This is a genomic window from Paenibacillus roseus (assembly GCF_016424485.1).
GTDB lineage: Bacteria > Bacillota > Bacilli > Paenibacillales > Paenibacillaceae > Paenibacillus_D > Paenibacillus_D roseus.
In genome coordinates this window covers 1-50,313 of record NZ_JAELUP010000031.1, presented here as the reverse complement: position 1 = coordinate 50,313, position 50,313 = coordinate 1, and the positions used below count along the sequence as shown (strand labels likewise).

The window sequence follows — 50,313 nt, the reverse complement described above, 5'->3', positions numbered from 1 at the left end:
CTCGTTGTTCAGTTTTCAAAGAACAAATGACTTCGTTTTCGTTACCGCCATGTCTCAGCGGCGACTTTTATAATATATCACATTCAGCCACATCATTGCAAGCTTTTTTTGAAATTCTTTTTTGTTAATTTCTTGATGAAAGCTTGCCCTTCAAGCGGCGGAATTTAATGTATCACAATCCACGCTTTAAAGTCAAGGTTCGACAACAATTTATTATAAGATCATTTTTTCGCAACTCCAGCCAGACAACAATTCGAGCATATATATACCCTGTCGTGTCTGATTTTTGCAGCCATCCCCAAATTTATAGCGCCTCGGTCGTTCTATGCTAGACGACAGAATACAGCTTCATCTCCAGGTTGCTAAAAGAGCCATCCGGTCCGATAACAGCCACCTCGCGGATATATCCTCTGGCAAGCAGCTTATTAACGAGCAGGGAAAGATCGGTCTCGATCCAAGACAAAGAAGCATGGTCCTGAAGCTCAGTCAGGCTCCAAGGTTCTTCTCTGCTTTTCAGCACCTGAAAGATTAGCGAACTGCAGGACTTCATCTTATCCATCAGAGAAAACTCGCACCCAAGCATAACCAGCTTCAGCCGCTGTTCCAGAGATTCGTCATTGCCTGTAAGCTCCTCATACAGCTTATGAATACCGGGATGATAACGCCGAATTTGGCGCCAGACGCTCGTCTCGGGTTGAACCTGCTTTTCGATAAGCTCAATTCTGGCCCAATGATGCAACGCTCCAAGCGCATTACTGTGAGCATCAAGCAGATTTCTACTCTGCAAATCGTCTCTGGCCTGCAAATAAGTGCGCACAAAGCCTATAAACTCAAAAAGCAGCCTGTGCTCCTGTTGCCCAGCCAAAGTCCCGCCGTGCTGCTGTATTTTCCAAACATCGTCATAATCCAACACAGTTTCACCCCGTACCGGACCCTATACAGATGTATATTGTCCCTTATACTAATCAACCCATGCGTTATGCTGTGAGGCATTTTTACGCACACTTCATGTTTTTCCTTGCTTATAGCGCGGCTTGCCCGTTTAGGCTATAATTGAGTTCTATGGTCTAAATCCATTTTCGACGAATCAGTACCGGTTTCCTGCTTCCGCATGAAGATTTCACTTCGCTCAGAGCAGAATCAGCCACTCCAATTCAATTCAATTGTTTGAACAAAAGGAATGCAACCGGCTAGTCGGCCTGTTTCTCTTTCGTAGCTTCTATAAAGATGTCGTATACAATTCAGATGGAATTAATAACCAAGGGAAGGATGAAGAACATGTTTTTCAAATCCAGTAAAATTAATGAGTTTCGCTTATGGGGCTTATTGCTCACGCTGATCGGGATGGGGCTCATGATTTTTGGAACATCAGGAATTTTATTATGGGGACAAACCGGTAAAATATTTGCCGGAATCTTCATGGTCTTCGGCATGATATTCATGATGGGAAGCATGGCTATTTATTTTTGGGCAGGGATGCTGTCTACAAGCGCCGTGCTGCTTCAATGCCCGGAATGCGATCGACCAACCAAAATGCTCGGCAAGACGGACCGCTGCATGTTTTGCAAAACCAAGCTCACACTTGATCCAAATCAGGCTACTCACTCCCCATCCGGTGAACCGGAGCCAAGTAAAGTATAATCGTCTATTAAAGCAAAGGGCCCCTGGACTAATAAGCCAGGGGCTCTTGCATGTTGTTATATATGCTTGATTATAATTTACGGTCTGCTCTGCAATTCCTTATCGAGTATGTTCCAGATCTGCGGTTTTTGAAAGCTTCTCTGCCAGGTTGCTACGCCAGCCAGATCATACTTTTTGGCAAGCAGCGCCCGCGCCTTAATGGAAACCTCGTCCTCCATCCAGATGCGCTTCAACGCACCGCCTTCTGTGTATTCGATATAATTTTGCCCGACTTCCGACTTGAATTCCGGCTTAAGCTGCTTTTCCGCAATCAGCTTCTCTACTGTCTCCATGCCAATTGCTTTGGAAGATACTTTTCGTTTCCCGTCTTCCCCGCTCTCCTCTGTCCATACCCGCGTATAAAGTGGAATTCCGAGTACAAGCTTTTCCGGCGGCACTTGATCCTCTTCCAAAATCCGTTTTACCGATTGCTCAACCCATGGCAGCGAAGCAACCGAGCCCGCTACAGGACTCGCAGCCCAGTGCTCATCATAGGCCATCACCATCATGAAATCGACAACTTTGCCGAGCGCTTCGCGATCAAGAAAGGCCGACCACATTTCACTGTTTGATTTCGGCGTGACGTCGATGGATACCACCAGTCCCTGTTCATGCAAAAGAGGGGTCATCTCTCTGACAAACTGGACGAGATTCTCCTTGTCCTTCGTGTGCACATTTTCAAAATCAATATTAATCCCCTGCAGCTTATAAATTTGAGCGTAAGAGAGCAATTGCTTAATCATATTCAGACGCGTCTCGTAGTTGGCCAGTGCTATTGTCGTCAGATCCGGCTTGAAGCTGTTGCTGAAAAGCGCCCATACCTGCATGCCCCTCGCATGCGCCCAATTTACATACGCCATATCCGCTTTGCTGCGCAACAAGCCTGATTCATCAGCCAATTCAAACCATGTCGGACTAACGACATTAACGCCTTGCAGCTCTCCGATTTTTTCAAGATCAGGCTGGCGGTTGTAGATGGCCTCCCAGGTCATATTGATTTTTTTACCGTACAACTTCCATGCGATGAATGGCTGAGCTTCAGCTTGCTTGGGAATCGACTCGATACTCGTTAAGGATATGCCGGATTTGGCAGCATAACCAACATAACCGGAGGCGTTCTGCACTTTGTACCAGCCTTCCTCTTCTCCCCAAATTCTGAGCTCGGCGCCAGCCTGCAAGCTTTCAATAATCGGCGTCTTAATGGCGGGACCCGAACGCACCGAAATTTCCTCCTTCGTTACCACAGCCCGCTGAATAAGCTCGTCCGGCAGATGAAGCGTCACAATGGACGAATCTTTCGTATAATCAATTTGCAGTCCGAACAGCTCCTTAAGCGGTTCAATCGGCAGATAGACGCTATTATCCTTCTTATGTGCGGCAAAACTGAGCTTGAACGGCTTTTGGTTTATCGTCGCTGTAAGCGCCTCGGTCTTGAAATGAACGACTTTATTTTCGGTTGTTAAAATAATGGAGTCGTTTGCTTCTTCATAGCGGACAGGCTCCTTGGAGCCTAGCACTGTCTGTACTGCATCAAGCGGAAGCTTCACACTCTCTCCGTCTTTATCCACAATCGCCCCATATCCCAAAGCTTCTCCTTTATAGAATAAAGGGTATTCCTCTTTGAATACCGGAACAATCCGTTCGAAGCTGGGAACATAATTCTCCCATACCCAATACGCCCCTCCTGCCAATACACCCAAAAAACATAAGAACAAAAACCCCCTGAATCCACGTCCCTTCCTTCTTCGCGGTGGATGAGCGCGCATCGTCTCCAAAATAATCACTCCCCTTGATGATTTTAACGACTAATCGAACTTCAAAAAACGCGCACAATAGGCGCAGCTTAAACCTGCTCCTGTCGTACGCGTTTGATCATTTCAAAAATTATTGAATCCGGCTGGAACACGTCTGGCACAGTCCATAAATTTCCATACGGTGTCCTTCTACGACGAATCCCGTCTCCTTCGATGCTACACGCTCTACTTCCAGCAGAGGCGGATAATCAAAATCCACGATTGTGCCGCATTCCTTGCATATTGCATGATAGTGATCCGACAAATCGGCATCAAACCGGCTGGAATCATCACCATAGGTCAATTCGCGTACGAGACCTGCCTCTACAAAGAGACGTAAATTATTATAAATAGTTGCAACACTCATACTGGGAAATTTCGGTGAAAGCGCCTTGTAAATCTCATCTGCCGTCGGATGAGTCAGCGCATCCATCAAATACGTTAAGATAGCGTGCCGCTGAGGGGTCATGCGGACGCCAGTCATCTTTAATTGTTCTAATGCTTGCTGGACACTAGCACCCATAGCTTCCACGCCTTTCTAGGTTCAAAAATAGTTCTCTTGCGTTCAATTTATACAATTTAATAATAATTATTATTTATTAGAACTATTTTACGTGTTAGGTTTGACATTTGTCAATGAAAGCGCGATTTCTCTACCTTTCAAATTTCTCCAAATAGATGCTGCTGTTGGCGTTAATGTAGATGTTGTAGTCCCCGTTCCCGATTGTGCCGGTAACTTTTTTATGGCTGACATCGAGCGGAAGGCTCGTCATGATTGAACCAAAGGTGACCCCGCCAAGCACATTGTAATCACCATCCTCCGGGAGAATAAGCCGAATTTCACCGATTGCGCTATCGATGTCCCATGGCCCGCCGACCGTGGAGGTGGCTACCGAGATGCTGCCGTTTAAGGTGTCGGCCTTAACAGCGCCGCCTGCTTCCGCAATGCGAATCTGGCCGTTTTTCGTTGCTGCTTCTGCATCGCCTGCTACCCGCAGTAAGGTAATGCTGCCGTTCACAGCTGATATGCTTGCATCTCCGGCAATTCCGGCAGCTACTATATTACCACTCTCGATGACCAGTCTCGCTTTGCTTTGCAACTCCTTAACCTCAATGCTGCCGCTCTTCACTTTCGCTGTGACCCCCCCGGCAACCTCGTACAGTTTCAACTGCCCATAAGCAGCATCGACATCCAGACCCTCTGTTAGCATAGAGCCGTCGATATCCATGGTCCCGTTCGTGATTCGCACTTTCATTTTCAACGGGCGGCCGGGATCCGGCTGATCAGGAAATGAATCTTCATTCACATCGGCATTCAGACCCACATTTCCATTCATGGGAGCCGTCTTTTCCAGACTGTCCACCCGCTTAGCAGCCTTGGGAACATACACGATCAAATTAATACGCGGCATTTGGTTAAGATTCTCGCCGTAAAGCTCGCCCTTCCCTTCAATAACAAGCCTGCCTCCCTCTTCTTGTATCTCTGTCTCGACTGCTATGGCAGCCTGCTTGGCAGCTTGTTGGTCCGGGAGATCGATCCAAATCTCCGATTCCACTTTCACCTTGGTATCTTCAGTAGGGAGAACGCGCAAATTACCGTTTGTATTTACAATATCGATTTGTTGAATCGTATCCCCGAGCTCCGCATAAAGCGGTTTGCCGGCAAAATGGTGTCCCTTCTCCTCTGTAAATCCGCTTATTTCATTATAGTTCGTCGTCCACTGATCCAGCCAGCGAAATGGAATCTCTGCCAGCTCCGTTACCGCATATATCGATACAGAGAGGATAATAGCAACAAACAAGCCAATCCAATCCGTGGACAGCCGTTTCTTCCCTCGTCTCATCCACATGCTGATGAAAGTAATCTCTACCCCCAACAGAACAACAGCGGCAGGCCACCACTCGGCCACAACGGCCCCAGCATGCAATCCCGTCCAGATGTCCATGAAAAGCAGAATGCCAAGCGTTAAAAACGACAGCGCCGCTGTAATCCGTCCAAGCCGTATTCTCCCTGCTGTCAGTCTCCAAATAAGCCAGAACCCGAGAGCCATGAGAGCTGTGCCTGGCGCGTATGCCCCCGCCAGAGCCAAACTTCTCTCCACAAATGGCGGCGTATGCAGCAAGACGAGCAACACAACCCCGGCCAGAGCCAATACAAACCCCTGGAGTGGAGTAAACAGACTGTCTGGACCCTCCTCTATGGATTTGACCAGAAGCTGGAGCGCATCGTAAACACTGTAAAAATAAACAGACGGAATTAACAGCCCCAAAAAAACAAGCAATAACAGATGGCTGTCTCCTGCGGTATTCGCGTAATAAATCATCAACATGACGGCAAGCACGCTAAGGATAAGCAAATTCAACCCCTTGGCTACCCGTCCTAACAGCATATGCCCGCCGCCCGGAATCAAAAATGCAAGCAAAATTGAGCTTGCCCGTCTTCCTAAAGATAATGGATGATGTTTTTCCATACTGATCACACTCGCTTTGTCCCTTGCAGCTTCCATCATTTTAACACGTACAATTTACAAAAATCCAAAGCAATTATTTGGACTCACAGCAGTTAAAGCCTGATTTCTTGCCAAACTCCCTTTATAACTAAAAAGGCATTCCCGCCATCGTCTGGGGAAATGCCTTTCATCATGAAAATTAAATGCTGTTAACTTTCTTGGAAAAAGCAGTCGCGAAAGTCTATCTTAACGACTCAGACATTCCTGCAACAGCTTATTAGCCAGGGCAGGATTGGCCTTTCCTCTGGATTCCTTCATTACTTGTCCAACGAGGAAACCAATCGCCTTGTCCTTGCCAGCGCGAAAATCTTCCACAGATTGCGGATTTGCGGCAACAACTTTCTCAACGATGGCCAAAATGGCACCTTCATCGCTGATTTGCACCAGCCCCTGCTCCTCTACGATCTGCTGTGGCAGCTTGCCTGTTTCGAGCATTGTCTTGAATACGGTTTTGGCAATTTTGCTGCTGATTGTGCCCTTCTCCAGCAGACCGATCATTTCACCAAGCCCTTGGCCGGTAATCTTCACATCGTCCAGTTCCAGGCTGTTGGCATTCAAATATCCGAGCAAATCGCCCATTATCCAGTTGGATACCGCCTTGGCATCCTTGGTATAGTTCAGGCTCTCCTCGAAGAAATCCGCCAGCTTCTTGGAGGAAGTAATGACGGCTGCATCATACGACGGCAACCCCAGTTCGCTGGCATAGCGCACCTGACGTGCATCCGGCAACTCAGGGATGGAGGCGAGAACTCTGGTTTTCCACTCATCGTCAATATAGATCTGCACCAAATCCGGGTCCGGGAAGTAGCGATAGTCATGCGCTTCTTCCTTGCTCCGCATCGAGATCGTCTTGCCCTTGGCCTCGTCCCAGCGGCGCGTCTCCTGTACTACAATCCCGCCGCCGTCCAGCACCTCTGCCTGACGCCATTCTTCATACTCCAGACCGCGCTGTACGCCACGGAAGGAGTTCATATTTTTGAGCTCGGTACGGGTTCCGAGCTTCTCTTGGCCCCACGGACGAATACTGATATTGGCATCGCAGCGCAGCGAGCCTTCCTCCATCTTCACGTCGGAAACTTCACAATACAGCATGATAGCCTTCAGCTTCTCCAGATAAGCCTTCGCCTCTTCAGGCGTACGAATATCCGGCTCGGAGACGATTTCCACCAGTGGCGTACCGACACGGTTCAGATCGACAAGCGAGGCATAACCGCCGTCAACATGCGTCAGTTTGCCTGCATCCTCCTCCAGATGGAGACGGGTAATCCCGATCCGCTTCGTCTTGCCGTCCACTTCAATATCAATCCAGCCGTTCTCGCCGATCGGCTTGTCATACTGTGAAATCTGATAAGCCTTTGGCGAATCCGGGTAAAAATAATTTTTCCGGTCAAATTTACTTTCGGTAGCAATCTCGCAATTAAGCGCCATTGCCGCCTTCATCGCATACTCTACGGCTTGTCTGTTCAATACAGGCAATACGCCCGGATGTCCGAGACAGATCGGGCAGGTATGCGTATTCGGCGCTGCGCCAAAGGATGCCTTGCAGCCGCAAAAGATTTTGCTCTTGGTATGCAGCTCCACGTGCACCTCAAGACCCACTACCGTTTCATATTTGGTCGATTGTGACATCGCTTGGTTCCTCCTGCTTCTTGGTTTCCGACTCTAGCTAACACTTACAGCTGCGGGCGCAATTTATGATGCTCGGTATTTTGCTCGAAGGCATGCGCTACGCGCAGAACCGTTGCCTCATCGAACGCCTTGCCGATAATTTGCAGACCAACCGGCATATTATCCGCCAAGCCGCAAGGAATACTGATTGCCGGCACGCCTGCAAGATTGACCGGAATCGTGCAAATATCATTCAAATACATCGTTAGCGGATCACCGACCTGCTCGCCGATTTTGAACGCAGTTGTCGGCGCAGTTGGTCCGATAATGACATCAAATTGCTTGAACACTTCATCAAAGTCCTGTTTGATCAGCGTCCGAACCTTCTGCGCCTTCAAATAATAGGCGTCATAGTAGCCGGAACTAAGCGCATAGGTTCCCAGCATGATACGGCGCTTGACTTCCGGTCCGAATCCCTGACTGCGTGATTTGCGGTACAAGTCAATGAGGCTGTCAGGGTTGTCCGCCCGCACGCCGTAGCGAACACCGTCAAAACGCGCCAGGTTTGACGAGGCTTCCGAAGAAGCCAAGAGGTAATAGGTTGCAATCGCATATTCCGTATGCGGCAGGGATACTTCCTCCCAGGTTGCGCCCAGCGATTCGTATACTTTCAATGCTGCCAGGACGGACTCCTTGACCTTCGGATCGATGCCTTGTCCGAGATATTCCTTCGGCACACCGATTCGCAGGCCTTTCACATCGCCGGTAAGAGAGCTCGAGTAATCCGGAATCTCGACCTTGGCTGAAGTCGAATCCAACTCATCATAGCCTGCGATTGCTTGCAGGACATAAGCAGAATCCTCGACATTTTTTGTAATCGGTCCGATCTGATCGAGCGATGAGGCGAAAGCCACAAGCCCAAAGCGGGATACCAGACCATAGGTCGGCTTGAGGCCGACAACACCGCAATAGGAAGCTGGCTGGCGAATGGAGCCGCCTGTGTCAGATCCCAAGGAGAAATAAACTTGGCCCGCAGCAACCGCTGCTGCCGAGCCGCCGCTCGAGCCGCCTGGCACATAGTCGGTATGCCATGGGTTGCGCGTCGGGTAGAAGCTGGAGTTCTCATTGGAGCCGCCCATTGCAAACTCGTCCATGTTCAGCTTCCCGATCGTTACCGATTGCGCCGCTTTCAGCTTGCGCGACACAGTAGCATTGTAAATCGGATTATAATTGCTTAAAAACTGACTGGCACAAGTGGTCAGCAAATTTTCGGTAACGATATTGTCCTTAATTCCGGCAGGCAAGCCAAACAGCAGACCGCACTCCGCGCCACTTGCAAGCTGGTTGTCCAGCTCTGCAGCATCTTTGCGAGCCTGCTCTTCATTTAAGGTCAGGAATGCCTTGATCTCAAAATCGGTATCCGCAATTCTCTTGTAAGACGCTTCAACAAGCTCCGCAACAGATACCTCCTTGCCGTTAAGCTTGCTATGTAAATCCTGCAGGCGCAAATCAAACGTTGATGCCAACAGTGATTCCTCCCTTCAATATCTGTCGAATCTATTCCAATACTGCCGGAACTCGGAATTGTCCATCCTCTTCATCCGGCGCATTGCGCATTGCTTTCTCTACGCCGACGGACGGACGCGGCACATCCTCGCGCATCACATTAGTAATCGGCTGGACATGGCTGGTCGGCTCTACATTGTTTGTATCCAGCTCTCCCAGCTTCTCCGCATATTTCAAAATGGCATTCAACTGGTCGGTGAATTGCTCTTTTTCTTCCTCTGACAGCTCCAAACGGGCCAGTGCAGCAACATGCTCAACATCCTTAATCGTTATGCTCATGAATCGTGTTCCTCCTTTGCAAGCCCTATACTCAATGTTCCCATTATAGCCTAGAGAAGGCTCCAACTCAATAAACTCCGCTATAAACAGCAGTGCCCGCTCCATTCAGAACATTCTGGATAGAGCGGGCACTATGTTAACGGCTGTGCGGTTCTTGGCAAGTACAGTTAAATCCAGGCCTTCAGATTAATTTGTCTGACAAAATCTTCAGGCTTGGTAATCGTTGCATGTCCCTCCGCCACTTCCTCTTCATTAGCATCCCCATTCATAATTCGCTTGAATAACGCTTCATTATGAGTCGCAAGAGCAAAATCAATCAGTGCTTCCCGCTCGATCCGGTCAATCTCTTCCTGGACGAGCAATTCCTCCAGCTCAAGATCAGAACCGGGAACGAAAAAGTTCTTGTTCACCTTCGGAATCCGCACCACGTAATCAAACGCATTATCGGGATTCCGGTCATACGCGATTATATACCCGTACTCCCCAACGGGGAGATTCTGTTCAAATTTATCGTCGACAACGATGACTTTCTGGCCTAACTTCCACATCGCCATCCGCCCCCTATCTTAGCAGTTCGTAGATTCTTGTATCTATCCTACTAAAAAAAGATAGCGGTGTCCAATAGTAGAATCCCTGTCCGTGTTCCGGTAACAACCGCAAACGGCTTGATCACTAACTGGCAACTACTAGTTATGGATCATTAACAGCGAAACCGTCTACGCTCGCGGCAGCTACTGAATCGGTAGTATAATCAACTCTTCCTTGGAACGTGTAAGCGCAAGCGGTCCTCCTTCGGTGATTATATAGGTGTTCTCTATGCCGACCACCCCTCTGCCCGGAAAGGTGAATTTCGGCTCTACTGCCAGTACCATCCCCGCCTCCAGCGGATTGGCGAATCCCTTGGCCAGAACGGGCCATTCATCAATCTCAAGGCCAATGCCGTGACCAAGAAATTTCACCCGGTCTTCGCCATAACCCATAAAATGCTCGGATAATCCGGCATCGGCAGCCATCTTCAACGCTTCCGCATACAAGGCATCTGCTGGTGTACCTGGTTTCAAGGAGTTCTCAACCGCTCGGATGATATGTACAGATACCTCATAGGCTCTAAGCAGGTCTGCAGGCAAATCACCGATAACCGCGGTTCGGGTCTGATCTATTACATAGCCGTCCATACAGCAGCCAATATCAATTAATATCGGCTCGTTGCGCGCAAATGTCTTGCGGCTTACACTTTGGGGAGCTGAAGGACCAAGTCCTCTGCCCCCTGCCGGACCGTCAAAGTAGGAAGACTCTGCCGCAGCCGCACCCGAACCTACCATTCCCGTAATCACTTCCTGATTGTATCCGCGCATCCGCATCAGCCCAATATGGCCGCGTACCCGCAGTTCGTGCTCCAGACGGGCCATCCATTCCAGTTCGGTCATCCCTTCCCGCAGATACGGCAGGGCAGCCGTCAACGCTCCATCGACGACCTCAGCCGCGGCGGAAATTCTGCCAAGTTCATATGGAGATTTCACCATTCTGATTCGACGGATCAGACCTGAGCCGTCTACCAGTTCAACCTTAGTGCTGCTTGCATTCAACATTTCGGATAGCTTCAGGTAGACTTGGGTCGGCAACACGTCCAACTCTGTTCCGATCCTCACCGGACCAATGCCGCCAAAGAGCTTCGGGTAGTCAGCAGCCAGTGTCCCGGCAAAATTGCGAAACGAGCCGAGCGGTACTGCCCGGAAGGATGATTCACTGATCGCCCTGGCAACACTTCTCCGCACGTAGTAGGTTGGTTCTCCCTCTGCCGGTATCAGCATGTAGCCTGTCTGCATAGAGCCAGTCAAATAATATAAATCCACATTCTGAGTTGCGAGGAACGCGTCCAGTCCCGCCTTGCGCATGGCATTTTGCAATTTGCCGATACGGCCCGTGCGTTCACCCCTGCTGTCAGCCTGCCAATCGAGCTTCATTCTCTCTTCACTCCTGTTCCTTAAGTTCCCTCCCTCCATTACAGCAATTTTATCCAGTCGCGTCAACTTGCCAACAGCTCCGCCACCCCCTTGATATTCCACTCAATCGGATCAAGTACCGTGAACGCGCGAGGGTATTTCAACTGAGCAATGATGATTACGCCCGGTCCTTGCAACGTGACCTCAAACTGATAGTCAGGCGCGCTGTACCTGTAGGGGAAGGAATGATCCCCGTCAATGATATCAAAGACCATAATTTCCGGCTTTTCCTTGAGAAGCGATCCCTCTATCGGCTGACTCTCGCTGTCCAGTAGCAAATTATAGCTTAAGTATTGCATCGCTTTCTCTCGCGCAGCTTCCCGGTCAATGACCAGTCTCCCCGAAGCAAGCTCTGCCTGATCAAGCTGTTGCGCTGCCGCATGAGCCGCCCGATTAACCGCATGCTTACCCTGAAACAAGGTCTGGATCGCCATCTCTTCATCCAGCTGAAGCACATGCAGCATCATCCAGACCACCATCAATAAGGGAATTAGCAGCAGCTTGTACATCCGGCAAAAAGTCTCCCTTCCTATCTGATAAACTCGCTCATTTTCATACCTCTCGCGCTCATAAGCGTGTCGGGGGAGGGTGGCGTCAACCCGATCAAACGGTCAATTTCCAATAAGCGCTCATATGGATAGCGGATGGTCAAGATCAACCCGGTACCTCGACGCAACGGAGCTGCAGAATGATCGGCAGGCAGGCCGCTTGTAGAGGAAATCTCATAAATAACCGCATCTGGATCGAGTCCCAATGCCTCCAGCCGGGACCTGGATTGCTCCACCATGGCACTGCTGATATAGCCATACTCGCCGCTGGCCCCGACCTCCAGCAAGTAATCGACTTCCTTCTGCAGCACAGCCTGCCGCACAATAAATACATGCTTATAAATAGGGGAGAACATGAACCAGCACATTGTTGCAGCCAGCAGCACAAATACAAGCAATGACTTCACGGATCAATCCCCTCAATCATCCGGCTCATCCTCGATCCGCTCCCGTTAATCAATTGCTCTGCTCCCCCGTCTCCCCTGAACGAATCCGTATAAATGACAATGATAGCAGCAATCAGCAGCACACTGATTAGAATACTCCGCATGCCAGGCAAGCCTCCTCTCATGCTGCGGATTACTGCGGAGCAAGCGAACCAATTTTCGCATTGGCATCTGTGCCCTGCTTTTGAATTTGCGCCTGTGTTCCCGTATTGCTCTGTGTAATGATGCCATTGAACAGAACTACTACGACTACAAGCAACATCACGGTCATCAAGATATTTCTCATTAGAAGCTCACCTCCTTTCACCAATTGCGTAATTCTGAAATGATTTATTATCTGAAATGATTTATTAATTGAGGGATTGGAACAGCTTTTGCGTTTCCTGAACCCAAGGATAAATAAAAATTTGAAACATATAGAGGATAGGCACGCCTGCAAGCACAAACAGCAGGTAGGAGGCCGACTCTTTGCGGCTTTCCTTGGCAAGATCCAGCTTCTCCTTATAATCCTGAATTCGTTCTCTCAGCAGGCGGTAGTATTCCCCGCTCTCATGCAGACGGAGGGAGTTGATGGTCTCGACAAAGCTGAGTCCTTCTTCTGTTCCAATACGCAGCTTGAACCGTGTCAGCGCTCCTTCCGCGTCATGATACCATTCGCCCAACAACCGCTGAAGGTCGCTGCGGAGGACACGGGCATATGGCAGGCAACGCATCAGCTTCGTATGGATGTTCAAGGATGAGCCTGACAAGTAGAGCAGTTGATTGCTGATCGTATAAATCTCCTTCGTCATCCGCCCTGTCCGCCAACCTTTCATACTCTGCAGCCAAGGCTTGTCAAACATTAGGAGCGCAGCGCTGGCAAAAGCACCGGCGTACCATAAAGGCTGCAAGCCCAGCTTGTATCCGACTGCCGCAGCGGCGGGCAGCAGCACGAGCAGTAGCTGTCTAAACAACAGATAGAATGCGGGATCTCCCACATAGCCGATTCCGGCCAGCAATCCTTCTCTCTCCTTGAAGGCTTTGCTATCCCTTCCTAACCCCAGCCAGCGCAAAAGAGACTCTGGAACGCGAGCTTGCTGCCCCGACCGGCCGGAGGAAAGATGCAGCCACCTCGGTCTTCGCGTAACAAAGACTCTTAGCAATGCAAAGGCAGCAATAAAACCCAGCACATACTGCCCGGCAAGCGCAGCCCACAACATATATTGTCCGGTAACCAAAGGCGCAACTTCCTTCCTTTACATTTTTTTGCGGGACAGGTAGAGACCCATAACAAAAGAAATAAATATGAGTGCGGCCGCATTTAGCAACATATCCCGCCCCTGAGGGTCCAGCACATAATAGTAATAAGCCTGATCCGGGTTATAATGCAGGTTAATGCCGATAAACAGTGCCAGGAACAAAATTGGGGTAAAATTAGCAATCCGAATTTCCAGCAACCTGTTCCGTTCCTGCTGATTGGCACGCCTTGCCTTACGCATGTCGGTAATCAATTCTTTGAGATTATCCCCTACAGGATGGCCCTCCGCGAGCGCAACACGTAAAATCTGGGTGTAGTAGTCCGCCCATACATGACCAAGGGAAGCTGAAAAAATTCGCAAACTGCTCTCATCATCGCCGCGTACGGACAAATTGCGATACAGTTGCTCAAAAACGCCCTGAATCGGGCCTAGCAACCGCTCCTCTTCGACCGTACGCTGCAGGGCGCTCCGAATTTGACGCTCCCCTGTAATCAGGTAGCACTGGTAAAACAGCTCTACCGCCGGCAGGAAGTCGAGTTGCGTCTTAAGCTGCCTCTGGACAAGCGACATGCGCAGCCATAAATACGGCGTTGCCCCCAGCAGCATGGCGAGCAAAACAGCTCCCTTTGCACTGTGAAATAGGATAATGCCGCTGACCATCCCGGCAACGAATAGCAGCACGCAAAGCAATACGAACCCTCCGGCCTGCAGCGGCCAGCGCATCGATTCCAGCAGGTCCGATAGATGACGGTGCGGCGCTTCATATCGGGAAAGCCAGCGCGCAAACCGACTGATGAGCCTTCCGTTCCGCTTGTAATTCAGCCTGTCCTGCCTGCTCTCCAACTCTGCCATGGCGTTGAACAACAAATACAGCACGCCGCATAGCAGAAAGAAAAGCAATGTTCCATGTATAACGAGAATAAAACCAATTCCCATCAAATCAGCCTCTCTTTAAGCTGTGCCATGCTTTTCCGAGCGATGTTGGATGTTGATCCGTAAGCTGGCCGCCCGGCAATTTCGTGAAACACCCACGTCCCTTGCTTCCTATCGTAGTGAACCCATTCTTTTACCTCCGTCTGGCCGTTAGTCCAATACAGGCCGCCGATTCGGACAATGCGCCGCTTGCCGTCGACCTGGCGCATCTCTATACCAACCTGGGTCACATATTCCGTGATCCGCTTCATCAGCCGCTCCGGATTCATCGCCCTGCCATCCAGCATACACATATCAGTTATCGCCTCAGGCACATCCTCAAGCGTATTCGCGTGGACTGTGGTCATACTCCCGGAATGCCCCCGTGTACAAGCTCTGACATAAATATTGGCGTCTTCATCCCGGATTTCCGCATGAATAATCCTTTGCGGCGACTGTCGGAGGGCCAGCTTGAACGCCTGTGGCGCATTGTGCAGACCATCTTCCTCATCAGTCTCATATTCCACAATATTTTTATTCGGGAAATCCCGCCGCAGCCTCATTTCCAGACGATTCTCAATGGTAACAATGCGTTCCTCATCCGGGAGCTCGGCAATTAGTGATTTGATTAGATGCGTCTTGCCGGAATTGGTCGGACCGATAATGACCACATTGAAGCGGGAAACCAGGATATGCCGGATCAGCTCCAGCATGTGTTCATTCATCGTCTGCACCTCAGGACTGCATAATGCCCGCAAATCAAAATGCCGTACTGTATAAAAGCGCAAGGTCAGCGTCGGCTCCGAGGTAAACCCAAAGCCGGTCATGGTCACCCGCGAACCGTCAGAGAGCATCACTTCCGCCCAACGTTTACGCGGATTAATACGGTCATTATTGTAAAGCACCAGATTTTGCTGAATGCGCTCCACATCATGCACGTTGTCAAATGAATATGAAGAAGGCGCAGCGTGGCCGCCCTTGACCTCGAATATTTGCGTGCCGACGACCTGAATTTCCTCCAGTCCTTCCTTGTGCAGCAGTACCAATTCCAGCACATTCAGGCCAATCACTTCAGCAAATAATGCTTCGGCAAGAGTAGGGTAAGGGTGATTGTAACCGGCAATTTGATGGACGCGATGCCGAATCAGGCGATCAGTAATCATCGCCAATACTTCTTCCCGTTCCTGACGGAACCCGAGCACGGCTCTATTTAACCGTTCATTATGCTGTCGTCGCTCCTCCTCCGTGCTTCCGCGCGGCGCTGCAAGATAGCTGCGGATATCTTCGGCGAGCTTGCTGAACTCCTGTTCCGGCCGATGATCGGTTGTAGCCGGTCCACGTTCTGATTTTATCTGCTCCAGCCCGAGCCGGGCCGCATACTCCGATGGGGAAAACCGACTCTCTGTTGAGCGTTCGTTCATGAGCCGGCTCCATTACGAATCGCTGCCAGCTTCCGGAACCACGGCTGCTTTTGCTTGTCCATACGTCTTGGAAGCAAAAGCTCGCGAGCAATCATCTCGGCTGTCGGCTGCATCGCCTGACTGCCCTGCTTGTCTGATTTCAACCACTCCTCCATTCTGCCGCTGTCCAGTTGCATCAACATGGATTCCGTTAGTTTGAATTGCCCCGCCAAGGGGATGCCGATTTCTCTACGAATGTCTCTCACTGGAAATCCTCCGTTTCTCCAAGGGGGAGAAATAATAATGCCTCTGTATTCAGTTGATGGAACTCCAAATAGGGGAGATACCTGCCCAATCCAGCGCTGCGCGTCCTCTTGAAAACTGGAAAGCGCAGCAGTTGTCGCGAGTATTCGGAGCGCCGCCCTGCGCATGACAGTAATTGTCGCGGCGTTATCCCAATATGCGCTCACATCCGCCACCACAACAGGGTAGGCTTGCTGCGCCGCTTCCAGAAGTCGGTCAATATCGCCGGGAGTGAAGTATTCCGCCTGATCTCTGAACATATTGCCGAACAGGACATGAAGCTGCGGACAAGTCGGCACTTGGTAGGCTGCACCTGCCAGCTTGCCGGCGTTCATCGAACCTGATAGCAGTTCTGGACGCAAATGATCCAGCGTCATCCCAGGCCGGTCCACGCCAAGGTAGCGGTGAAGCTTGGCGCTCTTCAAATTCAAATCCAGAAAGAGCACCCGTCCTTCATTGATTTCCGCCAAGCGGTACGCTGTTGCAAAGGCAGCAGATGTAGTCCCGATATTGGGGGTGGTCCCGATAAAACTGATCAATGGCTGTGCAGGAACCGTCATTGCACCGCCTCCTTCCCCTTCATATCCGTCAGTTCAAGCGATAGAGGACTAAAAGCGATGACCAGCTTGGCGTCTCCCGAATTGCACAGCCTGTCAATTTCCAGCCACTGTTCCTCTGTCAAATTCAAATTGATATAATCGATCATTGCATTGGCATCGCGGCGGGAAGCATACATCCCTTCCACATTGCCGTTAGCCATAGACATCATATTGGATTTGTTCAGGTCATCGACTTCCTGATTGCCAGAATTCTTGACCGAAGCGACGGTGACCAGTTCCCTGAACAGACGCAGCGAGCCTTGCTCCTGTCCGGACAGGTACACAATGACCCGGTCCCCGGCACGGATGCCGTTGGATACAGACAGGATATATCCTTTTGGAATCTGAAAGGTAGCCTGATCCCTGGCTGGCAATAACCTGTAAGGGCTGATCTTCCAGCCCAAAACCGGCTCGCCGAGACCAAGCGGCACTGCTGTCTCCCTCCCAATTACTAGAGCGGGGTCGATGATCATCTCCTCCCCGTATGATGCCTTGGTCATTTTTTTGACTGACAGCATGTCTCCCGTAATCCGTTCTCCTGTTGCAATAAACCTGCTCGGCACAATCACCTCTACCGTCTCCTGAAGGTCAATTTGCCGCACCTGCAGCTGATACATCCCATAGACGAGCAAGGCTGACAACGCCGCCGCAATTAATCCGATGAGCACATTCCGTTTGCGGTTCATTACGCCTCCTTTGCAATAAGCCAACCCGACACTAGACGCCTGGAACGCAAAAAAGAACGCAGCTAGGGCATAACCCTTGCTTGCGTTCTTCGCATAGCGGTTGCTTATATAAACGATAGTATAATTAGATGGTGTTATAATATCAGTTTTTATTTCATTTGTCTACAGTAATTTCCAAATCGTAATTTCCAAGCAAACCTGCAAAAAAGCTCGGCACTTCTATAGCTGCATGAAGGGCTTCTCATCATCAATCGAGCAAGGTTCTGCATAGATAAAGCCGATACAGAGATAGCACAGAGCGTTACTTAAATAGCAACAGAGTGTTACCGGCTCCGTTGGATTGCATTATTCGTCAGCATCCTCCCACTTTTTCGAGTACGCCTTGTTCGTGGCCCATATCGTCACCCATATTATAAATACCGTAATAATGCCGGCAGCAACCCACACACCTGCAGGTACATCCATTTGCACACCCCTCCTTGTTCCGAACCCAAAGGCTGCTCGTTCTGCTCGCGATATTTCAGTCCGCCATGAATGAAGTCTGTAGCCAGTCAATGAAAGACGCCCTCGATTGAGGCAATTGCCTGAGTAGGAAATGAGAACTTCATCATGGTCTCTATAAATTATGAAGTTGTTGCGGACATAAAGCAAGGAATTACTTTGTCGTGATGCTTCCAGGTTAGAAAGCGGAAACCTCCAAACGACAGCGGGCCAAAGCGCAGATCAAAACAAAAGGCCGCGGCATCCACGGAATTGTCGTGAATACTGCGGCCTCATTTGACATGAAGCTTCATGCGTCATATAACGGGTGTCTGACTTTTGCTGGTTGCTGGGAGGCAACGATTTAAAAATCGATAAGCCCCACGCTGATTTGCAGCGCTTCGTCAACTTTGCGCATCGTCTCATCATCCAGATGCGTAATTTTATCCGTTAATCTCTGTTTATCAATCGTCCTGATCTGTTCCAGCAAGATGACCGAATCACGGTCAAATTCATGAGTTGCCGCATCAATCTCGACATGAGTCGGAAGTTTGGCCTTTTGAATTTGTGCCGTAATCGCCGCTACAATTACAGTGGGACTGAACCGGTTGCCGATATCATTTTGAATGACTAGAACTGGGCGCACTCCACCCTGTTCAGAACCGACCACCGGAGACAAATCAGCAAAAAACACATCGCCTCGTTTTACGATCAAGCTCTACACCCCGCTTACAAGACGGCCGAGCGTGCTGTCGGCATCTTCCTCCGCTTGAAAGGCTTCCGACGCCATGTTCAAGTTGATTTTCGCCATTTCCAGATAACCCCGCTGCATCGATTCCCTGATTTGCCGCTTTTTCCGTTCAATCAAATACAGCCTCATGGCCTGCCGGATAAACTCGCTTCGATTCGAATTCTCTCTTGCCACAATTCCGTCCACTTCCTGAAGCAAGTGATCCGGCAAGCTAATCATGATTCTTTTGGTGTTCTGCATATTGGCCACCAACTCGCACCTCCAAAACATTTCCGAAAAACCTATTCCCAGTATTTCGCTAAATGAACCTAATTATACACCTAACGCTAACCGCTGCCATTCTGCCATGGCATTGCAGCCGCTTCTTCCGAAGAAAGATACGCCCCAAAAAGGCTGAAACGTATACGTTCTCATACTTCGAACATATCTATGCACAGCTTATAGCATTTATGTTGTACTGCAATGAAGACGTTAGCATCAGCTCGATGCTTGCCATCTAACATACCCTGATCTAATAGTTCGTGCTTCATTGCGAAAATCCTTTTCCAAACGACAAAAAAATATCTGGTAAATGAGACCAATTACGTCATCGCAGAGTTCTGTACGGCAACCAGTTTTCCATTTTTGACATACACACGCGCCACACGAGCTGCGAGCATACAAGTAACCTCATAATTAATCGTGCCAAGCAAAGAGGCAATTTCCTCTACTGTAATCTGCTCATTCCCCTGCCTGCCATAGAGCACAACCTCTTCCCCTTCTGCAACCGGAGGCTGTTCTGGGTCAGCGACGGCATCGAGAGAAATCATGCATTGATCCATACAAATTCGTCCCCTTAGCGGTGTTCTTCGACCACGCAGCAACACCTGCGCTTTGCCTGTCAACATTCGCGAATATCCGTCGGCATAGCCGATCGGCAAGGTTCCGATACGTTCCTCCTCAGCGGCCGTATAGACAGTACCATAGCTGATTCCCCAACCTGGCGGAACCTGCTTCACCATGATGACTTCCGTCTTCAGGGACATCACCGGCTCAAGCTGGATGCGCTGCTGGTTCACCTCCTCCGAAGGATACAGACCATACATGCCAATCCCCAGTCTTACCATACCGCCGACCCATTCCGGCGTCTCTATGCCTGCCGCGCTGTTGCCTGCATGCATAATCGGAATGTTCCAGCCCCGGCGCTCAACATAGCCCGTTATGTGGGAGAAGCGCTCATGCTGCAAGGTTGTGTACGTTTTATCCGCCTCATCCGCACTCGCAAAGTGCGTAAACAAGCCTTCGACTTCTATACCCGGCGCATTCATTGCCTGCTCCATGAAGGACTGCCAGGACTCATGGGGCATCAAACCAAGGCGTCCCATACCTGTATCAATCTTAATATGCACCTTGATCCGCTTGCCTGAACCCGGGAGAGCAGAAGCCGCCTCCAGCACATCCTGACGGAACAAAGTAATTGTTATATCGAGTTCTCTGGCAAGCTCGACCGCATCAGCCGGAACATACCCCAATACAAGAATCGGGGCTGTAATGCCCGCCTGCCGCAGACTTACAGCCTCATCCAAAAAAGCAACGCCTAAATAATCGACTCCGCACCGTACAGCCTCCCTGGAAATTTCCACTGCGCCATGTCCATAGGCATTCGCCTTCACAGACGCCATCAAAAGTGTTCCTGCAGGGACGGCTTTGCGGAACGCGGCCAAATTGCGCGCCAGCGCATCCAAGGAAATTTCCGCCCGGGTTGGCCGATAGTAATTCATCAATATCTTCACCTTCTCTTCCGACAAACCCATGTAGACTTTATGTTATACGGTTCGACAAGGACTGTCAATGAAGGAAGGCAAGGAATGTTCAGGTACGTATTGGTGGACAAGGTTGTCGCTTCCACTGTATCCGCGGGTACTTGTCGACAGCTTTATTTTTCCAGCGGCTGTACGGATTGAGCGACCTTAACCATCTCCTGTTCTCCCAGATTTGCACTGGTAAGACGGTACTCGACCCCTTCGGAAATCCAGCTCAGCGTACGCTGCTCCTCCCCGGTTGCAAAGCCAATAGTGAAGCCTAAATCCACCGTCCTGCTTGGCACGACCGAAGCAGCTTTATCCTTCGGCTGCGTCTGAATCAGCGTATAATCATAAGCACCGGTATAGCGGATTAAGAATCCGGGATTGCCGCCATACACAATTTCTTCCATATCCTTTTCAACAACACCCTCTGGCAAATATGTCGGCTCCATCAGCACCAGTTTGTCGCTTGGTTCGGCAGACGCCTTGCCTCCTGTCGGTTCGGCTCCGGTCTCGTCCGTCTGACCCGTCTCCGCTCCGCTATCCGGTGCGCCCTCCACTTCATCCGGGGTTATTGCCCCTTCCGTATGGCCTTCGGACGGTTCCGTTCCTTCAACCTTCGGCTCAAGCGCTGTCTGTCCCTTCTCGCCCTTGCTTTCCTCGTATTCTCGTGTTGCAGCCTGCATGTTTTTCTCCATATCGAAGGCATCCTTCTCGAAAGCAGATCCAAACTCAAAGGAATTAAATTTCACTTCGACGACCACTGTACCGTTGGCATCGCTCACCTGAACGTGATCCGGTCGGTAATCTTTTTTGTTCAGCCATATCTTCTGACGCGCCAATGACCCGTTCTGATAATTCGCCATCACATCGAATACATAAGCCTCGTTCTCTGTAGTGAATTGTCTGGAGTTATCCAACCGGATGCTCTCGACAAGCGTCTGGTACAGGTAGACTTGCCCCTGATTTTTCGGCCAGTCGCTCTGGAAGCGGAAGCTCTTGTTCAGATGCGGCGTCAGGACAAATACACCGTCATCGTTGCGCAAAACAATTTGCGAGATGTCCTTTTCTTTGTTTTTCAATGCAATGCGATAAAATTCCGGCTTCTGATACCATACTTCTACTTGATATTCCAAAGGCTGCTGTCCGGTCAACAGGGTCAACGTGCCCGAGCCCTTGTAGCTCTCCAGGTCGCTTACAACTTTCCCTAAATCTTTTACTACCGATTCTGCATCCTTCGTTCCGCAACCGGCAAGCAGCACCGATACACTAACGATTACGGCTGCGATCCATTTGATGCGACGCATGAAATCATCCCCTCTGCACATGGTTTTAACAGGCTGATACCATGTCTATGAGAGAACTTGGCCAATTATGCGGACTAGATTGACGAGCTCGGGAACTTGGCCAGCCGGAATTCAGATCCCCTGATAACAGGCGGGTGGCTGGCAGCCAAAAGTAAGGCCGCAGCCAGCTTCACCATGGAAGCAAGCTGCGGCCTTAAAATAATGAGACGTTATTCCTCCACAACGCCAAGCGCCTTGTTCTTCTCCTTGAACCGCTCATTATGGGATGAGACATAAGCCATCGAAGGAGCCTCAGGGTCCAGGTACAGCTTGGCGCTGTTGACCGCAAGGGCTGCATCGGTGAAGGCTCCGGCGATAAATGTAATTTTACTGTCATAGGCAGCAAAATCGCCTGCACTGAAAATGCCGGGCAAATTCGTATTCAGCTTGGGACCGACAAAAACATTCCACTCATCCATATCCAGTCCCCAGTCCCTGATTCCACTGAAATCCGCCTTCAACCCGTGATTGACAATAACAGCATCAACATCCAGCTGCTGCGTTTCTCCGCTTTCAATATGACGAATCGTGACTTGTTCAACAGAATGTCCGTTGCCGCTGTACAGTTGGGAAACTTCATAAGGGGTCAAAACGTTGACCGATGAATGTTTCATCCGCAGCACGTTCTTCTCCAGACCTCCGAACTGGTCGCGTCGATGAACAACGGTGACCTGGCTTGCGATTGGCTCCAGTTCATTCGCCCAGTCTACGGCGGAATTTCCCCCGCCTGAGATCAGCACGCGCTTGCCTCTGAAAGGCTCCAACTCCTGCACCGTATAGTGCAAATTGGACACCTCATAGCGCTCTGCCCCTTCCAGTTCCAGCTTCGCCATCCGCAGAATGCCGCGGCCAATTGCCAGCAAGACCGTACGGGTCCAATGCAGTTCTCCAGTAGCTGCCGTCAATATGTAAGTGCCGTCTTCCTGACGCTCCAGCCCGGTAATTTGCTGCCCAAACACTATAGTTGGATCGAATGTCCGGGCTTGCTGAATAAGTTGGTCAACCAGCTTCTCGCACAGTATCGGGGTCACACCGCCGACATCCCAAATCATTTTCTCAGGATAAATGAGCATCCGCCCGCCCAATTCTTCCTTGGCGTCAATCAGCTTTGTCTTCATATCTCTCATTCCGCTGTAGAATGCCGCATACATGCCCGCCGGGCCGCCACCGATAATCGTTATATCAAAGAGTTCCAGTTGCTCCGTCAACTCCGTATCCTCCTTATAAACTATCAAGTCAAAACTGAACTGAAAAACATTATCATTAATGATTGCAGATACTTACGATTGCTCCAACATGGACGAATCCGAACTGCAAATCTTTTTTCCCCTGCCATGCACGGTATACTGTTTATTAAAATGATACTCATTATCATTTATAATAAAACAAAAAGAGCTCTCCTTCAACCTTTGTTGAAAAAATAGCTCTTTCTAATCGTTCGGATTGAAATCGGACTGGCTGATAATATGTCGTGCAGTCGACATCCCCTGAATGACAAACTCAGTCTGGCTTTCTTTTTGGCTGGCAGTAACAAACGGATTTTCCATTCTCCGATCACCTCTCATTTAAATTAAAAAGCCGCTTTTTTACATCTACATTCTGACCTTCTTGGCGCCTCTCATGACTTGGAAATCCTGAATTGTATAAATCCCTGTTATATGCTAGAGTTACATGGGGGCAAGCGAAATTTAGCCTGATAAAGCCTGATGGCTCTGGCAGGTTGCCTGTGCTGAAATAACCGGACACGGGATAAGAAAGCGCCTGATTATCATTCGTATGGGGTGGTGATATAAGATGATTCAGGTTAAAGAATTTGTTGATACAGATTCCCGTCTTGCAGAAAAATCTGCCAATGAGTTTCTGGCTACGCTCGACGAGCAGCAGGTAGTTGAAGTCTGCTACGGCAGCATGATCAAGCAAAATCCGAACCAGCTCAGCTCACAAAGGAGCTCGATTCTGGTTGTATATAGAACAGCCAAAGGCTAGCTCTCATAACTAAAGAATATCAAGGAACCGCAGTTCAGGGCAATATCCGCCAGCTGCGGTTATTTGGCGTGCTCTTCCCTATTACACATATTTGGACCTTTCTTAACATGATTGAAAGCCAAACCCCGGGTTAAGGAATATAGGAGGCGTACAACACTGTCAAGAGAGGAGAACGTAATATGGGACATTATATTGAGACAGAGCAAAATGTAAAGCTTTTCGTAGAAGATATTGGTTCCGGTACTCCCCTTATCTTCATGCACGGTTGGCCGTTAAACCACAAAATGTTTGAATATCAATTTACACTGCTGTCGCGAAGAGGCTATCGCTGCATCGGCATTGACCAGCGGGGGTTCGGACGCTCTGATGCTCCGTCGCAAGGCTACAGCTATGACAGGATGGCAGATGACCTGCGGGCTGTCATTGATCATCTGGAATTGCAGGATGCCGTTATGATCGGATTTTCAGTTGGGGGCGCGATTTCAATTCGCTATATGGCGAGGCATCATGGACACCGTGTCAGCAAGCTCGCTTTGGTCGGCGCTGCTGCCCCGGTGTTCACACAGCGTCATGATTATGCCTATGGCATGACCAACGAGGAGATGAATGATCAGATCCACGCCGTAATGACGGACCGCCCGAAGATGCTCAAGGATTTCGGCAAGCTGTTCCTCGCGCATAAAGCCAATCTGTTCAATGCTGTCAGCAATGATTTTACGGACTGGCTGCACCGGCTCGGTCTGGAAGCTTCCGCATGGGGCACCATCCGGGTAGCCGAATCGCTGCGGGATGAGGATTTGCGCCCCGATCTCGCTCAACTCCGCGGACCGGTCACCATCTTCCAGGGCTTGCAGGACAAAATATGTCCACCGGATTTCGGGCAGCTGCTCGTCAAAAATATTCCTGAATCTACACTTGTCCATTTTGAACATAGCGGTCACGGCATCATGTTCGACGAACCGCAAAAATTCAATGACGAGTTAATCTCCTTCCTGGAGAAGTCCCAGCCCGTTCAGGCGGCGGCCAAGCTGCCTACAATTTTATTATAGACAATAAAAATCCCTTATTTTACATTTTAAATCCAAATGAAGGAATAACCTTTAAAAGCAACGGCAATATTAAGACCGCCTCAAAAACTAACTTTTAAAGGAGCCTACCACAAATGAGTCACCATATCTCCAACCAGATTCAACAAAGCGAGCAAATTCTTCATCAACTGATTAACCAAACCCAGCAAGCGAGCCAAACGTATCAACAATTGCTCCAACAAGAGCAGCAAAACGCTGCCCAATTGGAGGCATTGGCTCAACGTGAGCGCCAGGCGGCACAAATCATCCAGAATGCGCTTCACGGGCACCAAGTAGCCGTACAGCAATTGCAGCAGGTTATTCAAATTTCCAAACAACTGGAGCAAATTCAGCAATCCCAAGCTCAATCCCAATTCAACTATGGCGCTATCAATCAAGCAAATCAAGGCGCCTACGACCAACAAAGATATCAATAATTAGTAAAGCCGTGCTCAAGCAAGCTTCACCGTTTGCAAGCTTGCAACGACTTGAAGAATGCCAAAAAGCTGTCCTCCACCATGAAGGACAGTTTTTTGGCATATCGTATAATTTTTCCAGATCGGTATAAGATAGTTGGAGAATGGAGGGAAGCAACTTGAACGTAGCATTGCCACAGGATATTGCTTACAAGCGGACATTAATCGTCAATGTTGTTCTAATTGGGGTACAGGGAAGCAATGATTGGGTACTTGTCGATACCGGCATGTCGGGTTTTGCTGACTCTATTGCCGAGTGGGCGGAAGAAAGATTTCCATCTGGAAGAGCACGCGCCATCATTTTAACCCATGGTCACTTTGACCATACAGGGTCTGTCGGAGAGCTGATGAACCGTTGGGGTGTGCCGGTGTATGCCCATAAGGAAGAAATGCCTTACTTGACCGGACAAGCTGATTACCCGGAGGCTGATCCTGAAGTCGGGGGCGGCCTGATGGCAACCGTGTCCCCGTTGTATCCTCATAAAGGCATAGATCTGGGCAGACGCATTCGTCCGCTGCCTGACAACGGAGAGATTCGTGAGCTTCCAGGCTGGGAGTGGATTCATACGCCGGGACATACGAAGGGCCATACCTCTTTATTTCGCAAGCTGGATCGCACTCTTGTTGCTGGCGACGCCTTTATTACAGTAAAACAGGAATCACTGTTCGCTGTCATCACTCAGGACAAAGAAATTCATGGACCGCCGGCTTATTTTACGCCAGATTGGGATTCTGCCCGGGAATCTGTAAAGCGTTTATGCGCGCTTAACCCCAGAATAGCCATAACAGGTCACGGGGTTCCACTGGGGAATGAAGAACTTTCCCGGGGACTGAGAAGTCTTGCTGAGAATTTTAACCGAATTGCCCTGCCGAAGCATGGAAAGTACGTGCATACCGGCCAATGATAACAATAAAGACCGTAAAGTCCATCCGAAGCAAGGCAAAAGGCTGCCCTGTTACAGTTACGAAGGACATATCCTTTTGCCTTAGCAGGTTTATGAGGGACCGGGGCTCTGCTCGAAAAAGCCAAAGATCAGTTTAGAGCCGTTACTTTACATAATGTAGCATGACCATTTGACCTGATTGACTAACTTGCTTCAAGGTGAACGTGCCAGGAGCAGTTCCTTGCGGAAACAGCGGAATACCTGCGCCAAGCAGCTTGGGAATTAATGCGATTTGCATTTCATCGATAAACCCCTTGTCCAGAAAAGCCTGCACCAATTGCCCGCCTCCGACAAGCCATATCGGTCCATTGGACATCTCTTTCAGCCGCGGAATTAACGTTTCAACCGCTTCATCTGTAAAAACAACATTCGGGTCAGCAGGCAGCTCCGACTTCGTCAACACATAGGTTGGCTTGCCTTTATACGGAAATTCATCCGACAGTTTTAATACTTCCTCGTACGTCAATCTGCCCATGACCAGCGTGTCAATGCCTGAGTAAAAAGCTCCATAGCCGCTATCCCCTCCATCGCCTTCTATATCGTCCAGCCAGTCCACTGAACCATCCGCCCTGGCGATATACCCGTCCAGACTCGTTGCAATGTACAAGATGACCTGATTTGTTTTCATTCTGCATCGCTCCCTTCTGAAATATAGGTTACACTATATTTATGACATTATATGACGTAATTAAAGGAGTCATCATGAACGAGCGCAGAATAGCAATGATGCAGATCATTGATTCACGTAGAAAGTTTACAGCCCGCGAGCTGGCGGAACGCTTCGGGGTTTCCGTGCGAACGATTCAGCGCGATCTCGATTACTTGCAGCAAATCGGCTTCCCGCTCTACACGGAGCAAGGACCTCATGGGGGCTACAGGGCGCTGCCTAACCGGATTCTGCCGCCGCTGCGGCTTAACCAGACCGAAGCGCTGGGGCTTTTCCTGAGCTTGCAAGTGCTGGAGAAGATAAGCGACTTCCCCTTCTCAGCGGTGAGAAGCCATCTCTCGGCTCACTATTATGGAAGCCTGCCGCAGGATATCCAGGACACCATCGACCGGATGCGGCACTATATCGTCTTTTACCTGCAGCCAGCGGCAAAACATGCGCCATATACGACTGAAATTTTGCAGGCTGCTGTGGAGCAACGGGCTTTAGCCTTTCAATATCAATCCAAATCCGGGACCAGATGGGTACATGCATTTCCGGTGGGCCTTTATTTTGACAACGGGTTCTGGTATATGCCTGCACTTTATAAAGAAAGAATATTGCTGTACCGGGCAGACCGTATTCAGAGCGCATCAATTATGGAAGAGACGATGCCTGAGCTTCCCACTTTGAAGGAATGGCTGGCAGCCGAGGAGCAGCGCGAGGGCGAAGAGGTACAACTTCAATTTACAGAGCAAGGCAGTAGGATCGCGCAGGACGACCGCTTGTTCCAGTCTGTGGCGAATCAGATATGGCAAAGCCGCGTGCCTTACGAGGAAATGGCCTATTTGGCCCGCAAGTTGGTAAGTTACGGTCCAGAGGTTAAAGTGATCTCCCCTCCCAGACTCCGGGAGCAGGTCATGGGACTGCTAAGACAGAGCCTTGAGCAATATATGTTGTAGACATGCAAGTAGAGCTGAAGACAACAACGGCTGTCACCGCATGGATTGCGGGACAGCCGGGGGGAGATTTAGCCCTTATACTGCTCAGTTCAGCTAATCTTATATAAAAGCGTGCAATAAGCGATCAACGGCGAGCGAAGCGTCCACCTGGGTACATACGTAGATCGGTGAGCCAACCAGCGATCTGCGACGCAAATCGGCCACCGTCATGCCCGCGCACAGCTCGCTGTCGCATACGACCTTCACATTCATCAGCTGCGTCGTTACAATCGATGGATCTTCTGCTACCAGAACGGTAAGCGAATCATGAATCGGCGCCGATTCAATAAAGAAGTTGCTGGCGCGATAGAAATTAAAATAGAATCGGTGCGATTCCCGAATGAAATTCACCATCTTATCATTTTCTTCCCCGCATGCTTGCTGGAGCCTGTCAAGCTGCTCGCCTGTCAGAAGTGTCTTCATCGTCACGTCGAGACCTACCATCGTGAGAGGCACGCCGGAAGCGAATACAAGCTCAGCCGCTTCAGGATCGTTCCAAATATTAGCCTCCGATACCGGAGTAACGTTGCCGGGAACGGCTATAGCTCCACCCATCACGTACACATGCTTGATGCGCTGGCATACGCCAGGGTCTTTCTCTATGGCATGCGCCAAATTCGTCAGCGGACCTAACGTTACTAAAATCAACTCGTCTTCCAGCTCATGCGACTTGCGTAATATAAAGTCTGCCGCCGCTTCGTCCAGCACCTGCTGTGAAGAAGCCGGAACCTCCACATCGCCGATGCCGTTCGCTCCGTGAACATGGGTTGCGAATTCCGGTTGGTCCAGCTTCAATGGCTTGCCCGCTCCCTGTGCAACGGGCACCTCGTACAATGGAGCCGCCAATTGAATCATTCTTAGCGTATTGTCTGTTGCCTTCTCAACGTTAATGTTGCCGAATACGGTCGTTATACCTTCAACTCTAATGGAAGGGGATTTCAATGCGTATAGAATGGCTAATGCGTCATCAATGCCTGTATCCGCATCAATGATCATTTTTTTCGTCTGTCTCACATACAGCCCTCGCTTTTCATTCATGGAAGTATGTCTTTACGTCCGCCATCGTCGGCATTCCGTCCTGCGCCCCGAATTTCGTAACAGCAAGTCCGGACACCTTGGCGGCAAAAGAAACTGCGTCTGCGATTCCACGGTCCGCGCATAGAGCATAAGCCAATCCGGCGTTAAATGCATCCCCTGCCCCGGTTGTATCGACAACATTCATGCGATAACCAGACTGGCGCTGCAACGAGCCTTCTCTGCACTTCCACATCGACCCTTCTGAACCTAACGTCGTTACGACGCAGCGAACCCCGCTCTCCAGCAGCTTATCGACCGCCTCTTCCGGCGGACGCTCTCCGAGCGTAATCCCAGTCAGAGCCTCAAGCTCCGTTCGATTCGGCGTAATGACATGAACGCGTCTGAGCAGACTCTCCGGGAGCGGTTGCGCCGGAGCCGGATTGAGAATGACAATTTTGCCATGCTTCTCTGCCAGTGCTGCAGCGTATTCCACCGTCTCAAGCGGAACCTCCAGTTGCAGCAATACTGCATCCGCAGCATGAATGAGCGTTTCAACCTGCTGGACGTCACTGGCGTCCAGCTTGGCGTTCGCCCCTGGCACCACGACGATGCTATTTTCGTCCGGTGTCAGCGTAATCGAGGCAGTACCGGTCGAAGCTTCCCCTTTAATCTTAATATAGTCGCAGTTCACGCCACTATCGACCATCGACGTCATGAGCGTACGACCGAACGGATCAAGACCAATCGCGCCGATCATAGTTACCTGTGCGCCCAGGCGAGCCAAGGCAACCGCCTGATTGGCGCCTTTGCCTCCCGGTATAAAGTGAATCTCGTCGCCCAGAATCGTCTCCCCTCCTTCAGGGAATCGGGAAGTCTTGACGACGATATCCATATTTATGCTGCCTACGACGACGATGTTGGGCTGTTTCATACGCCGTTAGCCTTCTTGTCGACCAATCGCTCCATCAACAGCGCTACCGCGCGGGTATGATCAACATCCAGACAAACCTCGACGTTGGCCTTCTCATCGAGCGTTGCGATCGTCTGACCTGTTTGCGGACGATGATCGTAGTCAACGTGAATGTTCATGCGCTCCGTTCGGACGAGCGTACGATCAATCAGCAGCGCGACAGTAAGGGGATCGTGCATAAACGACTTCTCTTCCCCCGAGAACTCAAACCATTTGCTGATCATGCGAGCAAGCGCCATGTTCAGCAAATCGCCTGTAGCGTGCAGCTTCGCTCGCTCCGCTTCCGTAATAATGACTTTCATCGTGACATCCAGCCCTGCCATCAAAATAGGAGCGCCGCTGCGGAATACGAGCGAAGCCGCTTCCGGATCGCAGACGATGTTATGCTCCACGACTCGCATATGAACGCCATTGTCTCCGAGACGGGTAACGCCGCCCATCACAACGATCTCCTTCACATTCTGGGCCACGCGAGGTTCGCGGATTAAGCAAGCCGCAATATTCGTAAAGGGACCAATCGCTACAATCGTAATTTCACCAGGATTGCTCATCACCGTATCAATGATAAAATCGACCGCATGCCGCTCCTCATACTCCAGGTTGTCATCCTCCGCCAGCAGACCGTCACCCTCATGACCGGCCATCCATATCTCGCGATTGTTCAGCAGTGTCTGGTTGAGGCCCGCGTATACGCGAACCTCCGGGTGTCCGCCGTATTGCAGCATCTTTTTTACCATGCGCGCACGCAGTTCCACATTTCCATAAACCGTCGTCACGCCTTCGATTTGTATTTCTTCTGAATGCATCGCCAAGGCCAGCGCCATTGCGTCATCTACGTCGCTTCCGATATCGGTATCCAGTATGATCCTTGCCATATTTCTCAGTCTCCTTAGCCCTTAAATTCCCTTTTTCCGTTTCTTTCGTTTGCTTTCAACAATTGCGTAAACGAGCAAGCCTACAACCGTTGCCACATACGGGAACGTCGCGATCAGCTCCGATGGGATTTTCAAAATTTGCAGCGCATTGGCCATCGCATTCGTCGCCCCGAATATTAACGAAGCAAGGAACGTTCCGATTGTGCTTCCCCCGCCCAACGCTTCAGCCGCAATAGCAATCCAGCCCCGTCCGGCCGTCATATCTCTTGAGAAGAGGGACAGATAACCCATAGACATGAACGCGCCGCCAAGGGCAGCAAAAAATCCACTTAACAATAGCGCGATAAATTGAATTTTGCCCACGCTGATGCCGACCGATTGAGCCGCTTGCGGATTCTCGCCGACCGAGCGAATTTGCAAGCCCAGCGGCGTTCTCTTCAACATGTAGTATACGCCCGCCACAGCCAGCAAGGAGACATACGTCAATACGTTATGACCGGAGAGGATCGGCCCGATTAACGGAATATCCTGCAACAGCGGAATATGAAGGTTCGGCAGCACTTTGCTTTGCAGCGAGGTCGAAGTACCCTTGTCTCCGCTTACCAAATAAAGAATAAAAACGGTTCCGCCCGAAGCAAACATGTTAATAGCAATACCGCCCAAAATAATATGCGTCTTAATCTTCAATGTGAAATAGGCCAGAATGGCCGACAACGTAATGCCCGACATTACCGCCCCAAGCAGTCCGATCCAGGCGCTGCCTGTATAGGCGCTCACGATAACGCCCGTCAAGGCGCCAACGAGCATCGTCCCCTCCATCCCGATATTGACGATACCGGCTTTGTTGGAGATCAGCGCTCCTAATGCGGCAAACAAGATCGGCGTCGTAACCCGAAGGACGGAGAAAGCAAAATCAGTCGAAAAAAGTACGCTCCAGAAGCTATCCAAGTTTCTCCGCCTCCTTCAGCAGCTGTCTGTTTTTCCACATCTTCAGAAACTGCTCCGCTGAGATGAGCAAAATAATGATCGCCTGAATAATCGAGACCAGCTCAGCCGGAACATCCGACATGATAGACATCTGATCCGCGCCAATCCGAATATAGGCCAGGAAGAGCGCCGCGCCAACGACAGACAGTGGATTGTTTTTTGCCAGCAAAGCGACCAAAGCGCCGTCCAGGCCATAGCCGGGAAGACTGGACCATTGGAAACGGGAGTACATCCCCAGCACCTCCACCGCTCCTCCCATTCCTGCAAGGAATCCGGCGATCAGATGCACCGTAATAATAACCCGCGCCGTCTTAATGCCCGAGAACTCGGCGAACGCACGGTTGGAACCCGTCATGCGCAGCTCATAGCCCCATCTTGTGTGATACATAAAATAGTGGGTAGCTACGATACAAAGCAGTACCAGAATCAGCCCCGTATGAATTCGCGTCCCTGGAATCAGGTTCGCGAGCCTTGCCGTCTCCTGGAATTTGAAAGACACATTGGAGAAAGCGGCCGCATCTCGCAGATGATAGTTCAGGATATAAAGACCGATACCGGACAGAATGCTGTTGAACATCAGCGAGGTAACGAGCACATCCGCATTCCACTTTGCTTTCATAATGCCGGGAATCACCGATAGAAGCGCGCCAACCATCGAGCCTGCAAGTATGGCTGCAACGGGATGAATAAAGCCGCTCATGCTGGCGTAGATCGCGATGATAGCGGCAACCAGACCCGATATAAAAAATAATCCTTCCGCACCCAGATTGAACATTCCGCTGCGGAATAGCAGAACGACCGACAAACCTGTGAACATAAGCGGAATCGACATCTCGACCACATTGCCGATCTGGGCCGTAGTCGAGATCGGTCCCAGCAAGAAGATCGAAATCGTCTCCAGCGGTTGATCGCTGATCATGGCAATGATGAGGAAGGCGATAACTAGCGCAATCGCAACCGATACCAGTGTTCTTATGACATCAAAGTACTTGAGCATCTGACGTTACGCTCCTCCCTGCGTGTTCACCCTGCTGTTTTTTCAATCCGAGCATATACAGTCCCAGCTCTTCTTCCGTCACTTCAGACGGCTTATCAAACGCAGCAACCAATTCACCGCCGTACATCACATACAGCGTATCGCTCAGCTCCATAATTTCATTCAAGTCTGCTGAAATAAGCAGGATAGCGCAATTCTGGCTTCGCATCTCCAGCAGCTTCTGGTGAATGAGTTGAGCCGCGCCAATATCAACGCCCCGGGTCGGCTGCTCGGCAATGAGCAGAATGGGATCGATTGAGCATTCCCTCGCCACGATTACTTTCTGCATATTGCCGCCGGACAGCATCCCGATCGGCTGCGCAGGACCGGAGCATCTGACTTTGAATTCCTCAATCAGCTTTTCCGCCAGACTTACAATCGACTTGCCTTTCAGGAATAAGCCTTTATTCCATTCCCGACTGCGGTAACGCGTCGAAATGATATTGTCGGAGATGCTTTCCTCCTTCGCCGCCCCTTGGCTCATGCGGTCCTCAGGAACATACGAGATGCCAAGGTCCCGGATCGAACGTATGTCTAGGTTGCTAATTTCGGAGCCGTTCACCTTGGCCGAACCTTGCACTCGGCCGTCAAGCCCGCCTGTCAGCGCCTTGACCAGCTCGGCTTGTCCATTCCCCTCTACGCCGGCTATGCCGACAATCTCTCCTGTGCGAATAGAGAGATGAATATCGCTCAGCGCTTTTTTGTCCAGCGCATTCACATACGTAAGTCCTTTAACATCCAGCACCGGAGGTCCGTAGAAAGACTCTTCCTTGTCGTACTTGAGCATGACATCCCGGCCGACCATCAGCCGGGAAATTTCCTGCTCAGTGACGTCCGCCATATTGAAGACGCCGGCGCTTGTGCCACTGCGCATAATCGTAATGCGGTCGCATATCGCCTTTACTTCCTTCAATTTGTGCGAGATGAAGACGATCGTATGGCCTTCCTGTTTCAAAAGAAGCAATTGCTTGAACAGCTCTTCCGTCTCCTGCGGAGTCAGTACAGCTGTCGGCTCATCCAGAATAAGAACCTTCGCTCCGCGTAAGAGCGCTTTCAAAATTTCCACTTTTTGCTTCATGCCTACCGACAGGGACTCTACCTTCGCCCTTGGATCGACCGTCAGCTGATACTTCTCCGACAGTGCCTTCGTCATGCGCACCGCTTCTTCGTAATGAATGCCGAGACCTCTCTTCGGCTCCATCCCAAGCACCATATTTTCCGCTACCGTAAAAGACGGCACGAGCATAAAGTGCTGGTGGACCATGCCGATGCCCTTCTCAATCGCATCCTGCGGCGTCTGGAAGCGCACTCCCTCACCCCGCAGCAGAATTTCTCCGTCGCTTGGCGCTTCCATGCCGAACAGTATTTTCATCAGAGTGGATTTGCCGGCCCCGTTCTCTCCGGCCAGAGCATGAATTTCGCCTTCCCTGAGCGAGAAGTCGACGTTGCGGTTGGCTGTAACGCCATTCTGATAGACCTTAGTGATATTGCGCATCTCCAGCACATTCTCACGCATCAATGTTCTCCCCTTAGACTTTCGCCAGCCCAGCGATGGCAGCCTGATAGAATTGATGGAAATTCTTCGTAGCAAAAACTCTGTTGATTATTTTAGCCTAAAGCCCCTATGATTCCGTATGTTATGGCTTAACGGAATTGCGGATTTTATCAACTTCAGATGTTTGCATGCCCATCGCGTTGCTGACTTTAATTTCGCCGTCAATCAGTTTCTTCTCGATTTCAACCAGTCGAGCCTTGATGTTCTCAGACACAACCGAATTGAAAATGTCGTTGCGTGCGATGCCTACGCCATCCTGCTTAAGACCTACAACATCCAGCTTGCCAAGCTCAAGCGTTCCCTCTTTAATGCCTCGTACAGAATGAACGATCGCTTGGTCGATTTTTTTCACAGCAGAAGTAATAATCAGGTTCGCTTTGTCTTTATCGGTACCCTCGATCATCGTTCCTTGGTCGGAGTCCACGCCGATTGCGTAGCGTTTCTTCTCCTTCGCTGCATCGAACACGCCCAGGCCTGTTCCGCCTGCAACGTTGAAGATCACATCAACGCCCGAGTTGTATTGCAACAGTGACAATTCCTTGCCCTTACCCGGATCGTTGAAGTTGCCTGCATAAGATACGGCTACTTTAATGTCCGGCACAGCATACTGAGCGCCTTCAATGTATCCAATCAAGAAAGCGTTGATAGCAGGAATGTCCATGCCGCCCAAGAATCCAATCTTTTTATCCGGGTTCGCATTTGGCAAATCGGACACACTAGTCAGAGCTGCCGTCGCGCCTGCGAGGAAGGATACTTCATTGACCGCGTAAGAGATTGCGTATACATTTGGCGCCACTTCCGGGATGTCTGTGTCATAGTTGATGAATTTTTTGTCAGGGTGCTTCTCAGCCGTAGCGTTCAGCAATTCCGTGATTTGCGAGCCTCCGGCAATGATTACATCCCAGTCTTGTCCAGCTACGGTATTGAATGTCGGTTCCCACTTCGTAGAATCCAGACCCATCTCGATAACTTTAGTCTCTGCTTGCAGGCTGCTCGCTACTTGCTCAAGTCCGCTGTTCGCCGCATCGAAAAACGATTTGTCGCCAAGCGTACCCTGGATAAGCAAAACAACTTTCAATTTCTCTGATTTGGAACCGGAATTGCCTGGTGTTTCATTCACCGGACCGGTATTTTTGCCCCCGCCCGAACAGGCCGAAATCAACATAACAGCAACCAGCACAAAAGCCAATACACTTCTTTTCATCGTTAAGCCCCCTAGAAGTTGGTTTGGTCATCACTCCACAGCTCATCTTCTTTATCCGCTATAGAGTTTACGATATGCTTCTTTCAGTGTTATGATTATATCAAAGGATGCCCTAATGTTTTATCTTGATTCGTTCATATTTTTTATAGGATTTGGCTAAATCAAACGATGGGAGCTACGGATATGAATAATATGGATTTTCTGTTCTTCTCCAAACGCGAGAACCAGGAGTATATCCCTACTCATTTTCACAAGTGCTTCGAACTCGTTTATTATTACGGCAACGGCCATACGAAGATCGGATCTACCGCCTATACCTTCCGCAAAAACACCTTTGCCCTCATCTCTCCCTACACCGAGCATCACGAACTGCATCTCAATGAAGCGGATGTGTTGTTTGTCGGCTTCAATAGCGATCGGGAAGGACTTTCCCACTTGAACGGCGTGTTTGAGGACGACAAGGATGGCACGATAGAAAATATATTGCTTCGCATGAAAACGGAATTCGTACAGCAGCAGAATGATTTCTCGGACATGCTTAATCTGCTTGTTGGCGAGTTATCTATCCATTTGCTGCGCGTGATCGGAATCCGCAGGGCATCTAAGCAGCAATCGGATCGGATGCATTATGTGCTTAACTTTATGGATGAGCATTTTTGCCAAAAAATATCCATTCAAACCCTCGCTGACCTGGCGGGGTATAGCTACGGGCGGTTTCGTCACCTGTTCAAAGAGAAGTACGGCGTTGCTCCGCTTCAATATTTATACGTGAAGCGGCTTAACTACGCAAGGTCATCTCTTATTTTGCATCCGAAGAAGCTTATCTCGGAAGTCGCGCTTGATGCCGGATTTGTCAACGATGCGCAATTCTGCAGTATGTTCAAGCGTGAAAACGGCATCTCTCCCAAGCAATACCGGCTGTCCAAAGCCTGGAAAAACGACTGACGCAGTCTGCTGATTGTCTCATCCAAGACATAAAGAAACCGCCCGGCAATATGGCAGTAATGCTGTAAAATGTATTACGATTAATATTTTGAACTATTCGTTTATCGCCAGTAACCGTGATTATAATATGTTCCATCTGGGAGAAGATTATACAGAAATTTAACCCATAAGCAACTAAAAAGATGACTCCGGGTGAATACCGAAGCCATCTTTTTTTCAGCCTAATCTTCTGTCCGCTTGAAATTCTGATCTTGCCACCGAAACTCATCATAAGCCTGTATGCGGGAATATCATTCCTCAAGAAATTGGCTTGATTCTTCGGTATGACGCTTGATAAAGTTCAAGAATTCAATATGCTGGCGAGTTCCGTCAGATTGGAGAGTCTAACACAAGCAAGCAGCGGCAAAAACATGACAAAGAAGTTGTCCCCCCATTGTGGCAGTGAGGCGGACAACTCCTTGGCTTAAATATTCGGCTGGAATCAAGCAAACTAATTCACAGAAGCTAATCCCTGTTAATTATGCTCCAGCATCCGAAGCAGCATCACCGTGGCTTCCGCACGAGTGGCTGTTTCACCGGGTTCAAATCGGTTTCCGCCGCGGCCACCCACAATGCCCAGTTGGCGAATGGCTTCGACAGCTCCGACAGACCATCCCGGAATCGCTTCGTCATCAATGAATGGCGTTGAGACCCCGGGATCAAACTGCAGCTTGAGCGCCCGAGCGATCATCACAGCCATCTCGGCACGCGTAATCTTGCTGCTTGGCCGGAAACTGCCGTCCTCGTATCCAATGATGATTCCCGCCTGTACCGTCTGGGCCACGGCCGCCCTTGACCATTCGGCGATCTGATCTTCATCTGTAAAGGTTAGGGTTAAAATTTTATCGCCTAAGTTCAATACCCCTGCCAGCATCACTGTAAACTCAGCGCGTGTTACTGCGTTGTTCGGCTTGAACGCTCCCGCCGGATAACCGCTCACGATCCCTTTCCCCGCCGCCAGCCGGATGTCCTTTTCCGCCCAGTGTCCGGCGATGTCGGTGAATTCAACTATCGGCGTCTTCGGCTCTACAGGAGCTTCCGGATCAATCGGCTTCGCCGGTATGGTCCGATTTATCTTGAGCGTGTAGGTTTTACGGGTGCCGTCTTGCGCCTGCACGATCAGGTCCAAGATGTTCTCCCCTTCTCTCAACTCAACCCGGATGCCATCGTTCAGCGGCTGATCCTGCCAAGTCACTTGGGCTGCTGCGTGTTCAGCAGACGCTTGCACCTCGACCTGCTTTGCTTCCGTCTCAGCCATATACGTGAACTGATCTGGTGTAAAGGACGGCGTTAAGGATACCCGTTGACCACCCGCATGTACTTCCAACGTTTTCAAACGTGTATTGTCTGACAAAAAGTTCGAAGGATAGAAAACCGCTCGTGTAACGGTCACTTTTCGAATCGCCTCGGCTGTTTGGCCGATCGGGTTCGCCACCGTATACCGCAGTGTGTACACGCCAGCCCTTCCGGTATCGACCGTGCCGCTCACCATGATCTGGTCGCTCAGATCTCCATAATAAGCATCCGTCGCCGCAGCGCCCGGATCGCGAAACGTGCTGCCTTGCTTAATCGAGATCTCGGCCGGGCCTTCCAAATTCAAGAGCGGCGGGTCAATCACATGCACCGTTCGCCTGGTCTCCGCTTGGTTACCAGCGCGGTCGGTGACCACGTAATGCCGCTCATATGAGCCTACTGTAGCTGTATCTATATTTCCTGTAATTGAAATTGCTGCTGTGACATCACCGTCCAGGGCATCCTGCGCAGTGGCTCCTGGCTCCTCATAATCGGCGTTCACGGCGATCACCAGCGGGTCAGCGCCGTTCAAGGCAATGACAGGCGCGGTCCCATCATAGGTTCGGACAAGCGGCTCCGAGGCCACATTTTCGTTTCCTGCCGCGTCCTGTGCAACACCCGCCGGGATCTCTACCGTCACTTGACCATCGGTCGATGGCGTCACTACAAATGTATACGTCATTTCACTCACAACATTGAAGTTGCTTCCCGTTCCATTGCTTACCAGCACATCGTCGAGTGTGAATCCCGTTACCGCCTTGCTGAACGACGCCGTTACCGTAAACGGCCCGTTCAACGGATCGCCCGCCGTACTGTTCAGCAGCACCGTCGGCAGGGGATCCCACTTGGCATACAACGCAATGTCCTGTTCCACCGTTAAAGGGAATTCAGCTTGCTGCAGCCACGACTCGTCCGTATACCAACCGGCAAATACATATCCCGCCAGTTGGGGCAGTGGAGCCGGCTCAGAAATACGGCTTCCGTATGGGACATCGATTACGGATGCCTGTTCCATCGTTCCTCCGTTTAAATGAAACTCGACTCTTTGATCCGGAAACTGTCTAATGACATCCACCATATATTTTTTCGCAGCACCGCTTTGCGCGATAACTTCAACTTCAATCGAATTGCTCCCCAGTTCTAATGCTACAGGTCCAAATGGAGATCCACTGGTTGCTGGTTCACCATTAATTGTTATCTCGGAGCGCGCATCCATCACAGTCGGTGTCAGGACGATACTGCTCGTTTCATTGCTAACATTTACAGTGTAACTCGTAGTGTCTTCTGAAAACGTTGGACTCAGTTCTCCAGCAGATAGTGTTAAACCACTTAAATTCACATTATCTGAGAGCACGATCGCTTCGACTTCATTAGAAGGCCGACTTTCTCTTCCGGCAAATATAGCTCTGACCGTGTAATAGTAGGGAACTTCTTCCGGTTGGTTTGTTACCGTATACACATGTTCAGCCCCAGTAACTGTTGCAATCGCCGTACCACTGGATGAGGGAGTCAGAGATTGGGAAATCGTATATTCGACCGCTCCATTTACAGGTTGCCAAGATAATTTTACTTGCCCCTCCTCTACTATTGCCGGATTCATTATTGGAACACTTGATATACGTACAGCATCTGGGGGTTGCGAGCTTGGTTTGTATGTAGCGATCATCCAGACATTCAAGCCATCAAATGTAGACAGGTAACTCCCGCTATACTCATTTGACACTTGAAAGACTTCTATTTCACTAGTAGCTGTATCTATTTTAATCATTTCATTGCTGCCTGCAAGTCTGCTCCAAATGTTCTGACCGTCAAATGCAGCTTGATTCATGTGTGACAATGACCAGTCATAGCCTGTCATGATTCCGGTTTCCGCATTCATTTTAACGACTTGATTTGCACCATAAGGAATCATCCAAATATTTTCGCCATCAAAAACTCCTCCATTGAAGGCATAAGATCGGTTGACATAGCCGCTTGGCCAATCGTGATATCCCGTTAATTCCTCTGTTTCGGTATCCATTTTAATTACTTGATTTGCTCGAGAAGGAATGAACCATATTGAACCTTCATGATACACGGCTCCCGAAAAAGCATAGGGCTCCAATTGAAACCCTTCAGGCCAATCTGAATATCCTTGCATAGAACCATCTAGCGGATCAAGCCTTACGATTTGATTCGCACTCGAAGGGACCATCCATATATACCTGCCATCGTATACACCACCTTTAAAAAAGGGAGCATTGCCTCTGTTAAAATCATCTGGCCAATTACGAAACCGTGTCAAACTGCCTGTACGGGTATTAATCTTAAGGACGTTATCTGCAATGGCTGGAATTAACCACAGATTCTCACCATCATAGACGCCTCCCGAAAATTGACCATATCTAACGGAGGGTGAATATCCATCAGCCCAAATATCGTACCCTCTCATCTCTCCTGTCTCCGGGTTCATTCTGACCACTTGGTTAGTTTCTTGGGGGATCATCCAGACAAACCCATCTGCATAAAACACTTCCGAAAAGAGGGAAAAACTCATCTTAAACCCTTCGGGCCAGTCATTATAGCTTGTGAACTCAATATCCGGACCTGGGCCGAACCCATTACCGAACGTGTAAACGGGAAAAGACCCACAAGCCAAAAAGATCACTAATAGTGCAGCCATGATCCTTTTTTTATAGCCGATTTTCAACCAAATCCACCTCACTTCATATCGTCATAATTGCTCGCTTCTTCGCAATAAAAAGCGACGGCAATTTTTCTAGCGATTTTTGCTAGTATACCATATTAGTGGAAGCAGGACATACCGACGGTTCTGAATCGTTGCGAACAAGCCGCAAAATCACCAAAAAGAAACAGCCGCTAAACACTCAGAATCCCTTGTGTCTAGCGGCTGTTTTGTTATGGAGTCCAGGGGATGCATCCCAGCCACTTGCTACGCGCGGACTGGACCCTTGGCCTCTTCGCTGCCAGTGAAGAGATGGGATTCTGGAACGTCTGTGGCTCGAACGAAAATCCACTAAATTTATAAGATTTTTCCTGATTGAGCTCTCGTCGATACCTACGCGGGCGTTCCAGAAACAAAAAACTTGTGACCAAAAATGTGACCAATGTAGTTAAACTGAAATATAAGGTACCTCGCTGACTCCTACCCTGTCAAGATGTGAAGTGGGGTTCGGTATGCTAAGGTGGGATTGGCGCAATGCTAGTCATATCAAGGGTTCTGGCGCTTATTCGTTCTTCCGCTTAAGATCGCCATCATGATTTTGTCATTTGCACCAAACGAGGCCCCCCTATCAATCCACGAAATTTACTCCGCTCCTTCTACTCACTTATGAAGAAGGCTGAAGTTCCAAAAATTCGCTTTCATGATTTACGGCATACCGTTGCCACGTTAATGTTAAGTCGCAATATCAATCCTAAGGTAGTCAAGGAAATATTAGGACATTCTGACATTCTTGTAACTCTGGACACATACAGCCATGTCCTGCCTTCCGTTCACAAAGAAACCGCAAAAAAATTCGGCAGTATGCTTTTTGGTTGACCCTCGACACCACCTTCAAAATCAGTCTGAAAGCATGGTATAATAAGAAGAAATGGAGTTGATTGTCAAATACCGGAACTGCTTGATCCCCGGAATGATTTCGTCTTCAAACGTATTTTGGGCAGTGAAGAAAACAAGGATGTACTTCTCGCTTTCCTGAATCGTACATTTGCGGAATCCGGCGAAGCTCCTTTGACGGAAATCGTTCTGCTCAATCCATATACTGATAAAGATGCTCCGCTCGATAAACAGTCCATCTTCGATATTTGGGCGAAGACGATTGAAGGAAAACTGATTAATATCGAGATGCAGCTTTTCAATAAATACGATATCGAAAAACGGACGCTTTTTTACTGGAGCAAACGCTACTCCAGCCAGTTGCAGGAAGGGCAGACCTACAAGGAACTGAAGAAATGTGTTACCATCAACATTTTGAACTACTCATTTATTCCGAATGAACGTTATCATAATGTGTTCCATTTGAGAGAAGATCATACGGGCCTTGAATTGTCTGATGATATCGAAGTACATTTCATGGAACTGACTAAGTTGGACGATCAAGCCATTCCGCTGGAAGGTGGATTGATTAATTGGCTGCTGTTCCTTAAAGGAGCCGACAAATCGAGTTGGGAGGTGCTGAAGATGAACGAACCTACATTGAAGAAGGCAATGGATACTCTAGAGTTTTTAAGCCAGGATCGGGAGGCTCGCCGCTTATATGAGGAGAGGCAAAAGTATTTGCATGATGAAGCTTCCATGATCGAATGGGCTACGGAAAATGGAGAACGCAAGAAGGCTATCGAGATTGCCAAGAACATGCTTTCCCTAGGGTTGGATGTTGGAATTGTCGCAAAAGCCAGCGGACTCTCTAAAGCAGAAATCGAATCGCTAAGACCGATTCAATAATCTTCACCCATTACTGAGCTCCTTTCATCCAAGTGTTGAACAAGACAAAATAATCGCCTTGCCCTTATTTAAAAGGACAAGGCGATATCTTTTTTATCGAGAAACATGATACTCTGGCATGATCTCAAAACACTCGAAAATCCCGATTTTACACCAAAAAAATCGTCCGTTTGACCAAACGTGTGACCACGACCCCAAATCATTACTGTGTCGGACATAGAAAAAACCGCCAAACACCCGGAATCCCTTGTGTTTAGCGGCCTTTTTCGATATGGAGCCTAGGGGGACCGAACCCCTGACCTCATCGTTGCCAGTGAAGCGCTCTTCCGTATGGGGATGTTGCAACCCCCCGATTTATCGATGGCCCAAATACCGGAATTTAAGCTCTCTTAATTGGTGTGAGCATCAAGGCTCGACCGATTCCGCGACCTTCATTGCCTCGTCGCCAGAGATCGGGCCGACCAGGCTATACTGAATCCCGTCAACCACCCAGTACAGCTCCGTAAACTCGGCTTGCTCGAAAATAAAGCCGTCCGCCCCACCCACTTTTGTCGGTGTGAACAGGTCCGTCGGGAATGCCGCTGGCATGCGGCTCGCGCTGAACGTCACCGTCTTATCACCTGCGCCGTATGTGAAGTTCAAATCTCTGAGCGGTTGGTCCTTCATTCCTACGCCGACGATTTCCGCCAGCTTGAAGCCTTCCGGGACGACTCGCGGAACAAGCGCACCGGGACCGTAAGCCGTTTTCGCTTCCTCCACCGTTCCGAACCGAGTCGTGATCAATTTGGACAACTCCGAACCTGTGGCTCCTCCGTTTCCGGGCGACACGGTTCCCGTCGAATTATCCGTTGGCGTCGGTACCCCGGCGGGCGCTTGCAGCATCGGCAATCCCGTCACGATGACGACCGCCGCGACCAGCGCAGCCGCTCCCGCAAGCCAGGCTTTCGGAAGAACGAATCGGCGGCTTTTCTGCTCCCCAGCGGCTTTCTTCCTTATTTTCTGTTTAACGCTATCGCTTAATTCCATTCCTGAAAACAACATATCGTCCGCCTCCTTTCGCAAATGTTGACGCAAATTATTCTCCATGTCCTTCATCGACTGTCTCCTCCTTGCGCATTTCCCGAGCTAACGCCTCGCGCGCCCGGTGCAGTCTGTTTCTCACGGTACCCTCGGGCGACGACGTCGCTTCCGCAATTTCACGTGTGCCCAGGTCCAGATAGTAATATAGATACAAAGCCTCCTGATAAGGCAGAGGCAGACGCAGCAAATGCCGCAAAATCTCACTTTTCTGCAATCTTCTAAGCACTTCTTCTTCCACGTTGATTGTCCGTCCCCGCTCCATCTGGCTGGGATCGGTCGGCTGTTCCGCAAACATCCGCACGCCCATCTTGTCCCTGCAAACGTTGATGGCGATCGTCGTCAACCAGGTTTTGACCGCGCTATCTCCCCGAAACGAATTCCAGTTGCGATAAGCGCGCAGGAACACCTCCTGACTGATATCCTCGGCAAGATGCCGATCACCAGTATAAAAATAAGCGGTGTACATGACCGTCGAGCCAAAGCTGTCCATCAGCTGCTCTAGTGCTTGAGAGGGTTCTTTCGAGAAATTTTCCTTGTTATTCGAGCCGGCCGGCTTCACTGAATCATCACCTCCACCTTATTAGACGGCATGAGCGCTTTTTTCGCTGCACTTCGCTTTAAATCTGAGGGCCAATTAAAGATTTCGCGAATTTGAGCTTAAATCCCCGTATCTTTCTACCTTGAATTTCATACGATGAAGAGCCACATGAACAGTGTGTCTGTTACATGCGGCTATTTGACTTCATTTTCGGTTTAAAAGATTAACGATATTCGTTTATACTAGTACTTTGTTCTCTATGGGAGCGCATCGCTGCCAGCGATGCGCTCTCCCACCGTGACCGGTCTCACTACCAACAACGGACAAACCCGCTTGAAAAGATTTTTATCTACTCAAGCGGGTTACGAACTATTATGTCCCTGATCAATTATTGCCCATTTACAGTATCGAGTTAATAAAGCAAATTCACGACCCACCCGCTTGCCTGTGTCGGCATAGCTATTTGCATCGATGACTGGTACATCGCGAATTGCTGCACCTGGCGAGCCTTCGAGTTCAGCAAGCTGCTTGCCGGGACTTCATTGTATCTTTCCGCTGCTGATGATAGACGGTCAGCGAGGCCATAGTTGCCGCTAATCGCTTTCGTTGTTTGTTCGAAATTTGAACTCAAGCTCATCTTAAGCTGCTCTTCATCTAGCTTGAGAGTACCATCGCCGTTACGGTGAATACCGATTCGCTCATAAGTAGATGAGCTGACTAACGATTCCATGCTTTTACGGACAGATGAATTCATAACTCGACCGGCATCTTTCAAGCGATCATGCATCATATTGTAACTCGTCACCATATCTTTAACTTGCGCGATGACTTTGTTTTCGTCCGGTTTGATTTGAATTTTCACAGCTTCCATTGAAGGGGCCAATAGGGTCGCCGTAGCTTTGCCCTTCTCCAGATCAATCGTGTTCGACTGCGAAACTTGCGTTGCGCCGCCATTCACGCTGTAGGACGCATTGGACGCTAGTTGCGTTGCATGCTTAACGCCGGTTGCCGACATTGCGTTGCCGGTAACATCTTCAACCTCGAAAGCCTGTTCCGCTCCCGTCTTGTCGCTGCTTAACTCAAGCTTCTTATTGCCTGTTTTATCATCCGTTACGATACTGGCGGTTATGCCCGTTTTCGCTGCATTGACCGCATCTTTCAGCTTGGTCAGCACTTGATCGTTCGTATCGTTATCCGAGATAACAGCCGATGCCTTCGTAGTCTTGCCGCCTATCGTAATGTTGAACTGATTGATGCCTCTGCTTGCAACGGACGTTTCCGCTTTAGACAAAAATGTTCCGCTGTTCGTTTGAGAAGTCGCGATCGCATTCACTTTAACTTCATAAATTTTGCTCGCGGCTCCGGCCAATGCAGTTGCAGTAACCTTTTTGCTGTCCGATGATTCCGCCGTCCGTGCTTGGAAAGATGAATTATCCTTCTGCATTAATTTTTGCGCCGATGCCTGCAGATCCTGTGCAGATTTCAAAAAATTCGCAATCCCGGTTGCCGCTGTCTTGACATATTGCTCATAAGATTTGCTCTTCGAAGCGAACTTTGAGAACAAGGATGGGTTCGCACCCAAGTTATTGGAAGATTCGAAACTCCAAGACGTCGTTCTGTTAATCGGATTCATCAAGTTATACGAGTTAATCGATAACGTCATCCGTCTCCCCCCCCCATCTGGTCGCATAATATATAATGCTAATTTCTGCTTCAGCTTCAAATTCGCTATCGTTTCAGCATCGTATTTTACGGCATGCGTGTCCATCTCACCTCAGTGAGGCATACTTGCTCGATCGCACGAACTCGCGATGGACTTCCTGAATCGCGTTCGTACGCATTAGCAGTTCCTCGGAACCGCCATGCTTCAGTTGCCCGGCAATCTGCATCAGCTTGAACGTGTTGTAATGGTTCGCATCCGCTTTGCTACGGCTATGCTGCAATGCGTCCTCATAGGCTTGGCGTTCCATCGAGAGACTCATTGCTTGATCATGTAGATTAGTATCATATCGTTGTAAAAAGTCCATTTCGTCGGCGCGCAGCTTTTTGCCCAGCATGAGTGTATTTCGAATAGATGCCAAACGTGACTGATCCTGCGTCGCGAGTACATCCTTGAATTGCTGCATCACTTTGAAAGAATCACTGATCGGTTTCACGAATTTTACATTCACGCCATCCCCCCCTAATCACAAATACAAATATCGTCACATGCAACGATGCCTTGATCCAAGTATCGGGCTACATATGCCATCTCTCGTGACACCTAGCTTTTCTTCGTCAAAACCTACAAATATTACTTTTAATTTATCATGAAAAATGGTTTTAAATATGAAACTTAAAGAAAACTTTGAGTTCGCGCTTGCAATGCTCCAATGGTCAGTATAATGAACTCTATTGCGATAAAATGACGATTTCAGAGTTACTCCCTACTTTGATCCCACAAACTTTATTAAGTCCAGCCAATACAAAAAACGCGGCCCCGAAGGACTTCGTACGTTATCGTGTATGTTGGATACTGGACGAAGCCTATCTTTCTGAACAAGCATGCGGCAATATTTTAATGACAGTTTGTTTGTGAAGTTCCAGCTCCCTTGCCGCTCAGGGGGACGAATGATTCGATTGTGACGGATTGCGAAACGCATAAGTTGTCGTTCAATTTTGCAAAACGGCCGCGAAACCAGTATGTATTTCTTTGTGTCTAAAGCCAGATTTTGAGCCACAAATTCCGGAGAATAGCTTCAATACAAGACGAGTTTTCTTTCATCTCATCGTATGAGATCGAAATCATACTCCGGATGAAGCCCAACAGATTGTCCCATGAGTGACCACCAAATCTTTTCGACAAACCTTTTATTCCCAAACCCGTGTCCCCGCAATAGTGCGTCTTTTACTTAACGCATTATCATCATTGTTGCAAAAAACAGCCCCTTCTGGGCTGCTCGTTGAATAGTTTGGTGAACCTTAGCGGGATCGAACCGCTGACCTCTTCGCTGCCAGTGGAGAGATAGGGTTTCGTACGTTAAGGAAAATACGGAAGAAATCCTTGTGGGACAAAGCATGTTTGAATATTATGTTTCTACGTTCGAGTGGCTGCGGCGCTCAAAAAAGAATAATTGTGACCAGAATTGTGACCAAACCCCCTCACATTGATGAAAGTAAATGAACCCCGCCAACGGGGCCGGGTTTCAAGATTTTAGTGCTTTTTTTAAGGTTAGATGGATAAGGAAAATCAAGGCGTAAAGCCTTGTATGTGGTAATATCCCCTTACGGTAGACAACGATAAAGAGACATCTGCTAAGATGGACTTGACGTTGTTTATCGGAGGGGATTATTTCATGGGAAAAACAGGACGTACGAATAGTAGTTACTCTGAAGAATTAAAGATGCAAGCGGTACATCTCGCTTTAGAGGGGAATATTTCCTATCGTGAAGTTGCACGGCAATTAGGCATTCGGAATAAAACACAGGTTGAGGTATGGGTGAAGAGATTTAGAGAAGGTCAGCCACTTCAGCAAGAAGTTGTTCGCAAAGGCAGAACACGAACCAAGTTTGCTTCCGTTGAAGAGGAAATGGCTTACTTGCGAGCGGAGATTGAGTATCTAAAAAAGCGGTATCCAAATCTACACGGGGAGTGACCAACAAAGCAAATCGCTTCGAAATCATTCATGTTATGAGATCAAATTTTCCTCTTACACGGCTTCTAGAGCTTGCTCAAGTATCCCGTTCTGGCTATTACAAATGGCGTGCAAGTCAATCGAGAAAAGTGGCTCGACATCAAAACGAGCAGTTGTTAGGAGGGCACATCATGGTCGTTTGCATCCTTACTTTGGCTACCTACGTATGACAACTACTCTGATGCGTGAAGGTCTCCACGTTAATCACAAGCGTGTTTATCGGCTCATGAAGAAGCTCGTCATCCGCAAGAAACGACGCTTCTTTGGCAAGACAGCATCTGTTGTGCACCCCAATCGGCTAGAGCGACAATTCTATACAGATAAACCGCTAAGCAAGCTCGTTACGGATATTACATACATTAGAGTAGGAGAGCGTTTTGTCTACCTCTCGGTGATCCAGGACCTCTTAAACAACGTATTTGTGTCTTGGCATCTTTCAGAGCGTAATGACTTAGCCCTTGTTACGAAAACAGTTGATTTACTCGCCGAGAAAGCAGATCTCTCCGGCGTAATGCTCCACTCATCAAGGGTTTCAATACACATCTAAACCATTTAATCGTAAGCTGATTAAGCTCGGGTTGGTAGGCAGCCATTCCAATAGGGGGAACTACTTGGAATGCCTGCATTAAATCGTTCTTTTCACACTTAAAAGCGGAAAAAATTATCTGACCAAAACGCAAACAACAGCATATCTGGTAAATATTATAAGTGAATATATAACATTCTACAACCTTAGTCGTTTTCAAAAGAAATTAAACGACCGCTTACCTGTAGAATACAGGCAAGCGGTCGCTGCATAATAAATGTCTTTTTATTCGTGTCTACTTGACAGGGTTATTGAGTAATAAGGAAAAGCATTTTCTGAAAATGAAGACATTTCATTTTCAGTACGTCGCGGAAAGCCAAATGTCACGTTCCCTTCCATAAATCCTACCTCTGAGTAGAAGTTAATACAAGCTTGTATCCCTCACTTCGGTTTCAAGAGTTTGTAGTTCATAATCCCACAAGCCACTCCCTATTATTATGTTTTTAAGTTCTAAATAATATGAATCTTTTAATATAGTAGTTGCTACTATTGCACTATACTGAGACTTTGGATGAGCTTCTCTTAATAAACTTTTAAGTCCATTGATGATGATATTTCTTCTTTTGGTTGATATATTTGTTCCCGCTTGAAACTCTATTGCTTTATCTAATAAATCTTGTAAAGTATCTAAAGATTTATTGGCTATATCAAACCTAGGTGTAACTAACTGATCGGAACTATTTAAGTAAATTACCTCAATTGTTTTTTTTCCGAGTGTACTATTATTTTTACTTTTGTACCGATAGTTCTCAATAATCATATGCTCTCTTGGATCTGTTATTGTTGGATCAATTATAGGTTCCGCAATAGTATTATGAGTTCCTTTATTAGTATTACAGTGAACACAAGATGGTAATAGATTATTCCATTCTACTACCTCATTAGGAAATGCATCTTTATGATGAAAGTGTTCAACATGCATATATTTTCCTTCTTCGCCAAGCTTGCCTTCACAATAGCTACATTTCCCATGCGACATTTCAAACAACGGTTTCTTAATATAAGAAACTGCCCATACACTGTCTTTTGTATCAATGAATTTTTGAGTAAGCTTCTTTTTGTGGTCTTCAGTAAGCTCTGTCGGACATTCTGATCGATTAATATTTATCATTCTCTAGTCCCCCAAGTGAAGCCATCTGTATTTTTAACAATTTTAATGTATGATTATTGGGGTGTAACATACTTTCTAACCTGTAATATTCATTTCTCGCATCATCAATGACTTCATTATCAATAGCAATATCAAATTTCTTTATAGCATCTTTATATCTATGCGATCTAGTTTCATTTAATCCCATAACATCATTCAATATCTCCTCAATCGTCCAACCCTGATAACCATATTCGTTGCTTTCTGGTAAATCACGAATAAAAGTATTTCCGTTGTCATCAAAGCCCAATGGAATAATTTCTCCTGGTCTTGCTGATTGAATGATATGGGGGCTATGCGTCGTTGTGATGATTTGAGCATTTGGTAGCAACCAGCGAATAATTTCAATTAACTTTTTCTGCCATTCGGGGTGCAAATACAAATCGATTTCATCAATTAATAAAACTCCCATAAAGTTGTGAACGTTTGAACCATATTGCTCTAGTGACTCCACTTTCTTTATTAAGCTCAATAAAATCATTAATACTGATTGATACCCTGATGACATGTGATCTATTAAAATCCTACCCTTAGAAGTTTCTACATAAATCTCTATTTCAAAATGTTTGTCTCTGTTATATGGATTCTTGGAAGCCTTTCTCTCATTGAAAACTTCCTGCACATCACCGAAGGAAATGCTAGGGTCAATCATGCTGAAACATTCTTTTACTAAAGAAAAATTCCTTTCTTTTGAATAATTTAAATCAGAAACAAAATAATTTTTATATAACCAAGTCTTTAATGGATTAGAACCATATAATTGATTGGTCATATTCCGATTATTAACTGAGAAACTAATAATGTAATTTGTTGAGATTAATTTATCGCCTTTAATATTTAGATTATCTTTAATATTAACATCAGT

The 50,313-nt window shown here is 48.7% G+C and carries 46 protein-coding genes and 2 pseudogenes; 10 read left to right on the top strand and 38 right to left on the bottom strand.

The features are described 5' to 3' along the window. Nucleotides 1–328: 328 nt before the first annotated feature. Nucleotides 329–910 (bottom strand): hypothetical protein, encoded by a 582-nt coding sequence (locus JFN88_RS09540; protein WP_233167648.1) that lies wholly within the window; start codon nt 908–910, stop codon nt 329–331. 368 nt (nt 911–1,278) lie between these two features. On the opposite strand from JFN88_RS09540, the gene JFN88_RS09535 reads away from it, so the two are divergent. Continuing rightward, nucleotides 1,279–1,641, top strand: a complete 363-nt coding sequence (locus tag JFN88_RS09535) for a YgzB family protein (protein WP_199019094.1) — start codon at nt 1,279–1,281, stop codon at nt 1,639–1,641. Nucleotides 1,642–1,718: 77 nt separating this feature from the next. Here the strand turns inward: JFN88_RS09535 and JFN88_RS09530 are convergent, their stop codons facing one another. The 22 genes from JFN88_RS09530 to JFN88_RS09425 all read right to left on the bottom strand — a co-directional run bounded on the left by JFN88_RS09530 (nt 1,719) and on the right by JFN88_RS09425 (nt 23,140). Next, the gene (locus tag JFN88_RS09530; protein ID WP_332908458.1) at nt 1,719–3,395 is read right to left on the bottom strand and encodes a glycosyl hydrolase family 18 protein; all 1,677 of its coding nucleotides are present in this window, start codon (nt 3,393–3,395) and stop codon (nt 1,719–1,721) included. 169 nt (nt 3,396–3,564) lie between these two features. Beyond that, nucleotides 3,565–3,996 carry a peroxide-responsive transcriptional repressor PerR gene (gene perR, locus JFN88_RS09525; protein WP_199019093.1) on the bottom strand — a complete coding sequence of 144 codons (432 nt, stop codon included), beginning with the start codon at nt 3,994–3,996 and terminating at the stop codon, nt 3,565–3,567. 130 nt (nt 3,997–4,126) lie between these two features. Beyond that, a complete protein-coding gene (locus JFN88_RS09520) occupies nt 4,127–5,944 on the bottom strand; it encodes a DUF4097 family beta strand repeat-containing protein (protein WP_199019092.1) in 1,818 nt (605 codons plus the stop codon). Between the two features lie 225 nt (nt 5,945–6,169). Continuing rightward, on the bottom strand, nt 6,170–7,612 hold the full coding sequence (gene gatB, locus JFN88_RS09515) for an Asp-tRNA(Asn)/Glu-tRNA(Gln) amidotransferase subunit GatB (RefSeq protein ID WP_199019091.1): 1,443 nt from the start codon (nt 7,610–7,612) through the stop codon (nt 6,170–6,172). A 44-nt stretch (nt 7,613–7,656) separates the two neighbouring features. After that, on the bottom strand, nt 7,657–9,117 hold the full coding sequence (gatA, locus tag JFN88_RS09510) for an Asp-tRNA(Asn)/Glu-tRNA(Gln) amidotransferase subunit GatA (protein ID WP_199019090.1): 1,461 nt from the start codon (nt 9,115–9,117) through the stop codon (nt 7,657–7,659). Nucleotides 9,118–9,148: 31 nt separating this feature from the next. Then, nucleotides 9,149–9,436, bottom strand: coding sequence for an Asp-tRNA(Asn)/Glu-tRNA(Gln) amidotransferase subunit GatC (gene gatC, locus JFN88_RS09505; RefSeq protein ID WP_199019089.1), 288 nt, complete (start codon nt 9,434–9,436; stop codon nt 9,149–9,151). A 167-nt stretch (nt 9,437–9,603) separates the two neighbouring features. Continuing rightward, on the bottom strand, nt 9,604–9,984 hold the full coding sequence (locus JFN88_RS09500; protein WP_199019088.1) for an ATPase: 381 nt from the start codon (nt 9,982–9,984) through the stop codon (nt 9,604–9,606). 183 nt (nt 9,985–10,167) lie between these two features. Further along, on the bottom strand, nt 10,168–11,400 hold the full coding sequence (locus JFN88_RS09495) for a M24 family metallopeptidase (RefSeq protein ID WP_199019087.1): 1,233 nt from the start codon (nt 11,398–11,400) through the stop codon (nt 10,168–10,170). Between the two features lie 62 nt (nt 11,401–11,462). Beyond that, nucleotides 11,463–11,948 carry a hypothetical protein gene (locus JFN88_RS09490; RefSeq protein WP_199019086.1) on the bottom strand — a complete coding sequence of 162 codons (486 nt, stop codon included), beginning with the start codon at nt 11,946–11,948 and terminating at the stop codon, nt 11,463–11,465. A 20-nt stretch (nt 11,949–11,968) separates the two neighbouring features. After that, on the bottom strand, nt 11,969–12,394 hold the full coding sequence (locus JFN88_RS09485; protein WP_199019085.1) for a hypothetical protein: 426 nt from the start codon (nt 12,392–12,394) through the stop codon (nt 11,969–11,971). Beyond that, nucleotides 12,391–12,537: a hypothetical protein gene (locus JFN88_RS09480; protein ID WP_199019084.1), complete on the bottom strand. Its 147-nt coding sequence runs from the start codon at nt 12,535–12,537 to the stop codon at nt 12,391–12,393. Before JFN88_RS09480 ends, JFN88_RS09485 begins: the two co-directional genes overlap by 4 nt. A 29-nt stretch (nt 12,538–12,566) precedes the next feature. Beyond that, complete coding sequence (locus JFN88_RS09475; RefSeq protein WP_199019083.1) at nt 12,567–12,719, bottom strand: hypothetical protein; 153 nt, start codon at nt 12,717–12,719, stop codon at nt 12,567–12,569. 64 nt (nt 12,720–12,783) lie between these two features. Further along, nucleotides 12,784–13,650, bottom strand: coding sequence for a hypothetical protein (locus JFN88_RS09470; RefSeq protein ID WP_233167646.1), 867 nt, complete (start codon nt 13,648–13,650; stop codon nt 12,784–12,786). An 18-nt stretch (nt 13,651–13,668) separates the two neighbouring features. Further along, entirely contained in the window at nt 13,669–14,607 is a 939-nt protein-coding gene (locus JFN88_RS09465) for a type II secretion system F family protein (RefSeq protein WP_199019082.1), read from the bottom strand. After that, nucleotides 14,607–16,004 (bottom strand): CpaF/VirB11 family protein, encoded by a 1,398-nt coding sequence (locus JFN88_RS09460; protein WP_199019081.1) that lies wholly within the window; start codon nt 16,002–16,004, stop codon nt 14,607–14,609. The genes JFN88_RS09465 and JFN88_RS09460 overlap by 1 nt, the downstream gene beginning before the upstream one ends. Beyond that, a complete protein-coding gene (locus JFN88_RS09455) occupies nt 16,001–16,846 on the bottom strand; it encodes a CpaE/TadZ family protein (RefSeq protein ID WP_199019080.1) in 846 nt (281 codons plus the stop codon). Before JFN88_RS09455 ends, JFN88_RS09460 begins: the two co-directional genes overlap by 4 nt. Then, entirely contained in the window at nt 16,843–17,571 is a 729-nt protein-coding gene (locus JFN88_RS09450) for an SAF domain-containing protein (RefSeq protein WP_199019079.1), read from the bottom strand. The genes JFN88_RS09455 and JFN88_RS09450 overlap by 4 nt, the downstream gene beginning before the upstream one ends. Nucleotides 17,572–18,415: 844 nt before the next feature. Continuing rightward, nucleotides 18,416–18,766 carry a type II toxin-antitoxin system PemK/MazF family toxin gene (locus tag JFN88_RS09445; RefSeq protein ID WP_020618872.1) on the bottom strand — a complete coding sequence of 117 codons (351 nt, stop codon included), beginning with the start codon at nt 18,764–18,766 and terminating at the stop codon, nt 18,416–18,418. A 3-nt stretch (nt 18,767–18,769) separates the two neighbouring features. Then, nucleotides 18,770–19,051 (bottom strand): CopG family ribbon-helix-helix protein, encoded by a 282-nt coding sequence (locus JFN88_RS09440; RefSeq protein WP_028563293.1) that lies wholly within the window; start codon nt 19,049–19,051, stop codon nt 18,770–18,772. Between the two features lie 332 nt (nt 19,052–19,383). Next, complete coding sequence (alr, locus tag JFN88_RS09435; protein WP_199019078.1) at nt 19,384–20,565, bottom strand: alanine racemase; 1,182 nt, start codon at nt 20,563–20,565, stop codon at nt 19,384–19,386. 152 nt (nt 20,566–20,717) lie between these two features. Then, nucleotides 20,718–21,893 carry an outer membrane lipoprotein-sorting protein gene (locus JFN88_RS09430; protein ID WP_199019077.1) on the bottom strand — a complete coding sequence of 392 codons (1,176 nt, stop codon included), beginning with the start codon at nt 21,891–21,893 and terminating at the stop codon, nt 20,718–20,720. A gap of 209 nt (nt 21,894–22,102) precedes the next feature. After that, complete coding sequence (locus JFN88_RS09425) at nt 22,103–23,140, bottom strand: NAD(P)/FAD-dependent oxidoreductase (protein ID WP_199019076.1); 1,038 nt, start codon at nt 23,138–23,140, stop codon at nt 22,103–22,105. A gap of 586 nt (nt 23,141–23,726) precedes the next feature. Here JFN88_RS09425 and JFN88_RS09420 point away from each other — a divergent pair. From JFN88_RS09420 to JFN88_RS09405, 4 genes are all read left to right on the top strand, one after another. Then, on the top strand, nt 23,727–23,918 hold the full coding sequence (locus JFN88_RS09420; protein ID WP_199019075.1) for a sporulation protein Cse60: 192 nt from the start codon (nt 23,727–23,729) through the stop codon (nt 23,916–23,918). Between the two features lie 179 nt (nt 23,919–24,097). Further along, nucleotides 24,098–24,967, top strand: coding sequence for an alpha/beta fold hydrolase (locus JFN88_RS09415; protein ID WP_199019074.1), 870 nt, complete (start codon nt 24,098–24,100; stop codon nt 24,965–24,967). A 113-nt stretch (nt 24,968–25,080) separates the two neighbouring features. Next, nucleotides 25,081–25,422, top strand: coding sequence for a hypothetical protein (locus JFN88_RS09410; protein WP_199019073.1), 342 nt, complete (start codon nt 25,081–25,083; stop codon nt 25,420–25,422). A 143-nt stretch (nt 25,423–25,565) separates the two neighbouring features. Continuing rightward, a complete protein-coding gene (locus tag JFN88_RS09405; protein WP_199019072.1) occupies nt 25,566–26,366 on the top strand; it encodes an MBL fold metallo-hydrolase in 801 nt (266 codons plus the stop codon). Nucleotides 26,367–26,508: 142 nt separating this feature from the next. Here the strand turns inward: JFN88_RS09405 and JFN88_RS09400 are convergent, their stop codons facing one another. Then, a complete protein-coding gene (locus tag JFN88_RS09400; protein WP_199019071.1) occupies nt 26,509–27,033 on the bottom strand; it encodes a dihydrofolate reductase family protein in 525 nt (174 codons plus the stop codon). 74 nt (nt 27,034–27,107) lie between these two features. Between JFN88_RS09400 and JFN88_RS09395 the strand changes: the two genes are divergently transcribed. Further along, nucleotides 27,108–28,013 carry a helix-turn-helix transcriptional regulator gene (locus JFN88_RS09395; protein WP_199019070.1) on the top strand — a complete coding sequence of 302 codons (906 nt, stop codon included), beginning with the start codon at nt 27,108–27,110 and terminating at the stop codon, nt 28,011–28,013. Nucleotides 28,014–28,112: 99 nt separating this feature from the next. Here the strand turns inward: JFN88_RS09395 and JFN88_RS09390 are convergent, their stop codons facing one another. The 7 genes from JFN88_RS09390 to JFN88_RS09360 all read right to left on the bottom strand — a co-directional run bounded on the left by JFN88_RS09390 (nt 28,113) and on the right by JFN88_RS09360 (nt 35,696). After that, entirely contained in the window at nt 28,113–29,066 is a 954-nt protein-coding gene (locus tag JFN88_RS09390) for a nucleoside hydrolase (RefSeq protein ID WP_332908457.1), read from the bottom strand. Between the two features lie 16 nt (nt 29,067–29,082). After that, nucleotides 29,083–30,000 (bottom strand): ribokinase, encoded by a 918-nt coding sequence (gene rbsK, locus JFN88_RS09385; RefSeq protein WP_199019068.1) that lies wholly within the window; start codon nt 29,998–30,000, stop codon nt 29,083–29,085. Next, on the bottom strand, nt 29,997–30,914 hold the full coding sequence (locus JFN88_RS09380; protein WP_199019067.1) for a nucleoside hydrolase: 918 nt from the start codon (nt 30,912–30,914) through the stop codon (nt 29,997–29,999). Before JFN88_RS09380 ends, rbsK begins: the two co-directional genes overlap by 4 nt. 21 nt (nt 30,915–30,935) lie before the next feature. Continuing rightward, a complete protein-coding gene (locus tag JFN88_RS09375) occupies nt 30,936–31,862 on the bottom strand; it encodes an ABC transporter permease (RefSeq protein WP_199019066.1) in 927 nt (308 codons plus the stop codon). Continuing rightward, on the bottom strand, nt 31,855–32,898 hold the full coding sequence (locus JFN88_RS09370; protein ID WP_199019065.1) for an ABC transporter permease: 1,044 nt from the start codon (nt 32,896–32,898) through the stop codon (nt 31,855–31,857). The genes JFN88_RS09375 and JFN88_RS09370 overlap by 8 nt, the downstream gene beginning before the upstream one ends. Further along, nucleotides 32,882–34,453, bottom strand: coding sequence for an ABC transporter ATP-binding protein (locus tag JFN88_RS09365; protein WP_199019064.1), 1,572 nt, complete (start codon nt 34,451–34,453; stop codon nt 32,882–32,884). Before JFN88_RS09365 ends, JFN88_RS09370 begins: the two co-directional genes overlap by 17 nt. Nucleotides 34,454–34,574: 121 nt before the next feature. Further along, nucleotides 34,575–35,696 (bottom strand): BMP family ABC transporter substrate-binding protein, encoded by a 1,122-nt coding sequence (locus JFN88_RS09360; protein ID WP_199019063.1) that lies wholly within the window; start codon nt 35,694–35,696, stop codon nt 34,575–34,577. A gap of 183 nt (nt 35,697–35,879) precedes the next feature. Here JFN88_RS09360 and JFN88_RS09355 point away from each other — a divergent pair, with 183 nt between their 5' ends. Beyond that, the gene (locus tag JFN88_RS09355) at nt 35,880–36,641 is read left to right on the top strand and encodes a helix-turn-helix domain-containing protein (RefSeq protein ID WP_199019062.1); all 762 of its coding nucleotides are present in this window, start codon (nt 35,880–35,882) and stop codon (nt 36,639–36,641) included. Between the two features lie 514 nt (nt 36,642–37,155). On the opposite strand, the gene JFN88_RS09350 is transcribed toward JFN88_RS09355, so the two are convergent. Further along, nucleotides 37,156–40,509 carry an immunoglobulin-like domain-containing protein gene (locus JFN88_RS09350; RefSeq protein WP_199019061.1) on the bottom strand — a complete coding sequence of 1,118 codons (3,354 nt, stop codon included), beginning with the start codon at nt 40,507–40,509 and terminating at the stop codon, nt 37,156–37,158. A 729-nt stretch (nt 40,510–41,238) separates the two neighbouring features. Between JFN88_RS09350 and JFN88_RS09345 the strand changes: the two are divergent. Further along, nucleotides 41,239–41,514: pseudogene (locus JFN88_RS09345) on the top strand (tyrosine-type recombinase/integrase); the annotation flags it as partial. A gap of 69 nt (nt 41,515–41,583) precedes the next feature. Next, nucleotides 41,584–42,420 carry an Rpn family recombination-promoting nuclease/putative transposase gene (locus JFN88_RS09340; RefSeq protein WP_199019097.1) on the top strand — a complete coding sequence of 279 codons (837 nt, stop codon included), beginning with the start codon at nt 41,584–41,586 and terminating at the stop codon, nt 42,418–42,420. Between the two features lie 405 nt (nt 42,421–42,825). Here JFN88_RS09340 and JFN88_RS09335 read toward each other — a convergent pair whose 3' ends face one another. The 4 genes from JFN88_RS09335 to JFN88_RS09320 all read right to left on the bottom strand — a co-directional run bounded on the left by JFN88_RS09335 (nt 42,826) and on the right by JFN88_RS09320 (nt 46,209). Beyond that, a complete protein-coding gene (locus JFN88_RS09335; protein ID WP_199019060.1) occupies nt 42,826–43,515 on the bottom strand; it encodes a DUF4367 domain-containing protein in 690 nt (229 codons plus the stop codon). Then, nucleotides 43,496–44,059: an RNA polymerase sigma factor gene (locus JFN88_RS09330; RefSeq protein ID WP_332908456.1), complete on the bottom strand. Its 564-nt coding sequence runs from the start codon at nt 44,057–44,059 to the stop codon at nt 43,496–43,498. Before JFN88_RS09330 ends, JFN88_RS09335 begins: the two co-directional genes overlap by 20 nt. A gap of 391 nt (nt 44,060–44,450) precedes the next feature. Beyond that, entirely contained in the window at nt 44,451–45,701 is a 1,251-nt protein-coding gene (fliD, locus tag JFN88_RS09325) for a flagellar filament capping protein FliD (protein ID WP_199019059.1), read from the bottom strand. Nucleotides 45,702–45,807: 106 nt separating this feature from the next. Beyond that, a complete protein-coding gene (locus JFN88_RS09320) occupies nt 45,808–46,209 on the bottom strand; it encodes a hypothetical protein (protein ID WP_199019058.1) in 402 nt (133 codons plus the stop codon). A 1,164-nt stretch (nt 46,210–47,373) separates the two neighbouring features. On the opposite strand from JFN88_RS09320, the pseudogene JFN88_RS25685 reads away from it, so the two are divergent. Then, nucleotides 47,374–48,512 (top strand): annotated as a pseudogene (locus JFN88_RS25685) (IS3 family transposase). Nucleotides 48,513–48,659: 147 nt separating this feature from the next. Here the strand turns inward: JFN88_RS25685 and JFN88_RS09310 are convergent. Both JFN88_RS09310 and JFN88_RS09305 read right to left on the bottom strand, forming a co-directional pair. Beyond that, nucleotides 48,660–49,409 carry an HNH endonuclease gene (locus JFN88_RS09310; RefSeq protein WP_199019057.1) on the bottom strand — a complete coding sequence of 250 codons (750 nt, stop codon included), beginning with the start codon at nt 49,407–49,409 and terminating at the stop codon, nt 48,660–48,662. Further along, a partial coding sequence (locus JFN88_RS09305; RefSeq protein WP_199019056.1) for an AAA family ATPase occupies nt 49,396–50,313 on the bottom strand: 918 nt, incomplete at its 5' end. The genes JFN88_RS09310 and JFN88_RS09305, both read right to left, overlap by 14 nt.

Bases quoted from the DNA above. Each gene is read 5' to 3' on its own strand.
- JFN88_RS09535 (WP_199019094.1), top strand. From the start codon at position 1,279: ATGTTTTTCAAATCCAGTAAAATTAATGAGTTTCGCTTATGGGGCTTA.
- perR (WP_199019093.1), bottom strand. From the start codon at position 3,996: ATGGGTGCTAGTGTCCAGCAAGCATTAGAACAATTAAAGATGACTGGC.
- JFN88_RS09520 (WP_199019092.1), bottom strand. From the start codon at position 5,944: ATGGAAAAACATCATCCATTATCTTTAGGAAGACGGGCAAGCTCAATT.
- gatB (WP_199019091.1), bottom strand. From the start codon at position 7,612: ATGTCACAATCGACCAAATATGAAACGGTAGTGGGTCTTGAGGTGCAC.
- gatC (WP_199019089.1), bottom strand. From the start codon at position 9,436: ATGAGCATAACGATTAAGGATGTTGAGCATGTTGCTGCACTGGCCCGT.
- JFN88_RS09500 (WP_199019088.1), bottom strand. From the start codon at position 9,984: ATGTGGAAGTTAGGCCAGAAAGTCATCGTTGTCGACGATAAATTTGAA.
- JFN88_RS09495 (WP_199019087.1), bottom strand. From the start codon at position 11,400: ATGAAGCTCGATTGGCAGGCTGACAGCAGGGGTGAACGCACGGGCCGT.
- JFN88_RS09490 (WP_199019086.1), bottom strand. From the start codon at position 11,948: ATGTACAAGCTGCTGCTAATTCCCTTATTGATGGTGGTCTGGATGATG.
- JFN88_RS09480 (WP_199019084.1), bottom strand. From the start codon at position 12,537: ATGCGGAGTATTCTAATCAGTGTGCTGCTGATTGCTGCTATCATTGTC.
- JFN88_RS09475 (WP_199019083.1), bottom strand. From the start codon at position 12,719: ATGAGAAATATCTTGATGACCGTGATGTTGCTTGTAGTCGTAGTAGTT.
- JFN88_RS09465 (WP_199019082.1), bottom strand. From the start codon at position 14,607: ATGGGAATTGGTTTTATTCTCGTTATACATGGAACATTGCTTTTCTTT.
- JFN88_RS09460 (WP_199019081.1), bottom strand. From the start codon at position 16,004: ATGAACGAACGCTCAACAGAGAGTCGGTTTTCCCCATCGGAGTATGCG.
- JFN88_RS09455 (WP_199019080.1), bottom strand. From the start codon at position 16,846: ATGACGGTTCCTGCACAGCCATTGATCAGTTTTATCGGGACCACCCCC.
- JFN88_RS09450 (WP_199019079.1), bottom strand. From the start codon at position 17,571: ATGAACCGCAAACGGAATGTGCTCATCGGATTAATTGCGGCGGCGTTG.
- JFN88_RS09430 (WP_199019077.1), bottom strand. From the start codon at position 21,893: ATGCGTCGCATCAAATGGATCGCAGCCGTAATCGTTAGTGTATCGGTG.
- JFN88_RS09420 (WP_199019075.1), top strand. From the start codon at position 23,727: ATGATTCAGGTTAAAGAATTTGTTGATACAGATTCCCGTCTTGCAGAA.
- JFN88_RS09415 (WP_199019074.1), top strand. From the start codon at position 24,098: ATGGGACATTATATTGAGACAGAGCAAAATGTAAAGCTTTTCGTAGAA.
- JFN88_RS09410 (WP_199019073.1), top strand. From the start codon at position 25,081: ATGAGTCACCATATCTCCAACCAGATTCAACAAAGCGAGCAAATTCTT.
- JFN88_RS09405 (WP_199019072.1), top strand. From the start codon at position 25,566: ATGGAGGGAAGCAACTTGAACGTAGCATTGCCACAGGATATTGCTTAC.
- JFN88_RS09400 (WP_199019071.1), bottom strand. From the start codon at position 27,033: ATGAAAACAAATCAGGTCATCTTGTACATTGCAACGAGTCTGGACGGG.
- JFN88_RS09395 (WP_199019070.1), top strand. From the start codon at position 27,108: ATGAACGAGCGCAGAATAGCAATGATGCAGATCATTGATTCACGTAGA.
- rbsK (WP_199019068.1), bottom strand. From the start codon at position 30,000: ATGAAACAGCCCAACATCGTCGTCGTAGGCAGCATAAATATGGATATC.
- JFN88_RS09380 (WP_199019067.1), bottom strand. From the start codon at position 30,914: ATGGCAAGGATCATACTGGATACCGATATCGGAAGCGACGTAGATGAC.
- JFN88_RS09370 (WP_199019065.1), bottom strand. From the start codon at position 32,898: ATGCTCAAGTACTTTGATGTCATAAGAACACTGGTATCGGTTGCGATT.
- JFN88_RS09365 (WP_199019064.1), bottom strand. From the start codon at position 34,453: ATGCGTGAGAATGTGCTGGAGATGCGCAATATCACTAAGGTCTATCAG.
- JFN88_RS09360 (WP_199019063.1), bottom strand. From the start codon at position 35,696: ATGAAAAGAAGTGTATTGGCTTTTGTGCTGGTTGCTGTTATGTTGATT.
- JFN88_RS09355 (WP_199019062.1), top strand. From the start codon at position 35,880: ATGAATAATATGGATTTTCTGTTCTTCTCCAAACGCGAGAACCAGGAG.
- JFN88_RS09350 (WP_199019061.1), bottom strand. From the start codon at position 40,509: ATGAGTTTTTCCCTCTTTTCGGAAGTGTTTTATGCAGATGGGTTTGTC.
- JFN88_RS09335 (WP_199019060.1), bottom strand. From the start codon at position 43,515: ATGAAGGACATGGAGAATAATTTGCGTCAACATTTGCGAAAGGAGGCG.
- fliD (WP_199019059.1), bottom strand. From the start codon at position 45,701: ATGACGTTATCGATTAACTCGTATAACTTGATGAATCCGATTAACAGA.
- JFN88_RS09310 (WP_199019057.1), bottom strand. From the start codon at position 49,409: ATGATAAATATTAATCGATCAGAATGTCCGACAGAGCTTACTGAAGAC.